The sequence below is a fragment of the Pseudomonas entomophila genome (genome assembly GCF_013523165.1).
In the GTDB taxonomy this organism is placed as follows: domain Bacteria; phylum Pseudomonadota; class Gammaproteobacteria; order Pseudomonadales; family Pseudomonadaceae; genus Aquipseudomonas; species Aquipseudomonas entomophila_A.
The window spans coordinates 1-57,671 of record NZ_JAAMQI010000026.1; the positions used below are offsets into that span (position 1 = coordinate 1).

45 protein-coding genes and 1 riboswitch are annotated in these 57,671 nt (G+C 66.6%); of the genes, 22 read left to right on the forward strand and 23 right to left on the reverse strand.

Translation table 11 applies throughout. The annotated features are described in order from the left end of the window. Window positions 1-218: 218 nt before the first annotated feature. Complete coding sequence (gene gshB, locus G7Z99_RS17140) at window positions 219-1,172, reverse strand: glutathione synthase (RefSeq protein WP_181095875.1); 954 nt, start codon at window positions 1,170-1,172, stop codon at window positions 219-221. Window positions 1,173-1,479: 307 nt separating this feature from the next. Between gshB and G7Z99_RS17145 the strand changes: the two genes are divergently transcribed. The 7 genes from G7Z99_RS17145 to trhA are packed head-to-tail and all read left to right on the forward strand — an operon-like array spanning window position 1,480 to window position 11,006. After that, entirely contained in the window at window positions 1,480-1,884 is a 405-nt protein-coding gene (locus G7Z99_RS17145; RefSeq protein ID WP_060395214.1) for a response regulator, read from the forward strand. 44 nt (window positions 1,885-1,928) lie between these two features. Further along, window positions 1,929-2,294: a twitching motility response regulator PilH gene (gene pilH, locus G7Z99_RS17150; RefSeq protein ID WP_181095884.1), complete on the forward strand. Its 366-nt coding sequence runs from the start codon at window positions 1,929-1,931 to the stop codon at window positions 2,292-2,294. Next, window positions 2,291-2,845 (forward strand): chemotaxis protein CheW, encoded by a 555-nt coding sequence (locus tag G7Z99_RS17155; protein ID WP_181095886.1) that lies wholly within the window; start codon window positions 2,291-2,293, stop codon window positions 2,843-2,845. The genes pilH and G7Z99_RS17155 overlap by 4 nt, the downstream gene beginning before the upstream one ends. A gap of 14 nt (window positions 2,846-2,859) precedes the next feature. Further along, the gene (locus G7Z99_RS17160) at window positions 2,860-4,920 is read left to right on the forward strand and encodes a methyl-accepting chemotaxis protein (protein WP_181095888.1); all 2,061 of its coding nucleotides are present in this window, start codon (window positions 2,860-2,862) and stop codon (window positions 4,918-4,920) included. Next, on the forward strand, window positions 4,917-9,878 hold the full coding sequence (locus tag G7Z99_RS17165; protein WP_181095890.1) for a hybrid sensor histidine kinase/response regulator: 4,962 nt from the start codon (window positions 4,917-4,919) through the stop codon (window positions 9,876-9,878). Before G7Z99_RS17160 ends, G7Z99_RS17165 begins: the two co-directional genes overlap by 4 nt. After that, complete coding sequence (locus G7Z99_RS17170; RefSeq protein ID WP_181095892.1) at window positions 9,871-10,329, forward strand: chemotaxis protein CheW; 459 nt, start codon at window positions 9,871-9,873, stop codon at window positions 10,327-10,329. The genes G7Z99_RS17165 and G7Z99_RS17170 overlap by 8 nt, the downstream gene beginning before the upstream one ends. Before the next feature lie 59 nt (window positions 10,330-10,388). Further along, window positions 10,389-11,006: a PAQR family membrane homeostasis protein TrhA gene (gene trhA / locus G7Z99_RS17175; protein ID WP_181095894.1), complete on the forward strand. Its 618-nt coding sequence runs from the start codon at window positions 10,389-10,391 to the stop codon at window positions 11,004-11,006. Window positions 11,007-11,030: 24 nt separating this feature from the next. Here the strand turns inward: trhA and G7Z99_RS17180 are convergent, their stop codons facing one another. Continuing rightward, window positions 11,031-11,750 (reverse strand): 16S rRNA (uracil(1498)-N(3))-methyltransferase, encoded by a 720-nt coding sequence (locus G7Z99_RS17180; RefSeq protein WP_181095895.1) that lies wholly within the window; start codon window positions 11,748-11,750, stop codon window positions 11,031-11,033. Between the two features lie 73 nt (window positions 11,751-11,823). Next, entirely contained in the window at window positions 11,824-13,230 is a 1,407-nt protein-coding gene (locus G7Z99_RS17185) for an adenosylmethionine--8-amino-7-oxononanoate transaminase (protein WP_181095897.1), read from the reverse strand. Window positions 13,231-13,430: 200 nt separating this feature from the next. Between G7Z99_RS17185 and G7Z99_RS17190 the strand changes: the two genes are divergently transcribed. From G7Z99_RS17190 to G7Z99_RS17200, 3 genes are all read left to right on the forward strand, one after another. After that, window positions 13,431-15,347 carry a flavin monoamine oxidase family protein gene (locus G7Z99_RS17190; RefSeq protein WP_181095899.1) on the forward strand — a complete coding sequence of 639 codons (1,917 nt, stop codon included), beginning with the start codon at window positions 13,431-13,433 and terminating at the stop codon, window positions 15,345-15,347. Window positions 15,348-15,543: 196 nt separating this feature from the next. Then, window positions 15,544-16,095 (forward strand): cytochrome b, encoded by a 552-nt coding sequence (locus G7Z99_RS17195; protein WP_181095901.1) that lies wholly within the window; start codon window positions 15,544-15,546, stop codon window positions 16,093-16,095. Window positions 16,096-16,130: 35 nt separating this feature from the next. Further along, window positions 16,131-16,709: a YceI family protein gene (locus G7Z99_RS17200; RefSeq protein ID WP_181095903.1), complete on the forward strand. Its 579-nt coding sequence runs from the start codon at window positions 16,131-16,133 to the stop codon at window positions 16,707-16,709. Between the two features lie 140 nt (window positions 16,710-16,849). Here G7Z99_RS17200 and G7Z99_RS17205 read toward each other — a convergent pair whose 3' ends face one another. The 4 genes from G7Z99_RS17205 to ahcY all read right to left on the reverse strand — a co-directional run bounded on the left by G7Z99_RS17205 (window position 16,850) and on the right by ahcY (window position 22,245). Beyond that, on the reverse strand, window positions 16,850-18,748 hold the full coding sequence (locus tag G7Z99_RS17205) for a DEAD/DEAH box helicase (RefSeq protein ID WP_181095905.1): 1,899 nt from the start codon (window positions 18,746-18,748) through the stop codon (window positions 16,850-16,852). 220 nt (window positions 18,749-18,968) lie between these two features. Beyond that, window positions 18,969-19,748 carry a substrate-binding periplasmic protein gene (locus G7Z99_RS17210; protein WP_181095907.1) on the reverse strand — a complete coding sequence of 260 codons (780 nt, stop codon included), beginning with the start codon at window positions 19,746-19,748 and terminating at the stop codon, window positions 18,969-18,971. 97 nt (window positions 19,749-19,845) lie between these two features. Next, on the reverse strand, window positions 19,846-20,691 hold the full coding sequence (gene metF, locus G7Z99_RS17215) for a methylenetetrahydrofolate reductase [NAD(P)H] (RefSeq protein WP_181095909.1): 846 nt from the start codon (window positions 20,689-20,691) through the stop codon (window positions 19,846-19,848). 144 nt (window positions 20,692-20,835) lie between these two features. Continuing rightward, window positions 20,836-22,245 carry an adenosylhomocysteinase gene (gene ahcY, locus G7Z99_RS17220; RefSeq protein ID WP_181095911.1) on the reverse strand — a complete coding sequence of 470 codons (1,410 nt, stop codon included), beginning with the start codon at window positions 22,243-22,245 and terminating at the stop codon, window positions 20,836-20,838. A 20-nt stretch (window positions 22,246-22,265) separates the two neighbouring features. After that, window positions 22,266-22,362, reverse strand: a riboswitch (S-adenosyl-L-homocysteine riboswitch). 173 nt (window positions 22,363-22,535) lie between these two features. Here ahcY and G7Z99_RS17225 point away from each other — a divergent pair. Next, on the forward strand, window positions 22,536-22,934 hold the full coding sequence (locus tag G7Z99_RS17225; protein WP_181095913.1) for an acyl-CoA thioesterase: 399 nt from the start codon (window positions 22,536-22,538) through the stop codon (window positions 22,932-22,934). 460 nt (window positions 22,935-23,394) lie between these two features. Here G7Z99_RS17225 and G7Z99_RS17230 read toward each other — a convergent pair whose 3' ends face one another. Further along, the gene (locus tag G7Z99_RS17230) at window positions 23,395-24,633 is read right to left on the reverse strand and encodes a cation:proton antiporter (protein WP_181095915.1); all 1,239 of its coding nucleotides are present in this window, start codon (window positions 24,631-24,633) and stop codon (window positions 23,395-23,397) included. Between the two features lie 225 nt (window positions 24,634-24,858). On the opposite strand from G7Z99_RS17230, the gene G7Z99_RS17235 reads away from it, so the two are divergent. Next, complete coding sequence (locus G7Z99_RS17235; RefSeq protein WP_181095917.1) at window positions 24,859-25,245, forward strand: MAPEG family protein; 387 nt, start codon at window positions 24,859-24,861, stop codon at window positions 25,243-25,245. A 10-nt stretch (window positions 25,246-25,255) separates the two neighbouring features. Here the strand turns inward: G7Z99_RS17235 and mltA are convergent, their stop codons facing one another. The 6 genes from mltA to G7Z99_RS17265 form a co-directional block, all read right to left on the reverse strand. Further along, window positions 25,256-26,413, reverse strand: a complete 1,158-nt coding sequence (gene mltA, locus G7Z99_RS17240; RefSeq protein ID WP_181095919.1) for a murein transglycosylase A — start codon at window positions 26,411-26,413, stop codon at window positions 25,256-25,258. Between the two features lie 190 nt (window positions 26,414-26,603). Continuing rightward, on the reverse strand, window positions 26,604-26,999 hold the full coding sequence (locus G7Z99_RS17245) for a DUF1090 domain-containing protein (RefSeq protein ID WP_181095921.1): 396 nt from the start codon (window positions 26,997-26,999) through the stop codon (window positions 26,604-26,606). Window positions 27,000-27,139: 140 nt separating this feature from the next. Continuing rightward, complete coding sequence (locus tag G7Z99_RS17250) at window positions 27,140-27,535, reverse strand: DUF1090 domain-containing protein (RefSeq protein WP_181095922.1); 396 nt, start codon at window positions 27,533-27,535, stop codon at window positions 27,140-27,142. 58 nt (window positions 27,536-27,593) lie between these two features. After that, the gene (ligB, locus tag G7Z99_RS17255; RefSeq protein WP_181095923.1) at window positions 27,594-29,267 is read right to left on the reverse strand and encodes an NAD-dependent DNA ligase LigB; all 1,674 of its coding nucleotides are present in this window, start codon (window positions 29,265-29,267) and stop codon (window positions 27,594-27,596) included. A gap of 144 nt (window positions 29,268-29,411) precedes the next feature. Beyond that, window positions 29,412-30,602, reverse strand: a complete 1,191-nt coding sequence (gene metK, locus G7Z99_RS17260) for a methionine adenosyltransferase (RefSeq protein WP_181095924.1) — start codon at window positions 30,600-30,602, stop codon at window positions 29,412-29,414. A gap of 19 nt (window positions 30,603-30,621) precedes the next feature. Continuing rightward, complete coding sequence (locus G7Z99_RS17265) at window positions 30,622-31,617, reverse strand: ArsR/SmtB family transcription factor (protein WP_181095925.1); 996 nt, start codon at window positions 31,615-31,617, stop codon at window positions 30,622-30,624. 227 nt (window positions 31,618-31,844) lie between these two features. Here G7Z99_RS17265 and tkt point away from each other — a divergent pair, with 227 nt between their 5' ends. The 8 genes from tkt to G7Z99_RS17305 all read left to right on the forward strand — a co-directional run bounded on the left by tkt (window position 31,845) and on the right by G7Z99_RS17305 (window position 40,952). Continuing rightward, window positions 31,845-33,842 carry a transketolase gene (gene tkt, locus G7Z99_RS17270; RefSeq protein ID WP_181095926.1) on the forward strand — a complete coding sequence of 666 codons (1,998 nt, stop codon included), beginning with the start codon at window positions 31,845-31,847 and terminating at the stop codon, window positions 33,840-33,842. Between the two features lie 150 nt (window positions 33,843-33,992). Then, on the forward strand, window positions 33,993-35,072 hold the full coding sequence (gene epd, locus G7Z99_RS17275) for an erythrose-4-phosphate dehydrogenase (RefSeq protein WP_181095927.1): 1,080 nt from the start codon (window positions 33,993-33,995) through the stop codon (window positions 35,070-35,072). Continuing rightward, window positions 35,072-36,235 (forward strand): phosphoglycerate kinase, encoded by a 1,164-nt coding sequence (locus G7Z99_RS17280; protein ID WP_181095928.1) that lies wholly within the window; start codon window positions 35,072-35,074, stop codon window positions 36,233-36,235. The genes epd and G7Z99_RS17280 overlap by 1 nt, the downstream gene beginning before the upstream one ends. Window positions 36,236-36,267: 32 nt before the next feature. After that, window positions 36,268-36,489, forward strand: a complete 222-nt coding sequence (locus G7Z99_RS17285) for a hypothetical protein (RefSeq protein WP_181095930.1) — start codon at window positions 36,268-36,270, stop codon at window positions 36,487-36,489. A gap of 146 nt (window positions 36,490-36,635) precedes the next feature. Then, window positions 36,636-37,700: a class II fructose-bisphosphate aldolase gene (gene fba / locus G7Z99_RS17290; protein ID WP_181095931.1), complete on the forward strand. Its 1,065-nt coding sequence runs from the start codon at window positions 36,636-36,638 to the stop codon at window positions 37,698-37,700. A 279-nt stretch (window positions 37,701-37,979) separates the two neighbouring features. Continuing rightward, entirely contained in the window at window positions 37,980-40,112 is a 2,133-nt protein-coding gene (locus tag G7Z99_RS17295; RefSeq protein WP_181095932.1) for a putative bifunctional diguanylate cyclase/phosphodiesterase, read from the forward strand. Window positions 40,113-40,138: 26 nt separating this feature from the next. Beyond that, window positions 40,139-40,639, forward strand: a complete 501-nt coding sequence (locus tag G7Z99_RS17300; protein ID WP_181095933.1) for a M48 metallopeptidase family protein — start codon at window positions 40,139-40,141, stop codon at window positions 40,637-40,639. 19 nt (window positions 40,640-40,658) lie between these two features. Further along, the gene (locus tag G7Z99_RS17305) at window positions 40,659-40,952 is read left to right on the forward strand and encodes a winged helix-turn-helix domain-containing protein (RefSeq protein ID WP_375139167.1); all 294 of its coding nucleotides are present in this window, start codon (window positions 40,659-40,661) and stop codon (window positions 40,950-40,952) included. 11 nt (window positions 40,953-40,963) lie between these two features. Here G7Z99_RS17305 and G7Z99_RS17310 read toward each other — a convergent pair whose 3' ends face one another. The 7 genes from G7Z99_RS17310 to G7Z99_RS17340 all read right to left on the reverse strand — a co-directional run bounded on the left by G7Z99_RS17310 (window position 40,964) and on the right by G7Z99_RS17340 (window position 50,853). Next, window positions 40,964-41,416: a GNAT family N-acetyltransferase gene (locus G7Z99_RS17310; protein ID WP_181095935.1), complete on the reverse strand. Its 453-nt coding sequence runs from the start codon at window positions 41,414-41,416 to the stop codon at window positions 40,964-40,966. Between the two features lie 68 nt (window positions 41,417-41,484). Beyond that, window positions 41,485-43,665 (reverse strand): YccS family putative transporter, encoded by a 2,181-nt coding sequence (gene yccS / locus G7Z99_RS17315; protein WP_181095936.1) that lies wholly within the window; start codon window positions 43,663-43,665, stop codon window positions 41,485-41,487. A 109-nt stretch (window positions 43,666-43,774) separates the two neighbouring features. Beyond that, window positions 43,775-44,956: a BaiN/RdsA family NAD(P)/FAD-dependent oxidoreductase gene (locus tag G7Z99_RS17320; protein WP_181095937.1), complete on the reverse strand. Its 1,182-nt coding sequence runs from the start codon at window positions 44,954-44,956 to the stop codon at window positions 43,775-43,777. A 231-nt stretch (window positions 44,957-45,187) separates the two neighbouring features. Beyond that, window positions 45,188-46,525: an ATP-dependent RNA helicase DbpA gene (gene dbpA, locus G7Z99_RS17325; protein WP_258197068.1), complete on the reverse strand. Its 1,338-nt coding sequence runs from the start codon at window positions 46,523-46,525 to the stop codon at window positions 45,188-45,190. 105 nt (window positions 46,526-46,630) lie between these two features. After that, window positions 46,631-48,058 carry a multidrug transporter subunit MdtD gene (gene mdtD / locus G7Z99_RS17330; protein WP_181095941.1) on the reverse strand — a complete coding sequence of 476 codons (1,428 nt, stop codon included), beginning with the start codon at window positions 48,056-48,058 and terminating at the stop codon, window positions 46,631-46,633. 21 nt (window positions 48,059-48,079) lie between these two features. Continuing rightward, window positions 48,080-49,411 carry a TldD/PmbA family protein gene (locus G7Z99_RS17335; RefSeq protein WP_181095943.1) on the reverse strand — a complete coding sequence of 444 codons (1,332 nt, stop codon included), beginning with the start codon at window positions 49,409-49,411 and terminating at the stop codon, window positions 48,080-48,082. Beyond that, window positions 49,411-50,853, reverse strand: a complete 1,443-nt coding sequence (locus G7Z99_RS17340; RefSeq protein WP_181095945.1) for a TldD/PmbA family protein — start codon at window positions 50,851-50,853, stop codon at window positions 49,411-49,413. The genes G7Z99_RS17335 and G7Z99_RS17340 overlap by 1 nt, the downstream gene beginning before the upstream one ends. Window positions 50,854-51,058: 205 nt before the next feature. Here G7Z99_RS17340 and G7Z99_RS17345 point away from each other — a divergent pair, with 205 nt between their 5' ends. After that, window positions 51,059-51,658, forward strand: coding sequence for a hypothetical protein (locus tag G7Z99_RS17345; RefSeq protein WP_181095947.1), 600 nt, complete (start codon window positions 51,059-51,061; stop codon window positions 51,656-51,658). Between the two features lie 110 nt (window positions 51,659-51,768). On the opposite strand, the gene putA is transcribed toward G7Z99_RS17345, so the two are convergent. Then, on the reverse strand, window positions 51,769-55,722 hold the full coding sequence (gene putA, locus G7Z99_RS17350) for a trifunctional transcriptional regulator/proline dehydrogenase/L-glutamate gamma-semialdehyde dehydrogenase (protein WP_181095949.1): 3,954 nt from the start codon (window positions 55,720-55,722) through the stop codon (window positions 51,769-51,771). Window positions 55,723-55,817: 95 nt separating this feature from the next. Continuing rightward, entirely contained in the window at window positions 55,818-56,108 is a 291-nt protein-coding gene (locus G7Z99_RS17355) for a hypothetical protein (protein WP_181095952.1), read from the reverse strand. On the opposite strand from G7Z99_RS17355, the gene putP reads away from it, so the two are divergent. Then, complete coding sequence (gene putP, locus G7Z99_RS17360) at window positions 56,080-57,564, forward strand: sodium/proline symporter PutP (RefSeq protein ID WP_181095951.1); 1,485 nt, start codon at window positions 56,080-56,082, stop codon at window positions 57,562-57,564. The genes G7Z99_RS17355 and putP overlap by 29 nt on opposite strands. The last annotated feature ends 107 nt before the right edge of the window (window positions 57,565-57,671 follow it).

Sequence of the window (57,671 nt, forward strand, 5' to 3'; positions counted from 1 at the left end):
CAGGCCCAGGTGCGCCAGGGCCGCCAGGACCAGGGTGAGGCCCAGCCGTCCGCTCGGGCGTCGGCGCGCTGGGCGCAGGGTATCGGGAGTGTCGGCAGGCAACGTCATGGGGCATCCAGCGAACCGCAAAAGCCGGCGGCGGCACCAGGGCAGGCACGCCGGTCAGGAAAGAAGACCGGCATGATACCGCACTCTGTCAGCGCACCTGGCGTCGGTGATCAACGCGCCTTGAGCTGGCGCTCGATGGTGTCCATCAGGCGGGCACCGATCTGGGTGTCCTGCGCGGCGTCGATCTCGCGGATGCAGGTCGGGCTGGTGACGTTGATCTCGGTGAGGTAGTCGCCGATCACGTCCAGGCCGACGAACCACAGGCCTTTCTCGCGCAGCGTCGGGCCGACCTGAGCGGCGATCCAGCGGTCGCGCTCGGTCAGCTCGCGCACCTCGCCTCGGCCACCGGCTGCCAGGTTGCCGCGGGTCTCGCCCTTGGCCGGGATGCGCGCCAGGCAGTAGGGCACCGGTTCGCCATCGATCATCAGGATGCGCTTGTCGCCATCGACGATCTGCGGCAGGTAGGCCTGGGCCATGATCTGCTGCTGGCCGTGCTGGGTCAGGGTCTCGAGGATCACCGACAGGTTCGGGTCGCCCGGTCGGTGACGGAACACCGAAGCACCGCCCATGCCGTCCAGCGGCTTGAGGATGACGTCGCCATGGGTGCTGGCGAATTCACGCAGGATGTCGGCGCGGCGGCTGACCACGGTCGGCGCCATGCACTGGGCGAAACGAGTGGCGAACAGCTTCTCGTTGCAGTCGCGCAGGCTCTGCGGGCGGTTGACCACCAGCACGCCTTCGGCTTCGGCCTGCTCGAGCAGGTAGGTGCTGTAGACGAACTCCATGTCGAAGGGTGGATCCTTGCGCATCAGGACCACGTCCAGCTCGGCCAGCGCACTGTCCTGCTCCTCGCCCAGCTCGAACCAGCGTGCCGGGTCGGCGAAGACCGTCAGCGGACGCATCTGCGCCCGCGCCTGGCCAGCGCCCAGGTACAGGTCGCGCTGCTCCATGTAGAACAGCGACCAGCCGCGCGCCTGGGCGGCCAGCAGCATGGCCAGCGAGCTGTCCTTCTTGTACGAGATGCCCGCAATGGGGTCCATGACAATCCCGAGGCGAACGCTCATGGGGGAATTCCTCTTGGCGGCAAGGCCGCGGTGATTCGATTGAAAGTCGCTCAGGGTGGCGCCGAGTGCACGGCGGGTCAAGGGGGGAGGGAAGCGCGCCACGGGGTAAGTGGCAGGCAGCCAGTGATCACGCTGTGAGTGCCAGCGCCCGGGAACCGAAGAAAACGGTGCTGACGGAGGTCTTGCTCCACGAAGCGGGCTCGTTCAGCACTGCCATTTCCGTTGACTCCCTTGCCCCAACCGCGCACGCTCCCTACTTGCACAGCGTGCAGCCCAGCCCACCCCCGCGACACCCGAGGTCCGCGCAATGGAACACCCGCTCAAGGTGATGGTGATCGACGATTCCAGCACCATCCGTCGTACTGCCCAGATCCTGCTGGGCGAAGCCGGCTGTGACGTGGTCACCGCCAGCGATGGGTTCGAGGCCTTGGCCAAGATCGTCGAACAGGCGCCCGACGTCATCTTCGTCGACGTGCTGATGCCGCGCCTGGACGGCTATCAGACCTGTGCGGTGATCAAGCACAACAGCACCTTCAAGGACACGCCGGTGATCCTGCTGTCTTCCCGCGACGGGCTGTTCGACAAGGCGCGAGGCAAGGTGGTCGGTGCCGACCGGTTCCTGACCAAGCCGTTCAGCCGGGACGAATTGCTCGATGCGATCAAGGCCCACGTGCCGGGTTTCGTCGCCGGTCAGGAACGACATGCCTGCTGATGTCGCATAAGATGGCGGTATCGATTTCTCCCAGGGGACACAGCATGGCTCGAGTTCTGATCGTCGACGATTCACCGACGGAAATGTACAAGCTGACCGCGATGCTCGAGCGTCACGGTCACCAGGTGCTCAAGGCCGACAACGGCGCCGATGGCGTGGCCCTGGCGCGTCAGGAGAAGCCCGACGCCGTGCTGATGGACATCGTCATGCCCGGCATGAACGGCTTCCAGGCGACCCGGCAGTTGAGCAAGGACGCCGAGACCAAGGCCATTCCGGTGATCATGGTCACCACCAAGGATCAGGAGACCGACAAGGTCTGGAGCCAGCGACAGGGCGCGCGCAGCTACCTGATCAAGCCGATCGAGGAGCACGACCTGGTCCAGGTGCTCGAAGGCGTGTTGCCACGTTGATCTCGCGCCAGCCCCATGCGGCGCCCACGGCGTTCGAACTGCTGCTGGAGATCGACCGGCGCTGCCGCCTGGTGGCCGCCGAGCAGCCGTTCCAGGCCAGCCGCGCCGAACAGTGGAGCGGGATCGGCTTTCGCATCGCCGGGCAGTGGTTCGTCGCGCCCATGGGCGAGATCGCCGAAGTGCTCGACGAGCCCCGCAGCAGCCGTGTCCCGGGCGTACAGCCCTGGGTGCGCGGCATCGCCAACCTGCGCGGCCGGCTGTTGCCGGTGATGGACCTGAACCGCTTCCTCGGCCTGGGGCACGTCACGCCCGGCAAGCAGCGCCGTGTGCTGGTCCTGGACCACGAGACGGTGTTCGCCGGGCTGCTGGTCGATGAGGTGCTGGGGCTTCAGCATTTCCCCGTGCACGCGCTGCAGACCGCCGTGCCGCAGCCGCTGCTGCGCGCCGCCGTGCCCTATGTTCGCGGCCATTTCGTGGCCCAACGCACCTGGGCCGTGTTCAGCCCGCATGCCCTGGCCCAGGCGCCCGGCTTTCTCGACGTGGCGCTGTAGAGGACCTTTCCACCGTGAGCACACCCACCACTCCCGCCATTTCCCCGCGTCCGCGCAGCAGCGTGCAGATCACCGTGCTGTTCGTGGTGCTGATCCTATCGATCGTCCTGTTGTTCGCCAACTTCACGCACCTCAACACCCAGTCGGCCTACGACAAGCAGTACATCGGCCATGCCGGCGAGCTGCGCGTGCTGTCCCAGCGCATCGCCAAGAACGCCACCGAAGCCGCCGCCGGCAAGGCCCTGGCCTTCAAGCTGCTGAGCGATGCACGCAACGACTTCGAGCGCCGCTGGAGCTACCTGAAGACCGGCGACAAGACCACCGGCCTGCCGGCCGCACCGCGCGAGGTCCACGACGAGATGCGCGCCGTGCAACGCGACTGGGAGACCCTGCGCGGCTACACCGACACCATCCTGGCCAGCGAGCAGACCGTGCTGTCGCTGCACCAGGTCGCGGCGACCCTGGCCGAAACCGTCCCGCAACTGCAGGTCGAGTACGAAAAGGTGGTCGAGATCCTGCTGCAAAGCGGCGCGCCGGCCAGCCAGGTGGCAGTCGCGCAGCGGCAGCTGTTGCTGGCCGAGCGCATCCTCGGCTCGGTCAATACCGTGCTGGCGGGCGACGATACCGCTGCGCGGGCCGCCGACGCCTTCGGGCGCGATGCCAGCCGCTTTGGCCAGGTGCTGGATGGCATGCTCAACGGCGATGCGTCGATCCAGGTGACGCGGGTCGAGGACGCCGACGCACGTGCGCGACTGGGCGAGATCGCCGAGCTGTTCCAGTTCGTCGCCGGCTCGGTCGACGAGATCCTCGAGACCTCGCCCGGGCTGTTCCACGTGCGCGAGGCGGCCGGCAACATCTTCAGCCTGTCGCAGACCCTGCTCGACGAGGCCTCGCACCTGGCCAACGGCTTCGAGCACCTGGTGGCCAGCCGGACCTTGGACACGCTGGGTGGGTACGCGCTCGGGCTGCTGGCGCTGACGTCGATCCTGCTGATCGCCTCGATCATGGTGCGAACCACACGGCGCCAGCTGCGCGACACGGCGCAGAAGAACGAACGCAACCAGCAGGCGATCATGCGCCTGCTGGACGAGATCGAAGAACTGGCCGATGGCGACCTGACCGTGACCGTGTCGGTCACCGAGGACTTCACCGGGGCGATCGCCGACTCGATCAACTATTCGGTCGATCAGTTGCGTGACCTGGTCCTGACCATCAACCAGAGCGCCGAGCAGGTGGCCAGCGCCGTGCAGGAAACGCACACGACCGCGCGGCAGCTGGCCAAGGCCTCGGAGCACCAGGCCGAACAGATCAGCGAGGCCTCCCTGGCGGTGGGCGACATGGTCGAGTCGATCGACCAGGTCTCTGCCCATGCCTACGAGTCGGCCAAGGTGGCAGAGCGTTCGGTGGCCATCGCCAACAAGGGCAACGAGGTGGTGCACAACACCATCGAAGGCATGGACAACATCCGCGAGCAGATCCAGGACACCGCGCGGCGCATCAAGCGCCTGGGCGAGTCGTCCCAGGAGATCGGCGACATCGTCAGCCTGATCGACGACATCGCCGACCAGACCAACATCCTGGCCCTGAACGCGGCGATCCAGGCTTCGCTCGCCGGGGAGGCCGGACGCGGGTTCGCGGTGGTCGCCGACGAGGTGCAGCGGTTGGCCGAACGGTCTTCGTCGGCGACCCGGCAGATCGAAGCGCTGGTCCGCGCCATCCAGGCCGACACCAACGAGGCGGTGATCTCCATGGAGCAGACCACCGCCGAGGTGGTTCGCGGAGCACGCCTGGCCCAGGATGCCGGCGTGGCCCTGGCCGAGATCGAAGGCGTGTCGCAGACCCTGGCCGAGCTGATCCACAGCATTTCCGACGCGGCGCAGTTGCAGACCTCCTCGGCCGGGCAGATCTCCCACACCATGGCGATCATCCAGCAGATCACCGCCCAGACCTCGGCCGGCTCCGGCGCGACCGCCGACAGCATCCGTCACCTGGCGCGCATGGCCAGCCAGATGCGCCGCTCGGTGTCCGGCTTCACGTTGCCGGCACCGACGCCTGCGCCCGGGTCCGAGCGATGATCGCCCCTGCCCAAGGGGCGCCCGCGCCGCGCGAAGCCCATGACGCGGTCGCGCTGGTGTGGACGCGCGATGCCATCGGCGCCTGCCTGGCGCAGGCCCGCCAGGCGCTCGAACGGTTCGCCACTGCACCCCACGAGGCCGGTGCGCTGGATGAGCTGCTCGGCAACGTGCACCAGGTGCACGGTTGCCTGCACATGCTCGAGCTGCGCGGTGCGGCGCACCTGGCGCTGGAGATCGAGGCGCTGGCCCAGGCCCTGGCCACGGGGCGGGTCGGCCCGCGCGGCGACGTGCTTGGCGCGCTGTTCAAGGCACTCGAGCACCTGCCCATCTACCTGGAGCGCCTGCGCAGCGCGCGGCGCGACCTGCCGCTGGTGATCGTGCCGCTGATCAACCAGCTGCGCGCGTGCCGCGGCGCCGAAGCCTTGGCCCCAGGCAGCCTGTTCGAGGGCGAGCTGGCCGGGCAGCGCCTGGCCGGGGCCGATGATCTGGCCAACCTGGACCTGTCGCTCGGCGCCTGGCGCGAGCGTTTGCAGACCGGCCAGGGCCACGATGCCCTGCGTTCGGTGGTCGAGGCCCTGTGTGGCGATTTGCTGCGGATCAAGGAACGCCTCGACGCCTCGGTACGTGAGGACGACCAGGCCGAAGCGCTGGAGGGGCTGCTCGCGCCCTTGCGTCAGGTCGCCGACACGCTGGCGGTGCTGGGCTTCCAGCAGCCGAGGCGGGTGATCATCGACCAGGTGCTGGCCTTGCAGGGGCTGATCCAGCGCGACCTGAACGACGACACCGTGTTGATGGATGTCGCTGGCGCGCTGCTGTACGTGGAGACCAGCCTGCATGGCATGCTCGGCACGCTCGAAGAGACCGGCCAGCTGTCGCTTCCCGGAAGCGACCTGGCACAGATCCGCCAGCAGGTGCTGAGTGAAGCCCTGGTCAACCTGGTGCAGGTTAGAGAAGCGCTCGCCGACGGTCTCGACGACGCGCCCGCGGACGCGCACAGCCGGCCGTCCTCGGCCTGGTTGCGCCAGGTTCAGGGCGCCTTGCGCATGCTAATGCTGCCTGAGCTGGCCCAGGTGGTGGAGGGCTGCGCCGCCTACCTCGATGGCCCGTGGCGCCAGGCCGAGCCTGTGCCGTCCGCCGAGTCCCTGGCAGCGTTCGCCGAAGCCTTGAGCGCCGCCGAGTGCAGCCTGCAATGGCGCATCGCCGACCCCCAGGCCGACATCGGCGCCTTCATCGCCCAGGCCCGCAGGCGTCTCGGCGAACTGGGCCTGGGGCCGGACGCGCCGGTTACCGAGCCTGAGTCGACCGAGCGCAGCCTCGACGATGCGCTGCGCGCCGTGTTTCTCGAGGAGGCCCAGGCGTTGCTGCCGGCGCTGGAGCGCCACTGGTTGCGCTGGTGCTCCGAGGCGCATCCGCAGGCCGCGCTGATCGAAGTGCGCCGCCTGCTGCATACGCTCAAGGGCAGCGGCCGCATGGTGCAGGCCCAGGCCATCGCCGAACTGGCCTGGGGTGCCGAGCACCTGCTCAACCGCGCCCTGGAAGGGGGCGCTTCCCTGAACGGCGAAGCGCAGACGGCCCTGCAGCAGGCGTTGGCCACCTTGCCCGACCTGCTGGCCGAGTGTGCTCAGGCAGGGTCGCCCCCGCGCGTGGCGTGGTCCGACCTGGCCGAGCATCTGCATGCCTTGGCACTGGCCCCGGCGCAGGCGCCGCTCACGGACGAGTCTTTCGATCCACGGCTGTTGGACATCTTCGTCCAGGAAGCCCGCGGGCACGTGAGCGTGCTCGACGACTTCCTGGCCACGGCCGAGCCGACCGGCGCGTCGGTCACCGATGCCCTGCAACGCGCGCTGCACACGCTCAAGGGCAGCGCCGCGATGGCCGGTGTACTGCCGCTCGCCGAACTGGCCACCGCGCTCGACCGCCTGGTGCGCGAGTACAAGGCCCATCAATTGCCCGTGATGCAGGACGAGCTGACGCTACTGGCGGAGGCGCATAGCCTGTTGATCCACGCCCTGGACACGCTGCCGGCCGACGCTGCGACCGCCCTTCCCGGTGGCGGTGCGCTGATCGAGCGGCTCGGCGCCTGCGTGGATGCGCGTCTGCTGACGGTGCAGGCGCATGAGGGCCATGCCCAGCGCCCGCGTCGCGACCCGCAGGTGATCGCCGGTTTTCTCGCCCAGGGCATGGACATCCTGCTGGACGCCGAGTCCTTGCTCTCGCGCTGGCAGGAGCAGCCCGCCGTGCGCCAGTCCCTGGACACCCTGCTCGATGAGCTGACGGCCTTCGGCCAGGCTGCGCACCAGGCCGAGCTGTGGCAGGTGGACGAGGTCTGCGAGGCCGTCCTCGACCTGTACGGCGCCGTCGAGGAAGGCAGCCTGATGGCCGATGCCACCTTCTTCGAGCACGCGCAGCAGGCGCACGAGACGCTGATCGACATGCTCGACGAGCTTGCCGCCGGCCAGGACGTCACGGCCCGGCCCGCGTGCGTGGCGACCCTGCGCACGCTGCTGGAAAACGCCCTGGACCCGACGGCGACCGGGCTGCTCAGCCCCGAGCACGGCGTGGTCGACCTGAGTCAGGCACCGACGACGCTGTCGCTCGACGACGATCGACAGCCGCCTCGTCAGGCCGAGCGACCCTCGGGCCTGGACAATCGACCCTCGGCGGGCGCCGACCCGCACTGGCGGGGCGACAACGAGCTGCTCGACGTGTTTCTCGAAGAAAGCGCCGACATCGTCGAGAGCGTCAGTGCATCGCTGTCGCGTTGGCAGGCCGATGCGCGCAACACGGTCGAGGTCGAGAACCTGCTGCGCGACCTGCACACCCTCAAGGGCGGCGCGCGCATGGTGCAGATCAGCGCCATCGGCGACCTGGCCCACGAGCTGGAGTTTCTCTACGAGTGGTTGGCCGCCGGGCAGTTGCCGCCCAGCCCGGCGTTGTCCAGCCTGCTGCAGACCTGCCACGACCGGCTGGCGCACATGCTCGATGCGGTACGCCTTGGCCAACCCCTGCACGCGGCCACGGCCCTGATCGACCACATTCGCAACTTCAGCAGCGCCGCGCTGAACGACAACGCCGCGCGCCGTGTGCCAGCGCCGCTGGCCGTGCCTGACGCACCTGCCGCCGTCCCCGAGCGCGCGGTCGGGGACACGGTGAAGGTGACCGCCGAGCTGCTCGACGATCTGGGCAACCTGGCCAGCGAGCACGCCATCGTGCGCGGTCGCGTCGAGCAGCAGATCAACGACGCCCAGGTCGCCCTGAGCGAAATGGAAACCACCCTCGAGCGCATGCGTGACCAGTTGCTCAGGCTCGACAGCGAGACCCAGGGGCCGCTTGGCCGTCTGGCGACCCAGAGCGATGCCTACGAGGACTTCGACCCTCTGGAAATGGACCGCCACTCGCACCTGCAGCAGCTGTCGCGGGCGCTGTTCGAGGCGTCCTCGGACCTGCTCGACCTCAAGGAGACCCTGAGCCAGAAGGCCCAGACGGCCCAGGGCCTGCTGCTCCAGCAGGCGCGGGTCAACGGCCAGTTGCAGGAAGGCCTGATGAGCACCCGCATGGTGCCCTTCGAGCGGCTGGTGCCGCGCCTGCAGCGGGTGGTGCGCCAGGTCGCCAGCGAGTTGGGCAAGCAGGTCGAACTGCTGGTGGAGAATGCCGAGGGCGAACTCGACCGCAGCATCCTGGAACGCATGGTCGCCCCCCTCGAGCACATGCTGCGCAATGCCGTGGACCATGGCCTGGAAAGCCGCGAGGCCCGTCTGGCGGCGGGCAAGCCGGCCCAGGGCAGCATCTGGCTGAACCTGCTGCACGAAGGCGCCGACATCGTCATCGAGATGAGCGACGACGGCGCCGGGGTGCCCCTCGACGCCGTGCGCCGCAAGGCGATCAAGCGCGGCCTGCTCGATCCGCAGGCGCGCCTGAGCGACCACGAGATCCTGCAGTTCATCCTGCGGCCGGGGTTCTCCACGGCCGAGCGGATCACCCAGATCTCCGGTCGCGGGCTGGGCATGGACGTGGTCCACGAGGAGGTCAAGCAGCTGGGCGGCTCGATGAGCATCGCGTCCAGCCCGGGCAAGGGTGCCACCTTCTCCATCCGCCTGCCGTTCGCCGTGTCACTGAACCGGGCCCTGATGGTCAACCTGGACGACGAGCAGTACGCCATCCCCCTGGACACCCTCGAAGGGATCGTGCGAGTGCCGCCGGGCGAACTCGAAGCCTGCTACCAGCGTCAGCCGCCGTCCTACGCCTATGCCGGCCAGCACTACCAGCTGCGCTACCTGGGCGATGTGCTGCAAGGCAATCCACTGCCGCGCCTGATCGGGCAGAGCGTGCCGGTGCCGGTGCTGCTGGTCCACTCGGCCGACCAGGCCTTCGCCATCCAGGTCGACAGCCTGTCGCCCAGCCGCGAGATCGTCACCAAGAGCCTGGGTCCGCAGTTCGCTGCGGTACCGGGGCTGTCGGGCGCCACCTTGCTGGGTGATGGTCGCGTGGTGCTGATTCTCGACCTGCTGGGGCAATTGCAGGGGCAGCAGCGACGCCGTGCGCGCCTGCCCGATACCCAGGCGCCGGCCTTTGGCGAGGCCACGCGGCCACCACTGATTCTGGTGGTCGACGATTCGGTGACCGTGCGCAAGGTCACCACCCGCCTGCTGGAGCGCCATGGCATGCAGGTGCTGACGGCCAAGGACGGCATCGATGCCATGACGGTCCTGGAAGAGCGGCGCCCGGACCTGGTCCTGCTGGACATCGAGATGCCGCGCATGGACGGCTTCGAGGTGGCCACGCGCATCCGCCGCGACCCACGCCTGCACGATCTGCCGATCATCATGATCACCTCGCGCACCGGGCAGAAGCACCGCGAGCGCGCCATGGCCATCGGCGTCAACGAGTACCTGGGCAAGCCTTATCAAGAATCGGTGCTGCTGCAGAGCATCGCGCAGTGGAGTGCACCGCATGCTTGAACATGCCGCCGGACAACGCAGCAGCCTGACCGGGTTGCTGTTGCCACTGGCCGACCGTCACCTGGTGCTGCCCAACGTGGCGGTCGCCGAGTTGCTGGGGCAGCGGGGCGACCTGCTCGAGCGAGGTCAGGCCGAGTGGCACCTGGGGTGGCTGACCTGGCGCCAGCAGCGCCTGCCGCTGATCGGCTTCGAGGCAGCCTGCGGAGGTGTCACGCCGATCGGCGCGTGGACCAAGGTGGTGGTGCTCAACGCCTTGGGCGACACCGGCCTGCACCACCTGGCGATCCTGTTGCAGGGCTTGCCGCGCTCTTGCCGGCTGGACAGTCAGCTCAACTACGTCGACGTGCCTCTGGCGCCGCTCGAGCTGGCGGCCGTCCAGGTCGGGGACGTGGTCGCGCGGGTGCCGGATCTGCCGACCCTGGAACGGCGGGTCGTCGACGCCGGGTTCTGACCATTGAGGCGGCGGGCGTCGCGACGGAACCTGATGCAGCCCCAAGGGTCAGTTCTGGCATGTATTACGGTGAACGTTTCAATGCCTGGACGCACCTGGTCGGTGCCCTGCTGGCGTGCCTGGGGGCCGTCTGGCTGATCGTGAGCGCTGGCTTGCAGGGCGACCCCTGGAAGGTCGTCAGCGTCTCCATCTACGGCGCCACGCTGCTGCTGCTCTACAGCGTGTCGACCCTCTACCACAGCACACGCGGGCGCACGAAGGTGATCCTGCGCAAGCTCGATCACCTGTCGATCTACCTGCTGATCGCCGGCAGCTATACGCCGTTCTGCCTGGTCAGCCTGCGCGGGCCATGGGGCTGGAGCCTGTTCGGCGTGGTCTGGGGGCTGGCGCTGATCGGCATGGTGCAGGAGATCAAGCCGCGCTCGGAAGCGCGGGTGCTGTCGATCGTCATCTACGCGTTGATGGGCTGGATCGTGCTGGTGGCGGTCAAGCCGCTGCTCGCCACGTTGGGCGGGGCCGGTTTCGCCTGGCTCGCCGGGGGTGGCGCGTTCTACACCATCGGCATCCTGTTCTTCGCCTACGACAGGCGTTTTCGCCACTGGCACGGGATCTGGCACCTGTTCGTCATCGTCGGCAGCCTCATGCACTTCGTGGCGATACTCGGGTTCGTGCTGTAGGCCGCTGCCCAGGTCCGCCTGGGTTCAGAAATCGCCCCAAAGCTGTTGCGCCACCGCCAGCGCCACCACCGGCGCGGTCTCGGTGCGCAGGACCCGTGGCCCCAGGCGCGCGGCGTGGAACCCCTTGCCCTTGGCCTGCTCGACCTCGGCCTCGCTCAAGCCCCCCTCCGGCCCGATCAGAAAGGCCAGCCGGGCAGGGCGCTCATGCGTGGTCAAAGGCTCGGCGACCGGGTGCAGGACCAGCTTGAGGTCGGCGTCGGTGCTGGCGATCCACTCGGCCAGGGGCATCGGCGGATGGATCACCGGCAGCGTCGAGCGGCCGCACTGTTCGCAGGCGCTGATCGCCACCTGGCGCCAATGGGCCATGCGCTTGTCGGCCCGCTCATCCTTGAGGCGCACTTCGCAGCGTTCGCTGACGATCGGCGTGATCTCCTGGGCGCCCAGCTCGGTGGCTTTCTGGATCGCCCAGTCCATGCGCTCGCCCCGTGACAGCCCTTGGCCCAGGTGAATGCGCAGCGGCGACTCGGGCTGGCCCGGCAGGGCCTGCTCCAGCGTCACGCGCACGCTTTTCTTGCCCACCTCCAGCACCTGGCCACGAAACTCCTGGCCGCTGCCGTCGAACAGCTGTACGGCGGCACCGGCTGCCAGGCGCAGCACGCGGCCGATGTAGTGCGCCTGGGCTTCGGGCAGGTCATGCTCGCCAAGGCTCAGGGCAGCATCGATGAAGAAACGGGACACTCTCATGAAGGGGCTCTGCTCACAGGGTTGAAGGGCCCGAAGGCCCGATGGATCGTCGGTGGGGCGCGCAGGTGACGCCTCAGCCTGGGTCGCGAAAATCGGGGTGGAAGCCCTCCGACACGCTCACGCTGACCCGCTCGCGAGTGGCCAGGTCGATCCCCTCGGTGGCGACTTCGGCCAGAAAATCGATCTGCTCCGGCGTGATCACGTAAGGCGGCAGGAAATAGACCACGCTGCCCAGCGGGCGCAGCAGGGCGCCACGGCTCAGAGCGTGCTCGAAGACCTTCAGGCCGCGTCGCTCCTGCCAGGGGTAGGCCACCTTGCCGGCCTTGTCCCGGACCATTTCGATGGCCAGGGCCATGCCGGTCTGGCGTACCTCGGCGACGTGCGGGTGATCGACCAGGTGCGCGGTGGCGCTGGCCATGCGCGTGGCCAGCGCCTTGTTGGCGTCGATCACCTGGTCCTGCTCGAAGATGTCCAGGGTCGCCAGCGCCGCCGCGCAGGCCAGGGGGTTGCCGGTGTAGCTGTGCGAGTGCAGGAAGGCGCGCAGCGTCGGGTAGTCGTCGTAGAAGGCCTGGTAGACGTCGTCGGTGGTCAGGCAGGCGGCCAGCGGCAGGTAGCCGCCGGTCAGGGCCTTGGACAGGCACAGGAAGTCCGGGCGGATCCCGGCCTGTTCGCAGGCGAACATCGTCCCGGTACGACCGAAGCCGACGGCGATCTCGTCGTGGATCAGGTGCACGCCGTAACGGTCGCAGGCTTCGCGCAGCAGGCGCAGGTAGACCGGGTGGTACATGCGCATGCCACCGGCACCCTGGATCAACGGCTCGACGATCACGGCGGCGACGCTGGCATGGTGCTCGGCCAGGGTCTGTTCCATGACGGCGAACAGGTTGCGCGAGTGCTCCTCCCAGCTCATGCCCTCGGGGCGCAGGTAGCAGTCCGGGCTGGGCACCTTGATCGTGTCGAGCAGCAGGGCCTTGTAGGTCTCGGTGAACAGCGGCACGTCGCCCACCGACATGGCGGCGATGGTCTCGCCGTGGTAGCTGTTGCTCAGGGTGACGAAGCGCTTCTTGTCCGGCTGGCCGCGGTTGAGCCAGTAGTGGAAGCTCATCTTCAGCGCCACCTCGATGCACGAGGAGCCGTTGTCGGCATAGAAGACCCGGTCCAGGCCCGTCGGGGTCAGCGCCACCAGACGTTCGGACAACTCGATCACCGGCTGGTGGCTGAAGCCGGCCAGGATGACGTGCTCGAGCTGGTCGACCTGGTCCTTGATGCGCTGGTTGATGCGCGGATTGGCATGCCCGAAGACGTTGACCCACCAGGAGCTCACGGCGTCCAGGTAGCGCTTGCCTTCGAAGTCCTCCAGCCACACACCTTCGCCGCGCTTGATCGGGATCAGCGGCAGGCGCTCGTGGTCTTTCATCTGCGTGCAGGGGTGCCACAGGACCTCGAGGTCGCGTTGCATCCACTGTTGATTGAGGCCCATGGTCGTTCTCCTGGCAGGTGGCGCGGACATGCGCGGCAAGCCTATGCAATGCGCCGCGCCAGAACAACCCACAATCGCCTCGCAATCGGATGTGCCGTGCTGGCAGGCATGGTGGCCCTCGCGTATTCTTCGCCCTTCTCTTCCCCCGAGAGGGTGTTCTGCCCTCGACTTCATCGCCCTTGAACCGGAGTTCAGCAAAGATGGCTGGTGGTTGGCTGCGCGTGTGCGCATTGTTAGTGATTGGCATGTCGGGCAGCGTTGCGCTGGCCCAGGACAAGACTGCGATCGTGGTCGGCGGGGGGCTGGCAGGCCTGGCCGCCGCCGTCGAACTGCAGGACAAGGGCTGGCAGGTAACCGTGCTCGAGGCCAAGCCCAGCGTGGGCGGCCGTTCGGGCCTGGCCACCAGCGAGTGGATCGGCAAGGACAAGGTTCAGCCGGTGCTCAACCATTACCTGGACCGTTTCAAGCTGCAGACCCTGCCTGCGCCGGAGTTCGTCCGCAACCCGGGCTACCTGATCGACGGCGAGTACCTGAGCAGTGCCGACCTGGCGGTCAAGCAGCCGGCCACGGCCGAGGCCATCAAGCGCTACGAGAAGACCCTGGACGATCTGGCCCGCTCGATCGACGACCCCCTGAACCCCAAGGCCACCAGCACCCTGTTCGCCCTGGACCAGATCACCGTGTCCAGCTGGCTGGACAAGCTGCAACTGCCCGTCACCGCGCGGCAGCTGATCAACCAGCAGATCCGTACCCGCTACGACGAGCCGTCGCGCCTGTCGCTGCTGTACTTCGCGCAGCAGGCGCGGGTCTACCGCGGCATCGATGACCGTGACCTGCGCGCCTTGCGTCTGCCCGGCGGCAGCCCGGTGCTGGCCCAGGCGTTCGTCAAGCAGATCAAGACCCTCAAGACCACCTCGCCGGTCAGCTCGATCAACCAGGACAAGGACGGCGTCACGGTCAAGGTCGGCGGTGTCGGCTACCGGGCGGACTACGTGGTCATGGCTGTGCCGCTGCGTGCACTGGCCAAGATCCAGGTCACCCCAGGGCTGGACAATCAGCATGTGTCGGCGATCAAGGCGACCAACTACGGCTGGCGCGACCAGTTGCTGCTGAAGTTCAAGAAGCCGGTGTGGGAGAGCCGCGCCCGCATGTCGGGCGAGATCTACAGCAACGCCGGGCTCGGCATGCTCTGGATCGAACCGGCGCTCAAGGGCGGCGCGAATGTGGTCATCAACCTGTCCGGCGACAACGCACGCCTGTTGCAGGCCTTCGGCGACAAGCAGATGGTCGACCAGGTGCTGATCCGCTTCCATGCCTTCTACCCCCAGGCGCGTGGCGCCTTCAGCGGCTACGAAGTGCGTCGTTACAGCACCGACGCCAATACCGCCGGGGCCTACCTGGCCTACGGGCCTGGGCAGATCAGCAAGTACTGGCGGCTGTGGGAGCGCCCCGTGCAGCGCATCGCCTTCGCGGGCGAGCACACCGATGCACTGTACCCCGGCACGCTGGAAGGCGCCCTGCGCAGTGGCCAGCGCGCCGCCAGCCAGGTGCAGGACCTGGCGGCGGGCAAGTCCTTCGACCCGGTCAAGGCCGCGCCGGTTGCCGCAGCGGCCGCCGCAGGTGCAGCCAAGGCGTCGGCTTCCACAGGCCAGGGTGGGTTCTTCTCCAGGCTGTTCGGTGGTTGGGGCAAGTCTTCCGAGGCGCCGAAAGCGGTCGCACCTGACGCAGCACCGGCCGCTCCCGGCAAGGCTGCTGATGCCCAGCCGGAAAAACCCGGCTTCTTCAAGCGGCTGTTCCATTGGGGTGGAACGACGCCAGCCCCGGCTGCGGCGCCTGCACCGGCGCCGGCACCTGCCGCGCCTGAGGCCAAGGTCGAGGCGCCCGCAAGCACCCCGACGCCTGCTGCCCAAGCGCCCGCACCCGCCGTCGCAGCGCCCAAGGCAACCCCGGGCAAGGCTGCGTCGAGTCATGTGAAGACGCCGGTCAAGACGGCACCGGCCAAGCAGGCTGCCCCTCACAAGGCGACCCCTCACAAGGCGCCGGCGACCCACAAGGCGCCGGCCAAGCCGACGAAGCACACGGCGCCGCACAAAGGTTCACCTGCTCCGGTGAACTGATTCCCCAGGACAAGGGCGCTGAAAACCTCAGCGCCCTTGTTGCATCGACTCGCGCAAGGGCTATGGTTAACGTCTCCTTAATGGCCGGTGACGAGACTCAACATCGTGAATGTCGATCATTTGAAGCAGGTTTTTGCGCTTTCATTCGATCTATCAAACGCTAGTCTATGCACAGTGCCCACAGGAACTCGCCCCCATGCAACTGCGTAACACGCCTTCTCGATACGGTTGGATCAGCATCGCGCTGCACTGGAGCGTGGCGCTCACGGTGTTCAGTTTGTTCGGCCTCGGCCTGTGGATGGTCGGGCTGGATTACTACGACCCCTGGCGCAAGGCCGGCCCGGACCTGCACAAGAGCATTGGCCTGACCCTGCTGGCCGTCATGCTGATGCGGGTGGTGTGGCGCCTGCTCAGCCCGCCGCCGCCAGCGCTGCCCAGTCACGGCGGCTTCACCCGCGTGGCGGCCAAGGCCGGGCACCTGGCGCTGTACCTGGGGCTGTTCGCGGTCATGCTGGCCGGCTATCTGATTTCTACCGCCGACGGCGTCGGCATCCCGGTCTTCGGTCTGTTCGAGGTCCCGGCGCTGGTCAGCAACCTGCCCGACCAGGCCGACACGGCGGGCACCGTCCACCTTTACCTGGCCTGGGGCCTGGTGATCTTCGCCGGCCTGCATGGGCTGGCTGCACTCAAACATCATTTCGTCGACCGGGACGCGACGTTGCTTCGCATGCTCGGCCGCAAGGCGTGATGCTCAACCTACATTCGCACAGGAAGGACCTCAAGATGTTGAAGAAGACGTTTGCCGCACTGGCGCTCGGCACTGCACTGTTCACCGCTGGCCAGGCCATGGCCGCCGATTACAAGATCGACAAGGAAGGCCAGCATGCCTTCGTCGACTGGAAGATCAGCCACCTGGGCTACAGCTTCATCCACGGCACGTTCAAGGACTTCGACGGCTCGTTCAGCTGGGACAGCGCCAAGCCCGAGGCGAGCAAGATCAGCGTCGACCTGAAGACGGCCAGCCTGTGGTCCAACCATGCCGAGCGTGACAAGCACATCGCCAGCAAAGATTTCCTGGACGTGAGCCAGTACCCGGACGCGAAGTTCGTCTCGACCGCCGTCAAGTCGACCGGTGACAAGACGGCCGACGTGACCGGCGACCTGACGCTGCACGGCGTGACCAAGCCGGTCACCTTCAAGGCCGTGTTCAACGGCGAAGGCAAGGACCCATGGGGTGGCGAGCGTGCAGGCTTCAACGCCAAGACCACGCTGAACCTGAACGACTTCGGGATCAAGGGCCCAGGCCCGACCTCCCAGACGCTGGATCTGGACATCAGCCTGGAAGGCGTGAAGCAGAAGTGACCTGAGCAAGGCGTTGCCAGCAGAAACCCTGCTTGCGCCGACGCCTGACGCCAGATGCACGAAAGGCCAGTGGGCGTGAGCCCACTGGCCTTTTCATTGCGCGTCGTTTCGCCAGCCCTTGCCAGGCTGGCGTGGTCTGCTTAGCCCTTGCGGGTCAGCAAGGCCGGACGCTCGCCCCGTGGACGCCCAGGGGCGTCATCCAGCTGCTCGGGCGTCGGGTAACGGTCGAGCTTGGATTCCTTGCGGATGATCACGGGCTGGTGTTGCGGCTCGCGTGGGCTACGGACTGCCGGCTCCTGCCGGTTCAAGTCCTCACGGCCACCGGCCGGCCGATTGCGTGCGGGGGCATTGTCACGACGTGCGCCGCCATTGTTGCGTGGGCGCTTGTCGCCACCGTTCGTGCCGCCACCGCCGTTGCTACGCGGCGCATTGGTCGCACGGCCCTGGCCACCGGCGGGGGTCCGCGGTGCGCCTTGACCTTGACCCTGGCCACCACCGGACTTGCCACGGTTACGGCCCTGGTTGCGGTTCTGGTAAGGGCTGACGTAGTCGGCACGGTTACCGAAGTTGTCCACGTCATCGTCCAGGAACACTTCCGGGTCGCGGTCGCTGCGCACGGCCTGGGCACCGTCTTGCGGTTTGCCGGACGATGGCTGGCGTGGCTTGTTGTCGCGCGGCTTGCGGGCAGGACGACCCTCGGAGGCCGGCTTGTCGCTACGCTCGGTCCTCTCGGTCTTCTCGGCCGATGCCTTGGCAGTGCCTTGACGCGCCTTGCCCTTGTCCTTGCCTTTGTCCTTTCGTCCGCCTGCATCCTCGTTGCGAGGCTGGTTGCGCCCGCCACGGCCTTGCGGCTGGCGTTCACGGACTTCTGGTTTTTCGGCTTCCACCTGGCTGGCATCGAAGCCCATCCAGTCGCCATCCGGAATGCGCTGACGCGTGACGCGCTCGATGCTCTTGAGCAGCTTCTCTTCGTCCGGCGACACCAGGGAGATGGCTTCACCGGAGCGGCCCGCGCGGCCCGTACGGCCGATGCGGTGCACGTAGTCTTCCTCGACGTTCGGCAGCTCGAAGTTCACCACGTGAGGCAGCTGGTCGATGTCCAGGCCGCGTGCGGCGATGTCGGTGGCCACCAGGACGCGCACGCTGTTGGCCTTGAAGTCGGCCAGGGCTTTGGTGCGCGCGTTCTGGCTCTTGTTGCCGTGGATCGCGGCAGCGGTCAGGCCATGCTTCTCGAGGTATTCGGCCAGGCGGTTGGCGCCGTGCTTGGTGCGGGTGAACACCAGCACCTGCTCCCAGGCCCCCAACGTGATCAGGTGGGCCAGCAGGGCACGCTTGTGACTGGCGGCCAGGCGGTAGATTCGCTGCTCGATGCGCTCGACCGTGGTGTTCGGCGGCGTGACCTCGATGCGCTCGGGGTTGTGCAGCAGCTTGTCGGCCAGCTCGGTGATGTCCTTGGAGAAGGTCGCCGAGAACAGCAGGTTCTGGCGCTTGGCCGGCAAGCGGGCCAGGACCTTCTTCACGTCATGGATGAAGCCCATGTCGAGCATGCGGTCGGCTTCGTCGAGCACCAGGATCTCGACGCGCGAGAGGTCGACGCTGCCTTGGCCGGCCAGGTCGAGCAGACGGCCTGGGCAGGCCACCAGCACGTCCACACCCTTGGCCATGGCCTGTACCTGCGGGTTCATGCCGACGCCGCCGAAGATGCAGGCGCTGACGAACTTGAGGTCGCGGGCGTAGAGCTTGAAGCTGTCGTGTACCTGGGCCGCGAGCTCGCGGGTCGGTGTCAGGACCAGGACACGCGGCTGGCGCGGGCCGTGGCGTTGCGATTTGTCCGGATGACCCTCCGGGAACAGGCGCTCGAGAATCGGCAGGGCAAAGCCGCCGGTTTTACCCGTCCCTGTCTGGGCGGCGACCATCAGGTCGCGGCCTTGCAACACGGCGGGAATCGCCCGCTGTTGCACGGGGGTCGGCTGGGTGTAGCCCGCAGCCTCGATAGCGCGGACTAGAGCCTCGGAGAGACCGAGGGAGGCGAAGGACATGGGCAATCCTGTTCTAGTGGGGGCTGAGCCCTATGGGATGATCGTGCCTGGCGCGATGGGCATCGAGGGATGCGATCGCGTCCGGTACTGCTGGGTCTTTCGATGCAATCAACGGTGGCGCGACGACGCGAGCCGCGTGTCATTGCCGTTCGAATGCCTGTTGCGAGACCGAGCGTCCGGGCGTGAGCCTAGGCGGGAAGGTCGGAGTATAACAGAGCATTCACGGTGTGCCGCTTTCCTGCTGCTCAATGGCATCGGGAAGCGCGCTGACGTACTCGGGCAGTTCGAAGGCCTGGAAACCAGGCTCCTGCCGCAGGCGCTGCAACTCTTCGGCAAACCGTTGCGCCAATCGTTCAGCGCCGGGTCGAACCCCCAGTGCCAGGTACTGGGGGCGACGACGGATCAGCAGGGGCAGCATCTCGACCGAGTCGGCAATGCCCATCTGCTGGACCAGATAGTGCCCGACACGGCGGTCCGTGACCAGCAGATCGATGCGCCCGAGCAGCAATTTGCCGAAATTGGCCTCGTGGGTCTGCGCCGTTTCCCGGCGAAAGAGCGTCGAGGTGTTGAACGCCTGGCCATAGTCGTAATCGGGCGAGGTGCCGATCAACAGCCCTGCCAGGTCTTCCAGGCGATGGGCCGGGTGAGGGCGGGCACGCGACTGGAACAGCACGAACTCCACCTGCGAGAGCGGCTCCGGCGCGTAGATCAGGTAGTGCTCACGCTCGGGTGTCCTGAGTGCATCGAGCACACCATCGGCCTGGCCTTGCTGGACCATGGCCAGGCAGCGGCGCCACGGCATGAACTGCCAGTCCACCTCGATGCCGAGACGACGAAAGACCTCGGTCGCCAGGCGCTGATGCACGCCCGTCGGCTGGCCGGCCTGCAGGTGGATATAGGGTGCCCAGTCGTCGCTGACGATGCGCAGGCGCTCGGCATGGGCGCCCGCACTCAGCAGGACGAGCAGGGTGATCCAGAGAAGACGTGCGAAATGGGGCATCGCGGCAGAGTACGATGGATGATCGATCAGGGCCAGAGGCATGAAACCAGGACGTGCAGCGCGTCACGTTCGGCCGTAGGCGAACGTGACGAACGGTTCAGCGTGGCAGCTGCAGGTTGTTCCAGATGGCCATGCTGGCCTCGGCCTGGTTCAACGTGTAGAAATGCAGGCCAGGTGCACCCCCTGCGAGCAATTGTTCGCACATGCGGGTCATCACCTCTTCGCCGAAGGCCTGGATGCTGCGCACGTCGTCACCATAGGCTTCCAGCTGCTTGCGAATCCAGCGCGGGATATCGGCACCGCACGCATCGGAGAAGCGTGCCAGCTTGCTGTAGTTGGTGATCGGCATGATGCCTGGGATCAGCGGGATGTCCACGCCCATCTTCTGCACGCGCTCGGCGAAATAGAAATAGCTGTCGGCGTTGAAGAAGTACTGGGTGATCGCACTGTCGGCACCGGCCTTGACCTTGCGCACGAAGTTGCTCAGGTCGCTCTCGAAGTCACGGGCCTGCGGGTGCATCTCGGGGTAGGCCGCGACTTCCAGGCGGAAGTGATCGCCGGTTTCCTGGCGAATGAACGCCACCAGGTCGCTGGCGTAGCGCAGCTCGCCATACGACATGCCCATGCCTGACGGCAGGTCGCCGCGCAGGGCGACGATGCGCTGGATGCCGGCCTGCTTGTACTGCTCGAGCAGGGCGCGCAATTCGACCTTGCTGTCGCCGACGCAGGACAGGTGAGGCGCGGCCGGGATCTTCACCTCGTGTTCGAGTTGCAACACGGTGTTGAGCGTACGGTCGCGGGTGGAGCCACCGGCACCGTAGGTGCAGGAGAAGAATTCAGGGTTCAGCGTGGCCAGCTGACGGGCGACACCCATCAGTTTTTCATGGCCGGCTTCGGTCTTGGTCGGGAAGAATTCGAAGCTGTAACTGCGTTTATCTGACATGGGGTCTTCCTTCAGCTTCAAGCGGTGGGCTGCAAGCTGCACGTAAAAGCCGAACGCGGCGCTTGAGGGGCAGGGACAAGCCGCCACTGCTCGCGTCACGATCGACGCGTACAGCGTGCAGCTTGCCCCTCGACGCGCAGCGCCTTAGTAGCGGTAGGCTTCCGGCTTGAACGGCCCTTCGACGGTCACGCCGATGTACTCGGCCTGTTGCGGGGTCAGTTGGGTGACCACGCCGCCGAAGCCGCGCACCATCTCCAGCGCCACTTCTTCATCGAGCTTCTTCGGCAGGACTTCGACGGTCAGGCGTTCGGCCTTGCGCTCGGTCGACAGGTCGGCGTACTTCTGCTCGAACAGGAAGATCTGGGCCAGCACCTGGTTGGCGAACGAGCCGTCCATGATCCGGCTTGGGTGGCCCGTGGCGTTGCCCAGGTTCACCAGGCGGCCTTCGGCCAGCAGGATCAGGTAGTCGTCGTTCTGCGGGTCGAAATCGCCATGGCCGGTGCGGTGGATCTTGTGCACCTGCGGCTTGACCTCTTCCCAGGCCCAGTGCTTGCGCATGAAGGCGGTGTCGATCTCGTTGTCGAAGTGGCCGATGTTGCAGACCACGGCACGCTTTTTCAGCGCCTTGAGCATGTTCGCGTCGCAGACGTTGACGTTACCGGTGGTGGTGACGATCAGGTCGATGCGGCCGAGCAGGTCACGGTTGATGCCGTCTTCGGTACCGGTGTTGATGCCGTCCTTGAAGGGCGAGACCACTTCGTAGCCGTCCATGCAGGCCTGCATGGCGCAGATCGGGTCGACTTCGGTGACCTTGACGATCATGCCTTCCTGACGCAGGGACTGGGCCGAGCCCTTGCCCACGTCGCCGTAGCCGATCACCAGGGCCTGCTTGCCCGACAGCAGGTGGTCGGTGCCGCGCTTGATGGCGTCGTTGAGGCTGTGACGGCAACCGTACTTGTTGTCGTTCTTGCTCTTGGTGACCGAGTCGTTGACGTTGATCGCCGGGACCTTCAGCTCGCCCTTGGCCAGCATGTCCAGCAGGCGGTGCACGCCGGTGGTGGTCTCTTCGGTCACGCCGTGGATCTTGTCCAGCATGGCCGGGTACTTGTGGTGCAGGATCTCGGTCAGGTCACCGCCGTCGTCCAGGACCATGTTGGCGTCCCATGGCTGGCCGTCCTTGAGGATGGTCTGCTCGATGCACCACTCGTACTCCTGCTCGGTCTCGCCCTTCCAGGCGAACACCGGGATGCCGGCGGCAGCGATGGCAGCAGCGGCCTGGTCCTGGGTCGAGAAGATGTTGCAGGACGACCAGCGCACTTCGGCGCCCAGCGCGGTCAGGGTCTCGATCAGCACGGCGGTCTGGATGGTCATGTGGATGCAGCCGAGGATGCGCGCGCCCTTGAGCGGTTGCTCACCCTGGTACTTGCGGCGCAGGCCCATCAGTGCGGGCATTTCCGATTCGGCGATGATGATCTCGCGACGGCCCCAGCCGGCCAGGGAAATGTCGGCGACCTTGAAATCGGAAAAACCTGCGGGCATGTCTACAGCGCTCATTGAGAGCCTCCATTCGTGATAGCGAATGGGCGCCGTTGTGCGTTTGAGCGTCCGCGAGACGGACAACGCCCCGACCGAGCCTGACAGGTCGAACCTGCTGCAGCGCCCCTCGGCCGGGTGGCGGGCATGGCGCACTGGGCGGCCATGTGAAACGGCGTCGATTATACCCGCGCTTGGGCGCCGACCCAAGGCTTTCCGTCGACTATCGAGACGATGGTCGATCTTCAATGGAGTCACACCGAGGGCTCTGCCATGATGCTTCCACGACAGGCCAGCGACGAGGAGCACGCATGAATTTCCATACCCGCAAATGGGTGAAACCTGAAGACCTCAACCCCAACGGCACCTTGTTCGGCGGCAGCCTGCTGCGCTGGATCGACGAAGAGGCGGCGATCTACGCCATCGTCCAGCTGGGCAACCAGCGCGTGGTCACCAAGTACATGTCCGAGATCAACTTCGTCAGTGCCTCGCGTCAGGGCGACATCATCGAGCTGGGCATCACCGCCACCGAGTTCGGCCGGACCTCGATCACCCTGCGCTGCGAAGTGCGCAACAAGATCACCCGCAAGAGCATCCTGACCGTCGACCGCATGGTCTTCGTCAACCTCGGCGAAGATGGTCTGCCGGCGCCCCATGGGCGGACGAAGATCAAGTACATCGACGACCAGTTCGATACGGCGTTGGTGTAGGGGCGCGTTCCAGGCGTGGGCGGACTCCTACATTCATCGCAGTGGTCTAGGCAGTCGCGGCCCATGTGGGAGATCCTGTGGTTTCTGCCAAGTACGCAGGGTGGGTCCTGGCGGGCCCAATCGCGGCGCAGGGGCCGCTCCTACACCCACCGCAGGGGTCCAGGCAGTCGCGGCCCATGTGGGAGATCCTGTGGTTTCTGCCAAGTACGCAGGGTGGGCCCTGTCGGCCCAATCGCGGCGCAGGGGCCGCTCCTACACCCACCGCAGGGGTCCAGGCAGTCGCGGCCCATGTGGGAGATCCTGTGGTTTCTGCCAAGTACGCAGGGTGGGCCCTGGCGGGCCCAATCGCGGCGCAGGGGCCGCTCATTCATCGTAGTGGTCCAGGCAGTCGCGGCCCATGTGGGAGCGGCCCCCGTGCCGCGATTGGGCCCGCAGGGCCCACAAGGACAGCCCCACTTATTCAATCAGGCTGGCGCGTCACCCCACGCACCACGCGGCCGATCGACAACCCCTGTATCAGGATCGACGACAACACCACGATGTAGGTGATGCTCAGCAGCAGGTCACGTTCCTCGCCCATCGGCAACGACAGCGCCAGCGCCACCGATACCCCGCCGCGTAGGCCACCCCAGGTGAGCACGCGGATGGTGCCCTGGGGCACGCTGCGCCAGCGGCGCAGGAGCAGGATCGCGGGCGCCACGGTGAGCATGCGCGACAGCAGGATGGCCACGGCCAGGACGCTCGCCGCTGCGACGTGCAGCCAGTTGAACGGCAGCAACAGCAGCTCCAGGCCGATCAGCGCGAAGAGCAGGGCGTTGAGCATGTCGTCGATCAACTCCCAGAAGCCGTCCATGTAGCGCCGGGTCATGTCGTTCATCGCCAGGTTGCGGCCCAGGTTACCGATGATCAGTCCCGCCACCACCATGGCGATCGGCGCCGAGACATGCAGCTCGTAGCACATCGCCGAACCGCCGATGACCAGTGCCAGGGTGAGCATGACCTCGACCTGGTACTGCTCCACGCTCTTGATCATGCGGTAGGTGACGTAGCCCAGCACACCTCCGAAGACGATCCCGCCGATGGCTTCGCGAACGAACAGCAGCGCGGTGTCGGCCATGCTCGGCGTCTCGCCCAGCTGAATGATGCCCAGCAGCACGGTGAACACCACTACCGCCGTGCCATCGTTGAACAGCGACTCTCCAACGATGGTGGTCTTCAGCGGCTTGGACGCATTGGCGGTCCGCAGGGCGCCGAGCACGGCGATGGGGTCGGTGGGCGAGATCAGCGCGCCGAACAGCAGGCAGTAGATCAGGCTGACGTGCCAGCCGAACAGGGCGAAGACCCAGTGCGCCAGGTAGCCGATCACCACCGTGGCGATCAGCACACCCACCGTGGCCAGCAGGCCGATCGGCCAGCGATAGCTGCGCAGGTCCGCCAGGTTCACGTGCAAGGCGCCGGCGAACAGCAGGAAGGCCAGCATCCAGTGCATCAGCAGGTCATTGAAGTCGATCTGGTTCATCAGGCTTTCGACGCGCTCTTCCAGCCCTGGGTAGCCGATCAGGCTCAGCCCTTGCAGGCATAGGGAGAACAGCAGCGCCGTGACCATCACGCCGATGGCGGGCGGCAGGCCGATGAACCGGTAGTTGACGTAGGTGAGGAGGGTGGTCAGGCAGATAAACGCAGCGACAAGCTCAAGCATCCCGGTTCCTGTAACAGTGGATTCCAATTCGTTGCCCGAATGACTCAGGCAATCGTTGGATGACCTTTACCACGGTTCGGGGCACAGCTTATGACCAGAATTCCACGGAACGTTCAGCACCGGTACGCCACTAGAACCTTTTTCGTCGGCCAGTACTCCTAGCTGCAAGCAGGTCCCGAAGACCGGGCCGCCCCCGTTTGCCTATCCGTTTCAGAGGACTCTGCCATGACCGTTGCCCTGTGGTGCGTGCTGGTCGCGATTTTCCTGCCGCTGGTCTGCACGCTGATCGCCAAGCTCAGCAGCGGTCGTTTCGGCATGAAGGACAACCATGATCCACGCGGTTTTCTCGATTCGCTGGAAGGGTTGCCACGCCGTGCCCACGCGGCGCAGCAGAACAGTCACGAAGCACTGCCGCCGTTCATCGCCGCCGTGCTGGTGGCCGACCTGGTCGGCCACGCGGACCAGGTCACCCAGGACGTGCTGGGCGTGCTCTACATCACCAGCCGCCTGCTCTACATCATCTGCTACCTGGCGGATTGGGCCGCGCTGCGCTCGCTGGTCTGGGCCGCCGGGCTGGCTATCGTCGTGGCGTTCTTCGTCGTGTCGGTCTGACCGCCCGACGTCAAGGCGCCACAGGCACGTCCGGCAGTGGCGCGCCTTTGGGCCAGAGCAGCCAGATCTGGCCTTTCTGCTTCATGTCGCCGGCCAGTTGCCCCGCCACGGGGCCGGTCCCCCAGAACAGGTCGGCGCGCACTTCGCCCGTGATGGCACCGCCGGTGTCCTGGGCCGCCACCGGGCGTACCACCGGACTGCCATCGGGACGCGTCGTCGACAACCACAGCAAGCTGCCCAGCGGGATCACCTTGCGGTCGATGGCCACGCTGTAGCCAGCGGTCAGCGGGACGTTGAGCGAACCGCGTGGCCCCTCGTTGCTGTCCGGGCGCGTGCTGAAGAACACGTAGCTGGGGTTGCTCGCCAACAGCTCCGGCACGCGCTCAGGATGGGCCTGAGCCCAGGCATGGATGGCGCCCATGGTCACTTCTTCCTTCTTCAGCTCGCCTTGCTCGACCAGCCAGCGACCGATTGGCCGGTAAGGGTGGCCGTTCTGGTCGGCGTAACCGACCCGCAGCAGGCGGCCGTCGGCGAGCTGGATGCGCCCCGATCCTTGGATCTGCAGGAACTGCAGGTCCATCGGGTCGGTGAGCCAGGCCAGAACCGGGGCCTGTGCACCCGAGCGGTAGATCTTGTCGGCGGTGTCGTATGGCTTGAGCACATTGCCTTCAAGCCGGCCACGCAGGCGCTTGCCCTTGAGCTCGGGGTAGACGCTGGCCAGGTCCACGGTGACCATGTCGGGCGGCACGCCGTAGACCGGCACGTGGGCGGCCCCTGCTTTTTCCAGGCTGCCGTAATAGATGGGCTCGTAATAGCCGGTGATCAGGCCGTCGGCGCTGTTCTGCGCCGAGCGCAGGCCATACACCTGCAAGCGCTGCTGCACGAACGCGCGAACCTGGGCAGGGTCGGCCGGGACGGAGCTCGCCGCTTCGCACACCGGGGACCAGACCGGATTGCGGGCAAGCTTCTCGCAGCCGGTGCGCCAGGCCTGGAAGCCTGCCAGCAGGTCATCTTCACTGACGGCAGGCAGGTCTTGCCAGGCCGCCGGGACATAGGTGGCGAGGGCGTGAGGCTGGGCAGGGGTCTTGTCGTTGTCGTTGCCGTTGCAACCGGCCAACAGGGCCAGCACGGGAAGCGCCCAGGCCAGTGGGCGCAAAACAGAAATCATGGAGGCTTCCTTGAGCGGTCAGGAACGTGGCCTGCCGCTGTCGTTCGTCGAGGACAATCGTGAAACCAGCGGTTTCACGTGACCGCCGCTGGCCCGACGATCCTAACGCACCCCCTGGCCAGCGCAAGCCTCGGCGCCATTCTTCTCGCGCGTTGCGGGCGATTCGGCCGCCGACTGCAAGCCGGATGGCTCACTGGTCCAGCTGCCGCTTGGCCTCCTCCAGCTCGGCGCGTGCCTCGTCGAGCTTCTGCCGACGCTTTTCGATCTTCTTGGTATCGCCCTTGGCCTGGGCGGCCGCCAGGTCGGCCTCGCGTTCGTCGATCTCGGCCTGTGCCTTGCGCACCTCGGCCTGGCGCGACTGACGCAGCCCGTCGTCGGTGCAGTGCGCCTGGTTTTCCTTCAGGGCTTTCTGCAAGCCGGACACCTTGAACAGGTGACCCTGTTCCTTGGCCTGTCGAAGTTCTTTTTCGATGGCATCCTGCTTGGCAGCACAGCCCTTCAGGCCGGGAGCGGGCTCTGCCGCCTGCAGCGACGCTGCGCCCAGGCCCATCCAGGTGATCAGCAACAGGGAAGAAAAGCGTTTCATGCGCGCCTCCAGTTCAGGCAAGTTTGACAAGGTTTTTCAAGATCCTGCCTGGATTCTAGATGCCCTGCTACGCATGTGGACGAAGCCCAAGACTTGTTCAGAAAAGTCCTACAAGCGATGGGACGCAGAGACGCCTGGTGTCAACGCTCGAGGTCCTGAAGGGCGTCCTGCAACGCCTTGTTGGCGTCCGACAGTTTCTCCTTGCGCTTGTTGATCCGTTCCGGGTCGCCTTTCTTCATCGCCTTGTCCAGGTCCTTCTTGCGCTGTGTCACCTCGTGGCGGGCATCGAGCACCTTCTGCTCGCGGGCCTTGCGCAAGGCATTCTCGCTGCAGTGGGTCTCGACCTGCTCGCGCGCTTGCTGCAGGCCGTCGAGCGGGGTGTGGTCATCGCTGGCACGCGCCTGGTCGATACGGGCTTCGATGGCTTGGCGCTTGGCTGCGCACCCTGTCAGGTCCGATTCGGGTTCGGCGGCCAGCGCGCCCGTGGCGAGCAGCCCCAGCAGGGCGGACAGGGTGAGGCGTGAGAGCGATGTCATGGCGGGCTCCAGTGGGACGGGGCGACAAAGAGACGAATGCTGCCCTGATCTGGCGAAATTAGAAACCCTCGATCGCCTGTGCCCTGAGCTGGGCCGCCAGCGCAGCGACCTGCTCGTCATTGAAAAAAGCGTGCAATTGCCGAGCGCGTGCCTCGCCGACCCCCGCACGGGCGCGCCAGTGCGCCGGGGTCTGCGCCGCCAGGCGTTGCCAGCCTGGTGCCAGGGGCAGCGTCGTTGGCACCGGGGCGCCCAGTGCCCGTACCCAGCGTTCGAACGGCTGCGCCCGCGCCTTGGCGAACGCCGCCAGCAAGCGGTCGGCGCGCCGGTCGCTGATTCCCGGCACACGCAGCAGCGCGTCGCGATCGAGCGCCAGCCAGTCGACCAGCGACGTGACCTGCCCATGATCGAGCAGGGCAGACCACGTGCCGTGCCCGGTACCTGGCAGGTCCAGCCCCTGCCTGCCGGTCAGCCAGACCAGGCGTGCCAGAAACTGTTCGCGGCACGCTTCGCTGGCCTGCCAGCAGCTCAACGGGTGATGGTGCGCCGGGTCCGGTACGTTCAGCGGCCTGCGCTCGGTGCTGCGATGCACCACCTCGTCCAGGCGCGGAGTGGTCAACCCGGCCAGACTGATGGCGACCTGATCGCCCGGGCGAATGTCCAGGCGCCGCCAGCGGGCCAGCGAGCCGACGCTGACCTGGGTCACGCGGCGATCGTCCAGCGTCACCGGGATCAGCTGCAGCACCGGCGTGATTCGTCCTGTGCGGCCGACCCTGAAATCGACGGCGCGCACGTCGGCCAATGCCTGGGTGATGGGGTGTTTCCAGGCGGCGATCCAGTGAGAGGTCCCAGGGCGCCAGCGCGCGGCGGGTGGGCGAACGCCCTGGCGCAGGATGACACCATCGGTCGCGAAGGGGAGCGGCGTGCGATACCAGTGATCGCGCCAGTGCGCGGCCTGGGCCAGGTCGCTGACCGGCACGCTGAAGCGTGCGCTGTCGGTGAAGCCCAGCGCGGCCAGGCGGGCCTGGCGTTCGGTCTGCGTAGCAGGGCCGTCGGGCCACGCCCAGACGAACAGGCGAATGTGGTCGCCCTCGGCGTCGGTCATCTGCCGGCGCGCCATCAGCCCGGCGACCCGGGCGCGTGCGTTCAGGCTGCCGGCCCGCGCCTGGACATGGCCGGGCAGGTACGCGTACAGCTCGCCCTGCACCACCAGGTCGAGCGGCTCGGACAGGTGATGGGGCAGGGCGGGCAGGTGGGGCAGATGCCGGCTCCAGTCATGCCCGTGAAGGCCGTCGCCGCGGCTGATCAGGCGGACCAGCCTGCCCTGGCGGTAGACCAGGGTGACGGCCACGCCATCGACCTTGGGCTGGATCCAGACCGCCTGCCTGCCCTGCAGCCAGCGTCGCACCGCAGCCTCGTCGGCCAGCTTGTCGACGCCCGTGTGCGGGACCGGGTGGGCGACCGGCCCGCGTGCGCTGGCCAGCGGCGTGTCACGCACGTCGAGGTCGAAGCAGCGGGCCAGCCAGTCCAGTCGCTGGCGGCTCTGGTCGTAGAGCGTGTCGGCCACCGGGGCCTGACCGAGCCGATGGTACCGATCGTCCCATTGCCTGAGGGTGTCGCGCAGCCGCTGCACCTCGGCCTCTGCGCGTGGCATCGGCCAGGCCGGGCAGGCCGCGGCCCAGGTCGGAAGCAGCGCAAGCGCCGTGCAGAGCGTCAGCAGGCGGGTGTATCCCATGACATGGCATCCTTGCCCTGTGGTCGAGGCCGTTCAGGCTAGACGCTCGCCGCTCGAGGCGCTGGCCGAAGTTGTCAGGCGATATGACACGAAAAAGCCCCCTGCCGATCGCTCGGCAGAGGGCTTCGTGACCCGGTGTCCGGCTTACAGGCCGGCAGCGGTGCGCAGCTGTTCGGCGCGGTCGGTGCGTTCCCAGGTGAAGGTGGTGAAGGTGTCGTCACCCACGGTCTTTTCCTGCGGCGTGCGGCCGAAGTGACCGTAGGCTGCGGTTTCCTGGTACATCGGGTGCAGCAGGTCGAGCATGGTGGTGATCGCGTACGGACGCAGGTCGAAGCATTCACGAACCAGCTGGACGATCTTCTCGTCGGAGACCTTGCCAGTGCCGAAGGTGTTCAGCGAGATGGACGTAGGCTGGGCCACGCCGATGGCGTAGGACACCTGGATCTCGCAGCGCTCGGCCAGGCCGGCGGCAACGATGTTCTTGGCCACGTAGCGCCCGGCGTAGGCGGCCGAGCGGTCGACCTTGGACGGGTCCTTGCCGGAGAACGCACCGCCGCCGTGGCGCGCCATGCCGCCGTAGCTGTCGACGATGATCTTGCGGCCGGTCAGGCCGCAGTCGCCCACCGGGCCACCGATGATGAACTGGCCGGTCGGGTTGATGTGGAAGCGCGTGTCCTTGTGCAGCAGCTCGGCCGGCAGGGTGTGCTTGACGATCAGCTCCATCACCGCTTCCTGCAGGTCCTTCTGGGACACTTCAGGGTTGTGCTGGGTGGACAGCACGACCGCGTCGATGCCGACCACCTTGCCACCGTCGTAGCGGCAGGTGACCTGCGACTTGGCATCCGGGCGCAGCCATGGCAGCAGGCCGGACTTGCGGGCCTCGGCCTGGCGCTCGACCAGACGGTGCGAGAAGCAGATCGGCGCCGGCATCAGCACGTCGGTCTCGTTGCTGGCGTACCCGAACATCAGGCCCTGGTCGCCTGCGCCCTGGTCTTCCGGCTTGGAGCGGTCCACGCCCTGGGCGATGTCCACGGACTGCTTGCCGATGATGTTCATCACCGCGCAGGTGGCGCCGTCGAAGCCGACGTCGGAGCTGTCGTAGCCGATGTCGACGATCACCTTGCGCACGATGTCTTCGAGGTCGACCCAGGCCGAGGTGGTGACTTCGCCGGCGATGATGGCGACGCCGGTCTTGACCAGGGTCTCGCAGGCCACGCGGGCGAACTTGTCCTGGGTGATGATGGCATCGAGCACCGCATCGGAAATCTGGTCGGCGATCTTGTCCGGATGGCCTTCAGACACGGACTCGGATGTAAAAAGGGAGTATTCGCTCATCTCGACGGGTTCCTAAAATTTACCGATGGTGAGTGTCGCCAGCAGGTCGCTGGAAATGTCGGACCTGGAGCTGGAAACCGTTACGCAGTCCGACATACAGGCTGTCGCCAGGCGTCAGCCCTGCTGCCGTGGCCCAGCAGGCCAGTTCGCTTTGTTCAAAGCCCAGCCACAGATCGCCACAGGCCTCGCGGGCCCAGGCCTGATCGTGGCTGCACAACTCGGTGACCAGCAGGCTGCCGCCTGCCTTGACGCACCCGGCCAGCGCCGCCAGGGCGCGTGCCGGGTCGTCGAAATGGTGCAGCACCATGTTCAGCACGACGCAATCGGCCGTCACCTCGGTGACGGTGAGCGCATCGCCCAAGCGCAGCTCGACGTTGTCCAGCTGCTCGCGCAGGCAGACCTGGCGCGCCAGGTCGAGCATGGTCGGGCTGTTGTCCAGCGCCGTGACGTGCGCGAAGCGGCGGGCCAGGTCCGGCAGGAAGCCGCCATCGCCCGGGCCGATCTCCAGCGCGCTGGCCGTGGCGTCGAATGCCAGCTTGTCGAGCAGGGCCAGCAGGCTCTCGCGGTACTGCGGCAGGCCGGCGATCAGGTCTTGCTGGGCGCGGAAGCGTTCTTCGACGCGCAGGAAGAAGTCCTGGCTGGTCAGCGCACGACGGTGCTGCACCTGGGCGATGCGCGCCTGCACCTCGTGGGCCAGGGCGAGATCGTCCACTTCGTCGAGCAAGGCCGCGTGCAGGCGGCCGCCGGCGCGTGCCGAGTCGGGCAAGGCGCGGCGATAGAAGATGGCATTGCCCTCGCGCCGCGTCGCCACCAGCTCGGCCTGGGCCAGCACCTTGAGGTGGTGGCTCATGCCGGACTGACCGATGTCGAAGATCTGCGCCAGCTCCAGCACGCCGAAGGAATCGCTGGCCAGGGCGCGCAGCACGTTCAGCCGCAGGGGATCGCCACCGGCCTTGCACAGGGCAGTGAGGTCGTCGCGATGCCGCAGGGGCGGGGCTGGGGTCGAAAGGCTCATGGTGTCGCAGTCTAGACAGAGGTGGACGCGCCTGCAACGGCAATATCAAAAAGTTTTGATATTGCCGTTGCAGGCGCGCGGTGGGCGGTCTTCGGGGCGTTCACAGGGGCGTCGGACCGGATAATTGCGGTGGTGCGACCATCCGTCATTGCTCCGGAGGGGCAACGTGGGCGAAAATGGACGTCATTTTGTTCCATCACCTTTTACAAAGCCCCAGGAGATCAGCGATGCCTAGCCGTCGTGAGCGTGCTAACGCAATTCGTGCACTCAGCATGGATGCCGTGCAAAAAGCCAACAGCGGCCACCCAGGTGCCCCGATGGGCATGGCCGATATCGCCGAGGTTCTGTGGCGTGATTACCTGAAGCACAACCCGAGCAATCCCAAGTTCGCCGACCGCGATCGCTTCGTGCTGTCGAACGGGCATGGCTCGATGCTCATCTACTCGCTGCTGCACCTGACCGGCTACGACCTGTCGATCGACGACCTCAAGGGCTTCCGCCAGCTGCACAGCCGCACCCCGGGCCACCCCGAGTACGGCTACACCGCAGGCATCGAGACCACCACCGGCCCGCTGGGTCAGGGCCTGGCCAACGCCGTGGGCTTCGCCATCGCCGAAAAGATCATGGCCGACCAGTTCAACCGTGACGGCCACGCCATCGTCGATCACCACACCTACGTGTTCATGGGCGACGGCTGCCTGATGGAAGGCATCTCCCACGAGGTGGCCTCCCTGGCCGGCACCTTGGGCCTGAACAAGCTGATCGGCTTCTACGACGACAACGGCATCTCCATCGACGGCGAAGTCCACGGCTGGTTCACCGACGACACCCCGGCGCGCTTCGAGGCCTACAACTGGCAGGTCATCCGCAACGTCGACGGCCATGACGCCGACGAGATCAAGACCGCCATCGAGACCGCTCGCAAGAGCGACCGTCCGACCCTGATCTGCTGCAAGACCACCATCGGCTTCGGCTCGCCGAACAAGCAGGGCAAGGAAGACTGCCACGGCGCGCCGCTGGGCAACGACGAAATCACCCTGACGCGTCAGGCGTTGAACTGGGCCCACGGTCCGTTCGAGATCCCAGCCGACATCTACGCCGAGTGGGACGCCAAGCAGGCCGGCGCGCAAGCCGAAGCCGACTGGAACCAGCGTTTCGACGCCTACGCCCAGGCGCACCCGGCGCTGGCTGCCGAGTTCAAGCGTCGCGTGAGCGGCGAGCTGCCGGCCGACTTCGCCGAGAAGGCCCAGGCCTACATCGCCGACGTCGCCGCCAAGGGTGAAACCATCGCCAGCCGCAAGGCCAGCCAGAACACCCTGAACGCCTTCGGCCCGCTGCTGCCGGAACTGCTGGGCGGCTCGGCCGACCTGGCCGGCTCCAACCTGACCCTGTGGAAGGGCTGCAAGGGCGTGGACGCCAAGGACGCCAGCGGCAACTACCTGTTCTACGGCGTGCGCGAGTTCGGCATGACCGCGATCATGAACGGCCTGGCCCTGCACGGTGGCCTGGTGCCTTACGGCGCGACCTTCCTGATGTTCATGGAATACGCCCGCAACGCGGTGCGCATGTCGGCCCTGATGAAGCAGCGCGTCGTCCACGTCTACACCCATGACTCCATCGGTCTGGGCGAAGACGGCCCGACCCACCAGCCGGTCGAGCAACTGACCAGCCTGCGCAGCACGCCGAACCTGGACACCTGGCGTCCGGCCGACGCCGTCGAATCGGCGGTCTGCTGGGCCCAGGCACTGCAGCGCAACGACGGCCCATCGGCGCTGATCTTCTCCCGCCAGAACCTTCAGCACCAGCAGCGCGATACCGGCCAGATCGCCGACATCGCTCGCGGTGGCTACGTCCTCAAGGACTGCGCGGGCGAACCCGAGCTGATCCTGATCGCCACCGGCTCGGAAGTCGGCCTGGCCGTTCAGGCCTACGACGCGCTGACCGAACAGGGCCGCAAGGTCCGCGTGGTGTCCATGCCCTGCACCAGCGTCTTCGACGCCCAGGACGCAGCCTACAAGCAGTCGGTCCTGCCGCTGGAAGTGGGCGCGCGCATCGCCATCGAGGCAGCGCACGCCGACTTCTGGTACAAGTACGTCGGCCTCGAAGGTCGCGTCATCGGCATGACCAGCTACGGCGAATCGGCACCGGCTGCCGCGCTGTTCGAAGAGTTCGGCTTCACCCTGGAGAACATCCTGGGGACCGCCGAAGAGCTGCTGGAAGACTGATGTGCCGATCGGGAGGGTCGATCCGGCCCTCCTCGATCCTGTGACCGGCCCCAGCGCGCGTTCGCCAGGCACCATGACGGTGCATCGGCGGGCGCGAGCCGGGGCCGATCTGCGACCGCCGTATCAACGTCATCGCCACGTGAGTCACTCATGCCCCCATCGCGCCCCTACAAGGTTGCACTCAACGGTTACGGCCGCATCGGCCGCTGTGTCCTGCGCGCCCTGGTCGAGCGAGGCGCCGACACGGGCGTCGAGATCGTCGCGCTGAACGACCTGGCCGACCAGGCCAGCCTGGAGTACCTGACCCGGTTCGACTCGACCCACGGTCGTTTCCCCGGCGAGGTCCGGGTCGACGGTGACTGCCTGCACATCAACGGCGACTGCGTGAAGGTCATGCGCAGCGCTACCCCGGAAGGGGTCGATTGGCGTGCCCTGGGCGTCGATCTGGTGCTGGAGTGCTCCGGTGCCTACCACACCCGTGCCGACGGCCAGCGGTTCCTCGATGCCGGCGCGCCGCGGGTGCTGTTCTCGCAGCCGATGTCCGGCGAGGCGGACGTGGATGCCACGGTGGTCTACGGCATCAACCAGCACGACCTGACCGGCCGCGAGCGGCTGGTGTCCAACGCGTCCTGTACCACCAACTGCGGCGTACCGCTGTTGCGGGTACTGGATCGCGCCTTCGGGATCGACTACGTCTCGATCACCACGATTCACTCGGCGATGAACGATCAACCGGTCATCGACGCCTACCACCACGATGACCTGCGCCGTACGCGCTCGGCCTTCCAGTCGGTGATCCCGGTGTCCACCGGCCTGGCGCGCGGCATCGAACGCCTGCTTCCGGAACTCACCGGACGAATTCAGGCCAAAGCCGTACGCGTGCCCACGGTGAACGTCTCGTGCCTGGACATCACCTTGCAGACGACCCGTGACACCTCGGCCGCCGAGGTCAACCAGGTGCTGCGCGAGGCTGCGCTGCACGGACCTCTGCGCGGGCTGCTGGCCTACACCGAGTTGCCGCACGCCAGTTGCGATTTCAACCATGACCCGCATTCGGCGATCGTGGATGCCAGCCAGACCCGCGTCTCGGGTCCGCGCCTGGTCAACCTGCTGGCCTGGTTCGACAACGAATGGGGCTTCGCCAACCGCATGCTCGACGTTGCAGGGCATTTCCTGCAGGTCGTCCACCAAACCGCTCCACTCGCAAACAGCTCTGAAGGATTGCATTGATGACCGTTTTGAAGATGACCGATCTCGATCTGCACGGTAAGCGCGTATTGATCCGCGAGGACCTCAACGTGCCGGTGAAGAATGGCGTGGTGACCAGCGATGCGCGCATCCAGGCGGCCCTGCCGACGATCCGCCTGGCGTTGGAGAAAGGCGCGGCGGTGATGGTCTGCTCGCACCTGGGTCGCCCGACCGAGGGCGAGTTCTCGGACGAGAACAGCCTCAAGCCGGTGGCCGAGTACCTGTCCAAGGCGCTGGGTCGTGACGTGCCGCTGGTCGCCGACTACCTGGACGGTGTCGAGGTCAAGGCCGGCGACGTGGTGCTGTTCGAGAACGTCCGCTTCAACAAGGGCGAGAAGAAGAGCACCGACGAGCTGGCGCAGCAGTATGCTGCGCTGTGCGACGTCTTCGTCATGGACGCCTTCGGCACCGCTCACCGCGCCGAGGGCTCGACCCACGGCGTCGCCAAGTTCGCCAAGGTGGCCGCGGCCGGCCCGCTGCTGGCGGCCGAGCTGGAGGCCCTGGGCAAGGCCCTGAAGGCCCCGGCCAAACCGATGGCGGCCATCGTCGCCGGTTCCAAGGTGTCCACCAAACTGGATGTGCTGAATAGCCTGAGCGCTGTCTGCGATCAGCTGATCGTAGGCGGCGGCATCGCCAATACCTTCCTGGCAGCCGCCGGTCACCCGGTGGGCAAGTCCTTGTACGAGCCTGACCTGGTCGACACGGCCAAGGCCATCGCGGCCAAGGTCAGTGTTCCGCTGCCGGTCGACGTGGTGGTCGCCAAGGCCTTCGCCGAAGATGCCGAAGCCACCGTCAAGGCCATCGCCGACGTGGCGGCCGACGACATGATCCTGGACATCGGTCCGCAGACTGCAGCCCACTTCGCCGAGCTGCTGAAGTCGTCGAAGACCGTCCTGTGGAACGGTCCTGTCGGCGTGTTCGAGTTCGACCAGTTCGGCAAGGGCACCGAAGTGCTGGCCAAGGCCATCGCGCAGAGCGACGCGTTCTCCATCGCCGGCGGCGGTGACACCCTGGCGGCCATCGACAAATACGGCGTGGCCTCGCAGATCTCCTATATTTCCACCGGCGGCGGTGCCTTCCTCGAGTTCGTCGAAGGCAAGGTGCTGCCGGCCGTGGAAATCCTGGAACAGCGGGCCAAGGCCTGAAGCGGCCAGGGGCTGAGCGGAGGAACGGGTCGATGATCAAGCGATTGCCCATCCTGGCGATGGCTGCGATGCTGGGCGCCTGCTCAGGCTCGCCAGCCCCGCAGGACGGTGAGGCACCCGCGGTGCCGAACGGTGGCTGCTATCAGTCCGAGTGGCAAGCCGAGACCGTGCCGGTGATCAACAAGCGGCTCGGCCCGACTGCCCTGGAAAAGTACGACGAAGAACACCAGCGCCTCGCGCCGGGCTGCCCGTGACCTGCGTCCGGGTGGCTGACTGAGCGGGCGCCGCAAGGCACCGTGACGGGCCGGGTCGCACGGGCGACCCTTTATTACTTGAACTGCGGCCGCCGGCAGCGGCAGGTCGCACGCACATACGACGCTTGTCGGGAGAGAGATACACCATGGCACTCATTAGCATGCGCCAGATGTTGGACCACGCCGCAGAGTTCGGTTACGGCGTGCCAGCATTCAACGTCAATAACCTCGAGCAGATGCGCGCCATCATGGAAGCGGCCGACAAGACCGATTCCCCGGTCATCGTCCAGGCCTCCGCCGGTGCACGCAAGTACGCAGGCGCGCCTTTCCTGCGTCACCTGATCCTGGCGGCGATCGAAGAATTCCCGCACATTCCGGTGTGCATGCACCAGGATCACGGCACCAGCCCTGACGTCTGCCAGCGCTCGATCCAGCTGGGCTTCAGCTCGGTGATGATGGACGGCTCGCTCAAGGAAGACGGCAAGACCCCGTCCGACTACGAGTACAACGTGCGCGTCACCCAGCAGACCGTCGCCTTCGCCCATGCCTGCGGCGTGTCGGTCGAAGGTGAGCTGGGTTGCCTGGGCAGCCTGGAAACCGGCCAGGCCGGCGAAGAAGACGGTGTCGGTGCCGAGGGCACCCTCGACCACAGCCAGATGCTGACCGACCCGGAAGAGGCCGCCGACTTCGTCAAGAAGACCCAGGTCGACGCCCTGGCGATCGCCATCGGCACCAGCCACGGCGCCTACAAGTTCACCAAACCGCCGACCGGTGACATCCTGGCGATCGATCGCATCAAGGAAATTCACAAGCGCATCCCCAACACGCACCTGGTGATGCACGGTTCGTCCTCGGTCCCGCAGGAGTGGCTGGCGATCATCAACCAGTACGGCGGTGACATCAAAGAGACCTACGGCGTGCCGGTCGAAGAGATCGTCGAAGGCATCAAGTACGGCGTGCGCAAGGTCAACATCGACACCGACCTGCGCCTGGCGTCCACCGGCGCCATCCGTCGTTACATGGCCGAGCACCCGAGCGAGTTCGACCCACGCAAGTTCTTCGCCGAAACGGTCAAGGCCATGCGTGACGTCTGCATCGCCCGTTACGAAGCCTTCGGCACCGCCGGCCATGCCTCGAAGATCAAGCCGATCTCCCTGGAAGGCATGTTCCAGCGTTACGCCAAGGGTGAGCTGGCCGCCAAGATCAACTGATCGTGCGGTGAGCCCCGTTCAGGGTGAATGAGTGCCCGTCTCGCGAGAGGCGGGCATTTTCGTTTTTGGAGGGAGTTGCACGCTACCAGCGACAAGTTGCAAGCGAGAGCGGATCTGCGAAACGCCGAGGTCTGCGTTTACGTGCAGTTACGCGTCCACCGCCAACCGTCGGCTGCCAAGGAACATTTTGTGTAGACAGCAGGCATTTCGGCCAGGTGCGAGCTAAAGTCAAGCATCGGATCCAAACGTCTGGCAGTGGTTGTGGAGTCTTGATACAGCATGGATGGCGTTCACCTTCAACCGTCGGACCGGGGGCCTGTGCTCCTGGTCGTCGACGACTATCCTGAAAACCTCGTCAGCATGCGGGCGTTGCTGGCTCGTCACGACTGGCGTGTGCTGACGGCCAGTTCTGGTCTGGAAGCCTTGGGCACCTTGCTCGAACACGAGGTGGACTTGGTCCTGCTCGACGTGCAGATGCCGGAGATGGACGGTTTCGAAGTCGCGCGCCTGATGCGCGGCAGCCAGCGCACGCGCCTGACGCCGATCATCTTCCTGACGGCCACCGAGCACTCGCAGGCCGCCATCGTGCGCGGGTATGCCAGTGGCGCGGTCGACTACCTGTTCAAGCCGTTCGACCCAGACGTGCTCAGGCCCAAGATCCAGGCCCTGCTCGAGCAACAGTGCAACCAGCGCATGCTGCAGCGCCTGACCCGCGACCTGGAGTCGGCAAGAGCGTTCAGCGCCTCGATTCTGGAACATGCTGCCGAGGGCATCCTGGTCATCCAGGCCTCGGGGGTGGTGAGCTTTGCCAACCCGGAAGTCTGCAGGCTGCTCGACACCCCGGTCGACCGTTTGCAGGGCATGCACCTGCTGGACCTGCTGCAGCTGCCCAGTGCGCTGCCTTGGGAGGAGTCCGAGCTGTTCACGGCCTATCAGCGACGTGATGTCCTGCGCCTGCACGATGCGCAGTTGCGCACCTCCAGCGGTCAGCCCGTGCCCGTGGCGCTGTCCTGTGCCCCTTTGCCTGAAGAGCAAAAGGCCATGGTCGTGACCGTGCTGGACATGTCGGTCGTGCGCAGCCTGCACGTGCAGCTGGAAAACCAGGCCATCACCGACCCGTTGACGGGGCTGCTCAACCGTCGAGGGTTTCATCAGGCAGCCGAGAGCGCGCTGATTCGTCACGAACGCTCGGAGCGCGCTCAGGCCTTGATGTACATGGACCTGGACGGGTTCAAGCGGGTCAATGACTCGCTGGGCCACGAGGCCGGCGACCGCCTGCTGTGCTGGGTCGCCGAACAGCTCAAGGACTGCCTGGGCAGCCAGGCCCTGTTGGCGCGCATGGGCGGCGACGAGTTCACCGCGTTGTTCGACGAGTTGCCCTACCTGGAGCAGGCCGGGCGTCTGGCCGAGAACGTGCTCGAGCGCTTGTCGGCGTGTCAGCAGATCGACGGGGTGGACATCTGCCTGGGGGTCAGCATCGGCATCGCCACCTACCCCGAATGCGGCGACAGCGTGCACAGCCTGATTCGCGCTGCCGATACCGCGATGTACGCGGCCAAGCAGGCCGGGCGGCAGCAGTACCGCTTCTACGACGATGAACTCAATGGTCGCGCCCGCTCACGACTCATGCTCGAGGACGGCGTGCGCACCGCCATCGAGCAACATGATTTCAGCCTGGTCTACCAACCGCAGGTGGCCTTCGCCGACGGGCGCCTGCGCGGCTTCGAGGCATTGCTGCGCTGGCGCCACCCCAGTGTCGGCGACGTGCCCCCCGGGCTGTTCATCCCGCTTCTCGAAGAGGCGCGGCTGATCAATCGGCTGGCCAGCTGGATCTACCGTCAGGGTGCAGCGCAGCGCACGGCGTGGGGCACCCGCTTTCCCGATGACCTGATCCTGGCCATCAGCCTGGGCCGTGCACAGTTCGCCATGCCAGGGCTGGCCGACGAGCTGCGGCGCGTGATCGACGACCATGGGCTCGACCCCCGGCAACTGGAGCTGGAAGTGGCCGAGACTTCGCTGATGTGCAACATCGATGCGGCCGTCAAGCAATTGCAGCGCCTGCGCGACCTGGGCGTGCGCGTCGCCCTGGACGACTTCGGCGCAGGCGACTGTTCGTTGCGCATGCTGCGCGACCTGCCCATCGATACCCTCAAGCTCGACCGACACCTGGTGGCTCGCCTGCCCGACTCGGTGGCCGACGCGGCGCTGGTGAGCAGCGTCATCGCGCTGTGCCTGGAATACGGCATCACCGTGATCGCCGAAGGCGTCGAGACGCGGGCCCAGGCGCAGTGGCTCAAGGCGCACGGCTGCCAATACGTGCAGGGGTTCCTGGTGGCACGTCCCTTGACCGCAGACGATGCGCACGATTTTCCAGAGCGGTTTTCCTGGCCGGGCTTGTGCTTGCTAGACTGACGCCTCTTTCTGCCCGATCGCCTGCCATGACCGTACTGCGCTACTTGCAAGCCTACCCACCGCACCTGCAGGAGCAGGTGCGCCAGCTCATCGCCACCGACCGGCTCGGCGACTACCTGCGCCAGCGCTACCCCGACCGGCATGCCGTGCAGAGCGACAAGGCGCTGTACGGCTATGCGCAGGACCTCAAGCAGGCCTACCTGCGCAACGCGCCCAGCCCCGACAAGGTGCTGTTCGACAACCGGCTCGACCTGACCCACCGCGCCCTCGGGCTGAACACGGCAGTTTCGCGGGTGCAGGGCGGCAAGCTCAAGGCCAAGAAGGAAATCCGCATCGCCTCGCTGTTCAAGGACGCGGCGCCGCAATTCCTGCGCATGATCGTCGTGCACGAACTGGCGCACCTGAAGGAGCGCGATCACAGCAAGGCGTTCTACCAACTGTGCCAGCACATGGAGCCGGCCTACCACCAACTGGAGTTCGACCTGAGGGTCTACCTGACCTACCAGGACGTGTCCGGTGCTGCCTGAGGAGGCCCCTGTGAGCGATGTGACGAGCAAGACCCGCAGCAGTTTCTACCGACGCCTGTACGTCGCCTGGCTGATCGACAGCCAGCAGGCGAGCAGTGTCCCGGCCCTGATGGAGGCCACCGGCATGCCCCGGCGCACGGCCCAGGACACCATCGCCGCGCTGGCCGAACTGGACATCGTCTGCACGTTCGAGCAGCAGGAAGGCGCCCGTCATCACGCCGGCCACTACCGCATCAGCGACTGGGGGGCGATCGATCGACGCTGGGTCGGCGCGCACCTGGCACAGATTCGCCAGGTGCTGGGTTATCCGTGAACGCCCGAGCGTCAGGCCTTGCGCATGCCGATGTGCGGGATGCCGTCCTCGACGTAGGGCTCGCCGACCGCTTCGAACCCCTGGCGGCCGTAGAAGCCTTGCAGGTGCGACTGGGCCGACAGGTAGACCGGCGTATGGGGCCAGCAATGCGAGGCGCACTCCAGCCCCTTGAGCAGCAGTTGCTCGCCCAGGCCACGCCCTCGCGCGCAGGCCGCCGTCAGCACGCGGCCGATCACCACATCACCGCCCTGGGACTGGGGGTCGAGCAGGCGCAGATAGGCCACCAGCTGGCCTTCTTCCCAGGCCATCAGGTGGCAGGTGTCACCGCTCAGGTCCTGGCCGTCCACTTCCTGGTAGGCGCACTGCTGCTCGACCACGAAGACCTCGACCCGCAGGCGCAGGATGGCGTACAGCTGGTCCTTGTCGAGGTCGGTGTGGTGGGTGCAGATCCATTCGAGGGACATGGCAAGGCTCCAGGGGTGGGGCGTCGATCATCGCAAATGCAGGCGACGAAGGCGACCCCATGCCGCGATCAGGTCGGCGTCGCCTTGCCCAGGTGCGCTGCCAGGGTCCGCAGGGGCGCGAGCTGCCGGCCGATCAGGGCCAGTTGGCTCTGAATCAGGCGCTGATGCTCGTCGAGGTCGTCCGGCATCTGCTCGAGGCTGCTGGCCAGGGCCTGTTCTTCCTCGCTGTGGATCGCCACCGGCTGGCGCGCCGCCAGGGCACCGGCGATCGCGTCCAGGCTGGCGGCCAGGCTGGCGCCGGCGCCATCGATCAGGTGCTCATGGACCTCGGCCGGCAGGCTGGTATCACGGTGCGCCCCCAGCCCCGACAGGTAGCTGAGCAAGGTGTGCGACAGCACCAGGAAGCGAAAGCCCAGGTCGGCTTCCTTGCGGAAGTGCCCAGGCTCCATGAGCATGTTCGCCAGGGTCGTCGACAGCGCGGCATCGGCGTTGTGGGCGTTGCGCCGGGCCAGCCGGTAGGCCAGGTCGTCGCGTTTGCCATCGGCATACTGCTGCATGATCTGGCGCAGGTATTCGCTGGCGCACGCCAGGGTATTGGCCAGCACCTTGTTCAGCTTGCGGCCCTGCCAGTCGGGCAGGAACAGGAACACCGCCAGGATCGCGATCAGGCTGCCCACCAGGGTATCGACCAGACGCGGCAGGAACAGGCCATAGCCGTCCCCGACCTGGTTGAAGCAGAACAGCACCATCAGGGTGATCGCCGCGGTCGCCAGGGTGTAGCGGGTGGTGCGGTTGACGAAGAACACCACGCCGGCGATCACCGCGAACATCGACTGTACGATCGGATTGGGGAACAGGTCGAACAGCGCCCAGCCCACCGTCAGGCCGATGGCGGTGCCGATGATCCGCTGCACCAGCTTGCGCCGGGTCGCACCGTAGTTGGGCTGGCAGACGAACAGCGTGGTGAGGATGATCCAGTAGCCCTGGGTCGGGTGGATCAGGTGCACCATGCCATAGCCGATGGACAACGCCAGCGGCAGGCGCAGGGCATGGCGAAAGACCAGGGAGGTCGGCGTCAGCTGGGTGCGCAGGCGTTTCCAGATCTCCCGCAGGCCCTGCGGCGAACGGTCGAGCAGGCTGTTGTCGGTGGCGTCGGCCAGGGTTTCGGGGTTGCTCGCCGCGTTGAGCAGGCGGTGGAGCGTGGCCAGGTTGTGCGCCAGTGCGCGCAGCGAGCGCAGTAGCCCGCGCCAGGCCGGGTTGTTCTGCTGGCGCAGGTAGTCGAGCGAGGCGTGCAGGTCGTCCAGTGCCTCGGCGAAGCCCGTATCGTCACCGAAGGGCTGACGCAGCCGGATCGACTCGGCCAGTTGCTGGCAGACGCTGCCTTGCTGGCGCAGCAGGCGCTGGCAGCGGAACATCACGTCACTGTGGAAGAAGGTCTCGGCCAGCGCATTGTAGGGGTAGTGCGAGGCGCTGACGCGCTCGTGGATGTCCTGGGCCAGGAAGTACAGCTTCAGGTAGCGGCTGACCTTGGAGTTGGGCTGGCTGTTGCCGACCCGGTGCAGGATGATTTCCTTGGCCGCGTTCAGGGTCGCCACCACCTTGCCGTTCTGCCGCGCCAGCTCCAGGCGACGCGCCTCGACATCGAGGTTGCGCACCGGCTCGAACAGGCTGGCCTTGAGCTTGATGTAGCGGCCCAGCTCCCAGAACAGCTTGGCCAGGCTCTGCTGCACCGGCTGGTTGGAGAACAGCGCCTGCCACAGCACCGAGAGCAGCCCGTACCAGGCCGCCCCGGCAACCAGCAGCGCGGGCTCGTGCCAGAAATCGCTGACCTCTCCACCGCGCTGATCGACCCCGATCATGGTGTACACCGCCAGGATCAAGGTGGCCGACGCGATGGCGCCATAACGCTCGCCCAGTGCGCCGAGCATGGTCAGGGCGAAAGCCGACAGCGCCAGCGCGATGACGAACACCCACGGGTAGGGGAACAGCAGCTCCACCGCCAGCGCGGCGATGGCGAAGCACACCAGGGTGACCAGCAACGCGCTCAGGCGCCCCTGCCAGCTGTCGTCGGTCTCGGCCAGGGCGCTGGCGATGATGCCGAGGAACAGCGGGATCAGCAGGCTCATCTCGTCCTGGTACCAGCACAGCGCCATGCTGCCGGTGAGCGCGAGGGTGACCCGGATGCTGTAGCTGAACTTGTCCTGCGCCCACAGGCGGCGCAAGGTATGGCGAAGCGAAGAAGAGGGCATGGTGGCCTGCTGGGCAAAGGTCGATGATCGCGGGTCAGGAGGGCGCTATACCCTCTTGGTCACGGGCCAGCAAGAAGCGTTCCGTGTGCCCGCGATTCTAGCGCGAAGCCTAGACCACCTGCGCGGCCGCGTAGGCCGAGGCCCAGGCCCACTGGAAGTTGAACCCGCCCAGGTGGCCGCTGACGTCCAGCACTTCGCCGATGAAGTACAACCCAGGGCTTTTCAGCGACTCCATGCTTTTGGACGACACTTCGCGCGTATCGACGCCGCCCAGGGTCACTTCGGCAGTGCGGTAGCCCTCGGTGCCTGCCGGCACCAGTTGCCAGGCCGACAGCCGCTCGGCAACCTGCGCCAGCTCGGCGGGCGTGTACTGCTTCAGCGGCTTGGAGACGAACCACTGTTCGGCCAGCAGGTGGGCGAGCTTGCGCGTGAACACCTCCGCCAGCACGGTCTTGAGCTCGGTGTTGGGGCGCTCGGCCTGCTGCTCGCGCAGCCACGCCAGTGCGTCACGATCGGGCAGCAGGTCGATCTCGACCGTGTCGCCCGCCTTCCAGAACGACGAGATCTGCAGGATGGCCGGGCCGCTGAGGCCCCGGTGCGTGAACAGCAGGTTCTCCCGGAAGCTCATGCCGTTGCAGCTGGCCGTGCAGTCCAGGGACGTGCCTGACAGTTCGCTGCAGAGTGCCTTGAGCTGGGGCTCGGTGATGATGAACGGCACCAGGGCGGCGCAGGTCGGCAGCACGGTGTGCCCGAACTGGCGTGCGACCTGGTAGCCGAAGCCAGTCGCGCCCAGGGTCGGGATCGACAGCCCGCCAGTGGCGATCACCAGCGACTGGCAGGCGAACGGCCCGGCGCTGGTCTGCAGGCGATAACCCTCTTCCAGGCGTTCGATCTGGTCGATCCGGGTGTTCATGCGCAGTTCGGCGCCGGCCTGGTCACACTCGTTCAGCAGCAGCTCGAGGATGTCGCTGGACTTGTTGTCGCAGAACAGCTGGCCCAGCTTCTTCTCGTGATAGGGCACGCCGTGCCGCGCCACCAGCTCGATGAAGTCCCATTGGGTGTAGCGCGCCAAGGCCGACTTGCAGAAGTGCGGGTTCTGCGACAGGAAGTTGGCCGGCTCGGTGTACAGGTTGGTGAAGTTGCAGCGACCGCCGCCGGACATGAGGATCTTCTTGCCGGGCTTGTTGGCGTGGTCGAGCACCAGCACCTGCCGTCCACGGTAGGCAGCGAGGTGGGCGCACATCAGGCCGGCGGCGCCGGCACCGAGGATGATGACATCGGTGGTTTGCACGGGGGGTCCTTGGTGAGGAAAAGGGTGGATATGGGGGCGGGGGTGTCTTTCGGTCCGGCAGAGGGCAAGAGGCCAGGGTGATACGGCCCCTACGGGCCCGATCGCTGGCAAGCCAGCTCCCACAAGGGGCTGGCTCGAATGCGATCAGTGCTGCGCATGCTCGTGTGGGAGCTGGCTTGCCGGCGATCGGGCCTGAAAGGCCCGCAAAGCCGACGCCTCGGGTCTTACCCCTTATACGATCCGCACTTTCAACGACCGGCCCTTGATCTTCCCGCTGTTGAGCCGCTGCAACGCCTGCTTGGCCACGCCACGCTCCACCGCCACATAGGCCTGGAAGTCGAAGATGGCGATCTTGCCCACCTGGCTGCCAGGGATCCCGGCATCGCCGGTCAACGCACCGAGAATGTCGCCCGGGCGCAGCTTGTCCTTGCGCCCGGCGGCGATCGCCAAGGTGCTCATCGGTGGCAACAGCGGCTCACCGCCCTTGCTCTTCAGGTTGTCGAGCTGCTCCCAGCGCAGGGGCTGGCGTTGCAACTGCTCGATCGCCTGGGCGCGGTGCGCCTCGGCCGGTGCCACCAGGCTCACGGCCAGGCCTTTCTCGCCTGCCCGGCCGGTGCGGCCGACCCGGTGCACGTGGATCTCGGCATCGCGCGCCAGTTCGACGTTGATCACCATGTCCAGGCCATCGATGTCCAGGCCGCGCGCAGCGACGTCGGTGGCCACCAGCACCGAGGTGCTGCGGTTGGCGAACAGCGCCAGCACCTGGTCACGGTCGCGCTGCTCCAGGTCGCCATGCAGGGCCTGAGCGACGATGCCCTTGGCCTGCAGGTGGACGACCACGTCCTCGCACTGCTGCTTGGTGAAGCAGAAGGCCACGCAGGACTGTGGCCGGAAATGCCCGAGCACGCGGGTCACCGCCTCCAGCCGCTGCGCCGCGTCGATCTCGATGAAGCGCTGCTCGATCTGGTTGTCGGCGTGCAGGCTTTCGACCTTCACCTGCTGCGGCTGGCGCATGAAGGCGGCGGCCAGTTGCTCGATGCCTGCCGGGTAGGTGGCCGAGAACAGCAGCGTCTGGCGGCGCGTGGGCGTGCGCTCGATGATGCTGGCGATGGCGTCATGGAAGCCCATGTCAAGCATGCGGTCGGCTTCGTCGAGCACCAGGGTGTTGAGGCCGCCGAGCACCAGGGTGCCCTTGTTCAGGTGCTGCTGAATTCGGCCTGGGGTACCGACGATGATGTGCGCGCCATGCTCCAGCGAGGCGATCTGCGGACCGAGCGAAACCCCGCCGCACAGGGTCAGGATCTTGATGTTGTCCTCGGCCCGCGCCAGGCGGCGCAGTTCCTTGGCGACCTGGTCGGCCAGTTCGCGCGTCGGGCACAGCACCAGCGCCTGGCAACCGAAGTAGCGCGGGTTGAGCGGGTTGAGCAGGCCGATGCCGAAAGCGGCGGTCTTGCCGCTGCCGGTCTTGGCCTGGGCGATCAGGTCCTGGCCCTTGAGAATGACGGGCAGGCTGCGCGCCTGGATGGGCGTCATCGACGCATACCCCAGGGCGTCCAGGTTGGCCAGCATGGCGGTGGACAGCGGCAGGGTGGCGAAGGCGGTGGAATCAGTGGTCACGAGACAGGCCTGAGAGCGAAAATGCCGCACAGTCTACCAGCCTCGCGACCTGTGTTTCTAAGCTTCGATCTCCGGTTCCGGACGAGGGGCACGCCTTCCGTCCGTCGGGGCCAGTTGCAGGAAGATCGCCGCCGCCAGCATCGACATCAGGCCAATGGTCAGGAAGGTCAACTGGAAGGCGCCCAGGGTGGTCTCGGCCGCATCGACGCCGCCGGCGGCAGTGAAACCGCCGAGCAGCGCACCGGCGCAGGCCACGCCCAGGCTCAGCGCCAGTTGCGCCACCACCGACAGCAGGCTGTTGCCGCTGCTGGCGTTGGCGTCGTCCAGGTCGATCAGGGTCACGGTGTTCATGGCGGTGAACTGCATCGAGTTGATCGCCCCGAGAATGCCCAGCTGGACCAGCAGCAACCCATAGGGCGTCTGCTCGTCCACCAGGGCCAGGCTCGCCAGCATCAGGCCGAGCAGCAGGGTGTTGCCGGTCAGTACGATGCGGTAGCCCAGGCGCTCGATGATCGGCCGCGCCACCGACTTGGCCAGCATCGCCGCGGCGGCCAGCGGGATCATGCTCATGCCCGCCTCGACGGGCGAATAGCCCAGTGCCACCTGCAGCAGCAACGGCACCAGGAAGGGCAGGGCGCCACTGCCCAGCCGCGCGAACAGGTTGCCGAGGATGCCGATGGCGAAGGTCCGCACGCGGAACAGCTGGGGCGAGAACAATGGGTCCGGGTCACGCCCGGCGCGCAGCCAGTAGGCCGCCAGGCAGGCCATGCCGGCGAACAGCAGCAGCATCACGCGCAGGTGCGGCAGGTGCAGCTCGCCCAGGCCTTCCATGGCGATGGTGATCAGCACCATCGCCGCGCCGAACAGCAGGAACCCCGGCCCGTCGAACGGCGTGCGTTCGGCGCCGCGCAAATCGGGGATCAGTTTCCACACCGCGTAGCACCCGAGCGCGCCGACCGGCAGGTTGAGCAGGAAGATCCAGTGCCAGCTCAGCACCTCCACCAGCCAGCCGCCGACCGTCGGGCCGAGCAAGGGGCCGAGCAGCCCGGGGATGGTGATGAAGCTCAGGATGCGCACCAGTTCCGAGCGCGGGTAGGCGCGCAGCACCACCAACCGCCCGACCGGCAGCATCAGGGCACCGCCCAGACCCTGGACCACCCGGGCGAACACCAGAAAGCCCAGGCTGTTGGCGGCCGCACAGAGCAGCGAGCCGAAGCTGAACAGCAGGATGGCGCTGAAGAAGATGCGCTTGGTGCCGAACCGGTCGGCGATCCAGCCCGAGGCCGGGATCAGCAGGGCCACCGTGAGCATGTAGGCGATGATCACCCCCTGCATGCGCAACGGGTTCTCGTCCAGCGAGGTGGCCATGGCCGGCAGCGCCGTGTTGAGGATGGTGCCGTCGAGCGACTGCATGAAGAAAGCGATGGCCACCACCCACGGAATCCAGCGGGCAGTGACCGGGTCCAGCGCGATGCGTTCGGGCATGGTGGCCTCGTCGTCAGGGGGTCACAAGGTCAGGGTCAGGGCTTTGACCAGCGCACCTGGCAGATGACTCGATCCGGTCTGCCGCTGGCCGTAGGTGCTGGTCGACAGGATCAGCTCCCGCTCGCGGGTCAGCGCCTCCAGCTGGCTGCCGAGCAGGTCGTACAGGCTGTCGTCGAAACGCATGGTGGCGACCGGCGCCTGGAGTTGCCCGTTCTCCACCCAGAATGTGGCGAAGCGCGTCAGGCCGGTCATGCGGGCGGCAGGCAGGTCGGAATAGTTGAGGTACCAGAGGTTGCTGATGTAGAGGCCGGTGCCCAGCTGCGCGAGGAGGTCCGCCTGGGCCAGGGTGCCAGGGGCGAGGCTGAGCGCACACGGCGATTCGCCACTGTCGGCGCCATTGGCCGACAGGGCGAATTCGACGGCGCTGCGGGCGCTGACCAGGCGGCCGTCCGCGCAGCCCTGGTCGATCAGGCAGACGTCCTGGCGCGGTGAGCCTTCGTCGGAAAACGCCGGGCTCAACGAACCGCTGACCTGCTCGTGCAGCGAAACCATCGGCGCCAGGTGCGCCTCGCCAGCGTACAGCCGTTGCAGGGCGCTGTTCCCGCTGGCCAGGGCTTGCGCCGAGAAGCCGCCCCAGGCCAGCAGGCCGGCGATTTCGTCCAGCGCAGCCGGGGCCAGGTAGGCGCGGTAGCGGCCGGGCGCGAGTGTCACGGTCGGGCGGCCGAGGGCTTCGAGCTGCGTGCGGCACTGATCCATGCGTGCCGCGAAGGCGTCCGGGCACCAGGTTTGCCCGGCATGGTTGGCCTTTACCGCCTGGCCATTGGCGTGGAACACGCTCCAGTCCAGGTTGAAGCTGCTCGCCTCGTGCCAGCCCAGCGCGCCGGCCGAACTGGCGAAGCCCCGGCTGATCGGCCCGGCGGCGTAGATGCCGACCAGGTCCAGCCCATCGGCTGCGTGCTGCAGCTGGCTCAAGACCGTCTCGCCGTCAGGCAAGGGGTGCACCTGTTCGCTGACGCTCTGCCAGGCGCGGGCATCCAGGCTCAGCCACGGATCTTCGGGCAACAGGGGCAAGGTCTGGCGCAGTTGCGCCAGGGCCTCGTGCAGGCGCGCGCGGTCGAGCGCCGCCTCCCCGCACAGGGTGAAGGTCAGGTGCGCCTGGCGACCTGCTTGCAGCAGGCGCAGGTTGGCCGTGGCCTGCTCGACCTGGCCTGCCTGGCGTACCTTGGCGTGGTTGAAACGGATGAACTGCGAGCACTCGGCGTCGTAGCCGAGCGTGAAGTGTTCGTCAGGGCGCAGGGCCTGGCGCAGGTCTTCGATCAAAGTGTCGAAACGATCGCGGGGGGTACGTTGCATCAGGCCTGGCCTCCGAAGACGTCGATCTGGCTGAACAGGCACGCCGGCGACGCATGGCCGACGCGGATCACCTGGTTGGGTTCGCCCTTGCCGCAATTGGGCGTGCCGAGCACCTGCCGGGTCGAGGCATCGCCCACGCCGATCAGGCTGCGCCAGAAGCGCGCGGAAATGCCCCGGTAGTTGGGGTTCTTCACCACGCCCTTGAGCTCGCCGTCTTCGATCAACTGGCCCCATTCGCAGCCGAACTGGAACTTGTTGCGTGCATCGTCGATGGACCATGACCGGTTGGTGCGCATCAGGATGCCGCGCTCCACGCCGCCGATCAGCTGGTGCAGACGCTGCGTGCCTGGCTCGATGTTGAGGTTGGCCATGCGATCGATCGGTGCGCGGTTCCAACCGCAGGCACGGCTGTTGGCCACGCCATCGAGGCCCGAACGCGCCTGCGACAGGGCGCCGCCCAATGGGCGCAGCAGCACACCCTCGCGGATCAGGAACTGTTTGCTGGCGGGCGTACCGTCGTCATCGTGGCTGTAGCTGGCCAGTTCTTCGGGCAGTGTCGGGTCGAACGTCACGTCCAGCAGGGGTGAACCGTAACGCAGGTGGCCGAAGTCCGCCGGGGTGATGAAGCTGGTGCCGGCGTAGTTGCGCTCGTCGCCGAGGATACGGTCCATCTCCAGCGGGTGGCCGATCGACTCATGGATCTGCAGGCTCATCTGGTCCGGCATCAGCAACAGGTCACGGGTGCCGCTGGGCGTATTGGGCGCCAGCAGCAGTTGCAGCGCCTCGTCGGCCACCTGCGCGCCGGCACCGATCAGGCCGCAACGCTCGACCACCTCGGCCCCGCCCTGCTGGCCGAAGTTTTCCCGGCCCAGGGTGCGGCTCTGGCTGTCGCGGCCGTCGCTGGCGGTGACGCTCATGCCGGGGAACAGAAAGCGCTGTGCCTGGCGCAGCTCGGCACCGGCGCTGTTCAGGTAGATCTGTTCCACCTCGGTGATGCCCAGGCTCGCCTGCCAGTCCACCAGGCGTTGGTCCTTCGGCACCCTGGCCGACTCGTCCGACAGCAGTCCCAGCCAATGGCTCAAGGCAGGCAGCGGGTGATCGAGGTTGGGCGAAACATGATCGTGACGCGAGGTGGGCACCGGTTGGCCGCTGAGGTCGAGCAGGCTGAAGCGCGCGATCTGCCGCGCCAGTTGTTCGGCCTGCTCGAGCGCAGCCTGCAGCCCGGCCTGGGACAGGTCGGCGGTGGCGGCATAGGCCTCCACGCCCCGAAGCCGTACGGTGAGCATGGCGCCCTCGTCGCGGCTGATGAACGGCGGCTCCACGACGTTGCGGCGCACCGACAGGCTGTGCTGGGACTGGCGCACGTGGCGCAGGGAAAACACCTCGGCCGTGCTGCGCAACGCGGCGAAACGCTGGCGCAACTGGGCGCTGGACTCGAACATGCAGACCTCCTTGGCAAGGCCGCGCGGCAGGCGCGACGCGGTGGCAGGTCTGGGAGTATGACCCAACCCGCCGTGAGGGTGGCGCGAATGCGGGGCGAGCAAGTGGCGTTTTCGGAAACTTCCTGCCTCCGTTTCGGAAGCGTAGGGCAGATTCACCTCTGGGGCGCGAGGTTGAATGAGGCTTCATTTCCAGAGGGGGCGTTCCATGTCCACAGCCAGCACACCCGACACCGTCAAGCACCTGCCCGTTACATCGGTCGATGAGCCGATGTTCTTCGTGGTCTCGCCACGCAAGCTGATCATCATGAGCATTCTGACCGCTAGCTTCTATTCGCTGTACTGGTTCTACCAGAACTGGCGCCTGTACAAGCGTCACAGCGGTGAGTCGCTCTGGCCACTGGTGCGAACGATCTTCGGGATTTTCTTCATCCATGGCCTGCTCAAGCGGGTCGACCGGCAGATCAAGCTGACGGGCAGGACCTACGGCTGGTCCCCCCTGTTGCTGACCTGCGCCATCTGGCTGCTGTGCATCGTGTATTACGCGCTGTCGATGCTCCAGGTGCTCGACCCTTCGCCACTGCGGGCAATGATAACGATCGTGCTGAGCACGGCGCTCGGGGTGTGGTGGAGCCTGACGGTTCAGCGAGCCATCAACTTCTGTGTCGGTGACCCGGAGGGCGAGAGCAACAGCGCGCTGTCGTGTGCCAATGGGGTGTGGATCCTACTGGGCCTGCTGATGTGGGCCCTTGCCTTGGCGCCGATACTGCTGACTCCCCAGGCGTCCTTCATCAGCGGCGGCTTCTGACATCCAATCGCAGACGTGTCCATGCAAGCGCTTGAGAAACGGGTCGGATGGAACGAAAAAAGCCGAAGCGACCAGGGGCCGCCTCGGCTTTCGACGTGTCGCCGTCAGTGTCAGCCGATGGTCATCAGGCTGGCGTTACCGCCTGCCGCTGCCGTGTTGACGCTGACTGCGCGCTCGATCACCAGGCGCTCCAGGGCGATCTGATGGTCGCCGCTGGACAGGCCCTGGACGCCGACGATCGCACCGGCGCGCTTGGCCACTTGCTCGCAGATCGCGCGCAGCTGGTCGGAGTCACCGTGGTGCAGCACGGCGTCGAAGGCGACGTCGTCCTTGTGCCAGTCGGCGACCAGCTTGACCTTGGCCTGCACGTCCCGCGGCAGGCGCGCCCGCAGCGAGCGACCCGGTTCGCTGTCCTCGAACAGCGCCGAGCTGCCGACGGCCAGCACGGCCGCCAGTTGCGCCTGCAGGTCCGCTTCGCTGTCGGCCAGGCACAGCACGTGCTCGCGCGGCAGGATGGTGTAGCTGTTGCGCTCGCCGGTCGGGCCGGGCAGCAGACGGTTGATGCCGGTCTGCGACTGCTGGACGAAGCTGTCGCACAAGGCGGCCAGGTCGCTCAGCTGGTTGCTGGTCGCCCAGGCCTTGTAGCCCTGCAGCGGCTGGAGCAGCTGGGCGCGGGCCGGGTTGTCCAGCGGGGTGTCGCCATCGGTGCGCTCGAAGTGGCGCGAGATGGCGTCGGCCGGACGGGTCGACAGCAGACGGAACAGGTACAGCGGGCCACCCGCTTTCGGGCCGGTGCCCGACAGGCCTTCGCCACCGAACGGCTGGACACCGACCACGGCACCGACGATGTTGCGGTTAACGTACATGTTGCCAGCGTTGACGTTCTCCACCACCTTGGCGATGGTTTCGTCGATCCGGGTATGCACGCCCAGGGTCAGGCCATAGCCGGAGGCATTGATCTGCTCGATCAGCTGGTCGAGGTTGCGGCGGTTGTAGCGCACCACGTGCAGGACCGGGCCGAAGATCTCGCGTTGCAGCTCGTCGAGGCTTTCCAGCTCGATCAGGGTCGGCATGACGAAGGTGCCACGCTTGGACTCCTCGGCATCGGCCAGGGCCATCTGGTAGATGGAGCGGCCTTTGGCACGCATGCCCTGGATGTGCTTCTCGATGCCCTGCTTGGCTTCGGCGTCGATCACCGGGCCGATGTCCACCGACAGGCGCTCGGGGTTGCCGAGGCGGCTCTGCGCCATGGCGCCCTTGAGCATTTCGATCACGCGGTCGGCAGCGTCTTCCTGAACACAGAGGACACGCAGCGCCGAGCAGCGCTGGCCGGCACTGTCGAAGGCCGACGACACCACGTCCACCACGACCTGCTCGGTCAGCGCGGAGGAGTCGACGATCATCGCGTTCTGGCCGCCGGTTTCGGCGATCAGCGGGATCGGACGGCCCTGGGCGTCCAGGCGACCGGCGACGTTGCGCTGCAGCAGGCGAGCGACTTCGGTGGAACCGGTGAACATCACGCCCTTGACGCGATCGTCACCGACCAGGCGCGCACCGACGGTTTCGCCGCGACCTGGCAGCAGTTGCAGCACGCCTTCCGGGATGCCGGCGTCCAGCAGCAGGCGCACGGCCTGGGCAGCGATCAACGGGGTCTGTTCGGCGGGCTTGGCCAGCACCGGGTTGCCCGCGGCGAGGGCTGCGGCCACCTGGCCGGAGAAGATCGCCAGGGGGAAGTTCCACGGGCTGATGCAGACCACCGGGCCGAGCGGGCGATGGGCGTCGTTGCTGAAGTCGTTGCGTGCCTGCACGGCGTAGTAGCGCAGGAAGTCCACGGCTTCACGCACTTCGGCGATGGCGTTGAGGTAGGTCTTGCCCGCCTCGCGCACCAGCAGGCCCATCAGCGGCTGGATCTCGGCTTCCATCAGGTCGGCAGCGCGTTCCAGGATGGCGGCACGTTCTGCAGGCGGCGTGGCCTGCCAGATCGGCGCAGCGCTGACGGCGCACTGGATGGCGTTGTCGGCGTCGGCGACGGTGGCCTCCTGCACATGGCCGACCACGTCACGGTGATCGGACGGGTTCAGGACCGGGGCAGCGGCTTCTTCGCTGGCGGCGCAGCCCAGCAGTGGCGCGGCTTTCCAGTCGGTGTGCGCGGTGGCCAGCAGGGCGCAGGACAGCGACGCCAGACGGTGCTCGTTGGACAGGTCGATGCCTGCCGAGTTGGCGCGCTCGGTGCCATACAGGTCACGCGGCAGCGGGATGCGTGGGTGTGGCAGGCCGATGCGGCCTTCCTGGGTACCCATGCGTTCGATGCTCAGGACCGGGTCGGCGACCAGTTCCTGGATCGACAGGGTATGGTCGGCCACGCGGTTGACGAACGAGGTGTTGGCGCCGTTTTCCAGCAGGCGACGAACCAGGTAGGCCAGCAGCGTCTCATGGGTGCCGACCGGTGCGTACACGCGGCAGGGACGGTTCAGCTTGCCATCGGCGATCTTGCCCACGACCTGCTCGTAGAGTGGCTCGCCCATGCCGTGCAGGCACTGGAACTCGTACTGGCCGGGGTAGTAGTTCTGACCGGCGATGTGGTAGATGGCCGACAGCGTGTGGGCGTTGTGGGTGGCGAACTGCGGGTAGATGGCCTCTGGGACCGCCAGCAGCTTGCGTGCGCAGGCAACGTAGGAGACGTCGGTGTAGACCTTGCGGGTATAGACCGGGTAGCCCTCGAGGCCTTCGACCTGGGCGCGCTTGATCTCGCTGTCCCAGTAGGCGCCCTTGACCAGGCGGATCATCAAGCGATGACGGCTGCGCTTGGCCAGGTCGATGACGTAGTCGATCACGTGCGGGCAGCGCTTCTGGTAGGCCTGGATGACGAAGCCGATACCGTTCCAGCCGGCCAGCTGCGGCTCGAAGCACAGGCGCTCGAGCAGGTCCAGGGACAGTTCCAGGCGGTCGGCTTCCTCGGCGTCGATGTTCAGGCCGATGTCGTACTGCTTGGCCATCAGGGTGAGCGACAGCAGGCGCGGGTACAGCTCTTCCATCACGCGCTCGTACTGGGCGCGGCTGTAGCGCGGGTGCAGTGCCGAGAGCTTGATCGAGATGCCCGGGCCTTCATAGATGCCGCGGCCATGGGAGGCCTTGCCGATCGAGTGGATGGCCTGCTCGTAGGACGCCAGGTACTTCTGTGCGTCGTGCTCGGTCAGTGCGGCCTCGCCGAGCATGTCGTAGGAGTAGCGGAACCCCTTGGATTCGAAGCGGCTGGCGTTGGCCAGGGCTTCGGCGATGGTCTCGCCGGTGACGAACTGCTCGCCCATCAGGCGCATGGCCATGTCGACACCCTTGCGGATCATCGGCTCGCCGCTCTTGCCGATGATGCGGCTGAGCGAGGACGACAGGCCCGACTCGTTGTGCGTCGAGACCAGCTTGCCGGTCAGCAGCAGGCCCCAGGTCGCGGCGTTGACGAACAGCGACGGGCTGTTGCCCAGGTGCGGCTGCCAGTTGCCGGTGCTGATCTTGTCGCGGATCAGGGCATCGCGCGTGCCTTTGTCGGGGATGCGCAGCAGGGCTTCGGCCAGGCACATCAGGGCCACGCCTTCCTGGGAGGACAGGGAGAATTCCTGCAGCAGGCCCTGCACGATGCCAGCGCGACCGCCAGCACTCTTCTGGTGACGCAGCTTGTCGGCGATGCGCACGGCAAGCTTGTTGGTGGCTTCGGCCTGTTCGGCCGACAGGCGCGCCTGCTCCAGCAGCATCGGCACCATTTCCTGCTCGGGACGACGGTAGGCGCCGGTGATGGCGGCACGCAGTACCGATTGCGGCAGGATGCTTTCGGCGAACTCGAGGAAGCACTGGTGCTCGTGGTCGGCCTGCACTTCGCCCGCGTCGTCGGCATTGGCCGAGGTCTGAGCGGTGAGTTCGGTCAGGGTGGCGCCACCCTCGAGCTTCTCGAGGTAGTTGAAGATTGCCTGCTTGATCAACCAGTGCGGCGTGCGGTCGATGGACTGCGCTGCGCTCTTGAGTCGTTCACGGGTCGGGTCGTCGAGTTTGACCCCAAGGGTGGTCGTCGCCATTTTCTTGTCCTCATTATTGCCACAGGCGTGGCTTAAGCTGGCGCCAAGATTAGCGGTCGGCCATTTCGGGTGCAACCGGGTGCAACCCAAAAAGTTCAAATCGAAGGTGCAACTCGTCCGATACCGGTTGGCACGATCGGAAAAGGTCCAAACAAGGTGCGAAGTATTCTGAAAACCAGGGTTCTTGCTCCAAAAAGGAGCAAAAAAGTAGCTTTAATCTGAAAGGCATGGCCGGGTGCAACTGTCACGTGAAAAATGGTTGCACCTCGTTCATGTTGTTGCATAGGATTCGTCGCCTGGGTGCAACCGGCTTTCTGGCCGGTCGCTGAGATAACAACAAATTGCCAGGGCACAACAATGGGCGCATTCAATCCGCTGACGATCACGTTCGTGATCTACATCGCAGTCATGGTGCTGATCGGCTTCATGGCCTATCGCTCCACCAAGAACCTTTCCGACTACATTCTCGGCGGCCGCAGCCTCGGCAGCGTGGTGACCGCCTTGTCCGCAGGCGCCTCCGACATGAGCGGCTGGTTGCTGATGGGGCTGCCAGGCGCCATCTACCTGTCCGGCCTGTCCGAGGCCTGGATCGCCATCGGCCTGACCGTCGGTGCCTACCTGAACTGGCTGTTCGTCGCCGGCCGGCTGCGCGTGCAGACCGAGCACAACGGCGATGCGCTGACGCTGCCAGACTTCTTCGCCAGCCGTTTCGAGGACCAGAGCGGGCTGCTGCGCATCATCTCGGCCATCGTGATCCTGGTGTTCTTCACCATCTATTGCGCGTCGGGCATCGTCGCCGGGGCCCGTCTGTTCGAAAGCACGTTCGGCATGCCGTATGAAACCGCCCTGTGGGCCGGTGCTGCCGCGACCATCGCCTACACCTTCATCGGTGGTTTCCTGGCGGTGAGCTGGACCGACACCGTGCAGGCCTCGCTGATGATCTTCGCACTGATCCTGACCCCGGTGATCGTGCTGATCTCCACGGGCGGGTTCGACACCACGCTCGCGGCCATCGAGCTGCAGGATCCTGCGCACTTCGACATGTTCAAGGGCGCGACCTTCGTCGGCATCGTCTCCCTGCTGGGCTGGGGCCTGGGCTACTTCGGCCAGCCGCACATCCTGGCGCGCTTCATGGCCGCCGATTCGGTCAAGTCGATCGCCAAGGCGCGTCGCATCTCCATGACCTGGATGATCCTGTGCCTGGCCGGCACCTGCGCCGTGGGCTTCTTCGGCATCGCCTACTTCTCGGCACACCCGGACCTGGCCGGCCCTGTCACCGAGAACCACGAGCGCGTGTTCATCGAGCTGGCCAAGATCCTGTTCAACCCGTGGATCGCCGGTATCCTGCTGTCGGCCATCCTGGCGGCCGTCATGAGCACCCTGAGCTGCCAGCTGCTGGTCTGCTCGAGCGCCCTGACCGAGGACTTCTACAAGGCCTTCCTGCGCAAAGGTGCGTCGCAGCGTGAGCTGGTGTGGGTCGGTCGCCTGATGGTGCTGGCCGTGGCCCTGATCGCCATCGCCCTGGCCGCCAACCCGGAAAACCGCGTGCTGGGCCTGGTCGCCTACGCCTGGGCCGGCTTCGGCGCCGCCTTCGGCCCTGTGGTGCTGATCTCGGTGCTGTGGAAGGGCATGACCCGCAACGGTGCCCTGGCGGGTATCGTGGTCGGTGCGCTGACCGTCATCCTGTGGAAGAACCTGGCCATCTCCAGCCTGTACGAGATCATTCCGGGCTTCCTGTTCGCCAGCATCGCCATCGTGCTGGTGAGCAAGCTGGGTCGTCCGACCGCCGGCATGATCGCGCGCTTCGAGAAGGCCGACGCGGCTTATCACAGCGAGAAGTAAGCGGCGGCGATTGGCTGCACGTTGCAAGTGGTGTTGGATGGGCCTGTTCCGAAAGGTTCAGGCTCATTCATCGAGGTCGCTGCCTCATGGGGCCACCTTGCGGCCGG

Excerpts from the sequence above, each read along its gene's own strand:
- gshB (WP_181095875.1), bottom strand. The coding sequence starts at position 1,172 with ATGAGCGTTCGCCTCGGGATTGTCATGGACCCCATTGCGGGCATCTCG.
- G7Z99_RS17145 (WP_060395214.1), top strand. The coding sequence starts at position 1,480 with ATGGAACACCCGCTCAAGGTGATGGTGATCGACGATTCCAGCACCATC.
- pilH (WP_181095884.1), top strand. The coding sequence starts at position 1,929 with ATGGCTCGAGTTCTGATCGTCGACGATTCACCGACGGAAATGTACAAG.
- G7Z99_RS17165 (WP_181095890.1), top strand. The coding sequence starts at position 4,917 with ATGATCGCCCCTGCCCAAGGGGCGCCCGCGCCGCGCGAAGCCCATGAC.
- G7Z99_RS17170 (WP_181095892.1), top strand. The coding sequence starts at position 9,871 with ATGCTTGAACATGCCGCCGGACAACGCAGCAGCCTGACCGGGTTGCTG.
- trhA (WP_181095894.1), top strand. The coding sequence starts at position 10,389 with ATGTATTACGGTGAACGTTTCAATGCCTGGACGCACCTGGTCGGTGCC.
- G7Z99_RS17180 (WP_181095895.1), bottom strand. The coding sequence starts at position 11,750 with ATGAGAGTGTCCCGTTTCTTCATCGATGCTGCCCTGAGCCTTGGCGAG.
- G7Z99_RS17185 (WP_181095897.1), bottom strand. The coding sequence starts at position 13,230 with ATGGGCCTCAATCAACAGTGGATGCAACGCGACCTCGAGGTCCTGTGG.
- G7Z99_RS17190 (WP_181095899.1), top strand. The coding sequence starts at position 13,431 with ATGGCTGGTGGTTGGCTGCGCGTGTGCGCATTGTTAGTGATTGGCATG.
- G7Z99_RS17195 (WP_181095901.1), top strand. The coding sequence starts at position 15,544 with ATGCAACTGCGTAACACGCCTTCTCGATACGGTTGGATCAGCATCGCG.
- G7Z99_RS17200 (WP_181095903.1), top strand. The coding sequence starts at position 16,131 with ATGTTGAAGAAGACGTTTGCCGCACTGGCGCTCGGCACTGCACTGTTC.
- G7Z99_RS17205 (WP_181095905.1), bottom strand. The coding sequence starts at position 18,748 with ATGTCCTTCGCCTCCCTCGGTCTCTCCGAGGCTCTAGTCCGCGCTATC.
- G7Z99_RS17210 (WP_181095907.1), bottom strand. The coding sequence starts at position 19,748 with ATGCCCCATTTCGCACGTCTTCTCTGGATCACCCTGCTCGTCCTGCTG.
- metF (WP_181095909.1), bottom strand. The coding sequence starts at position 20,691 with ATGTCAGATAAACGCAGTTACAGCTTCGAATTCTTCCCGACCAAGACC.
- ahcY (WP_181095911.1), bottom strand. The coding sequence starts at position 22,245 with ATGAGCGCTGTAGACATGCCCGCAGGTTTTTCCGATTTCAAGGTCGCC.
- G7Z99_RS17225 (WP_181095913.1), top strand. The coding sequence starts at position 22,536 with ATGAATTTCCATACCCGCAAATGGGTGAAACCTGAAGACCTCAACCCC.
- G7Z99_RS17230 (WP_181095915.1), bottom strand. The coding sequence starts at position 24,633 with ATGCTTGAGCTTGTCGCTGCGTTTATCTGCCTGACCACCCTCCTCACC.
- G7Z99_RS17235 (WP_181095917.1), top strand. The coding sequence starts at position 24,859 with ATGACCGTTGCCCTGTGGTGCGTGCTGGTCGCGATTTTCCTGCCGCTG.
- mltA (WP_181095919.1), bottom strand. The coding sequence starts at position 26,413 with ATGATTTCTGTTTTGCGCCCACTGGCCTGGGCGCTTCCCGTGCTGGCC.
- G7Z99_RS17245 (WP_181095921.1), bottom strand. The coding sequence starts at position 26,999 with ATGAAACGCTTTTCTTCCCTGTTGCTGATCACCTGGATGGGCCTGGGC.
- G7Z99_RS17250 (WP_181095922.1), bottom strand. The coding sequence starts at position 27,535 with ATGACATCGCTCTCACGCCTCACCCTGTCCGCCCTGCTGGGGCTGCTC.
- ligB (WP_181095923.1), bottom strand. The coding sequence starts at position 29,267 with ATGGGATACACCCGCCTGCTGACGCTCTGCACGGCGCTTGCGCTGCTT.
- metK (WP_181095924.1), bottom strand. The coding sequence starts at position 30,602 with ATGAGCGAATACTCCCTTTTTACATCCGAGTCCGTGTCTGAAGGCCAT.
- G7Z99_RS17265 (WP_181095925.1), bottom strand. The coding sequence starts at position 31,617 with ATGAGCCTTTCGACCCCAGCCCCGCCCCTGCGGCATCGCGACGACCTC.
- tkt (WP_181095926.1), top strand. The coding sequence starts at position 31,845 with ATGCCTAGCCGTCGTGAGCGTGCTAACGCAATTCGTGCACTCAGCATG.
- epd (WP_181095927.1), top strand. The coding sequence starts at position 33,993 with ATGCCCCCATCGCGCCCCTACAAGGTTGCACTCAACGGTTACGGCCGC.
- G7Z99_RS17280 (WP_181095928.1), top strand. The coding sequence starts at position 35,072 with ATGACCGTTTTGAAGATGACCGATCTCGATCTGCACGGTAAGCGCGTA.
- G7Z99_RS17285 (WP_181095930.1), top strand. The coding sequence starts at position 36,268 with ATGATCAAGCGATTGCCCATCCTGGCGATGGCTGCGATGCTGGGCGCC.
- fba (WP_181095931.1), top strand. The coding sequence starts at position 36,636 with ATGGCACTCATTAGCATGCGCCAGATGTTGGACCACGCCGCAGAGTTC.
- G7Z99_RS17295 (WP_181095932.1), top strand. The coding sequence starts at position 37,980 with ATGGATGGCGTTCACCTTCAACCGTCGGACCGGGGGCCTGTGCTCCTG.
- G7Z99_RS17300 (WP_181095933.1), top strand. The coding sequence starts at position 40,139 with ATGACCGTACTGCGCTACTTGCAAGCCTACCCACCGCACCTGCAGGAG.
- G7Z99_RS17310 (WP_181095935.1), bottom strand. The coding sequence starts at position 41,416 with ATGTCCCTCGAATGGATCTGCACCCACCACACCGACCTCGACAAGGAC.
- yccS (WP_181095936.1), bottom strand. The coding sequence starts at position 43,665 with ATGCCCTCTTCTTCGCTTCGCCATACCTTGCGCCGCCTGTGGGCGCAG.
- dbpA (WP_258197068.1), bottom strand. The coding sequence starts at position 46,525 with ATGCTGGCCAACCTGGACGCCCTGGGGTATGCGTCGATGACGCCCATC.
- mdtD (WP_181095941.1), bottom strand. The coding sequence starts at position 48,058 with ATGCCCGAACGCATCGCGCTGGACCCGGTCACTGCCCGCTGGATTCCG.
- G7Z99_RS17335 (WP_181095943.1), bottom strand. The coding sequence starts at position 49,411 with ATGCAACGTACCCCCCGCGATCGTTTCGACACTTTGATCGAAGACCTG.
- G7Z99_RS17340 (WP_181095945.1), bottom strand. The coding sequence starts at position 50,853 with ATGTTCGAGTCCAGCGCCCAGTTGCGCCAGCGTTTCGCCGCGTTGCGC.
- G7Z99_RS17345 (WP_181095947.1), top strand. The coding sequence starts at position 51,059 with ATGTCCACAGCCAGCACACCCGACACCGTCAAGCACCTGCCCGTTACA.
- putA (WP_181095949.1), bottom strand. The coding sequence starts at position 55,722 with ATGGCGACGACCACCCTTGGGGTCAAACTCGACGACCCGACCCGTGAA.
- putP (WP_181095951.1), top strand. The coding sequence starts at position 56,080 with ATGGGCGCATTCAATCCGCTGACGATCACGTTCGTGATCTACATCGCA.